A 57671-nucleotide genomic window follows, 5' to 3' on the forward strand; every position below is an offset into this window, starting at 1 on the left:
AAGTCGAGGGCCCGGCCACGTCGCTCGAACCGCCAGGCTGCCAGGACCGGTTCAATCAGCTCCCACCGGGCATCGGTCAGGTCACTCGGATACGCACGCCGTTCCACCATGACCTCGGCATACTGCCGGCCGGGGGCGTGCGCCCAGGCGTGCGTCATGCCGTGTCGAAGCACGGAACAGACCCGGGCGTCCTGGAATGAGACAGGCGCAAGCGAACTCTCACCCCATCCGTGACACCGCCAGCTCCACCACGCAGAAGCGCCACCACAGCCTCAGCAGCAGCACGTCGGCAGGCAGAACAAAGCACCCCAGAGCACCACACTCAAGAGAAAAACGACCTCTTACTGATCGTTTCAGAATGAAGTTCGTTGCGAGCCTTGGCAGTTGGTTGTTGTTTCGGCAGGATCTGTTGAGTGTCCGCTGATCTTGTGCCTGATGACCTGTGGGAACGTATGGCCCCGTTGTTGCCTGCCCGTCCGCCCAGGCGGCATCGGTATCCCGGGCGGTTGCCGGCCGATGACCGTGCTGCGCTGAGGGGCATCGTTTACGTGCTGTGCAAGGGCGTGAGCTGGCGGGACGTTCCGGCGGAGCAGGTCGGCTGCAGTGGTGTGACGGCCTGGCGGCGTCTGCGGGACTGGACCGAGGCTGGTGTCTGGCCCCAGCTGCTCGAGGTCCTGCTGGCCGAACTGCGGTCTGCGGGCTTGCTCGACATGGACGACGCCGCGATCGACGGCTCGCATGTCAGAGCCCTCAAAGGGGGGCTCACACCGGACCTTCGCCAGTCGACCGGGCCCGTCCCGGCAGCAAGCACCACCTGATCGTCGACCGGCACGGAACCCCCCTCGCTGTCTCTTTGACTAGCGGAAACCGTCATGACGTCACCCAGCTCATGCCCCTGCTGGACGCGATACCCCGCATACGCGGGGTCCGCGGGCGGCCGCGTCACCGGCCGGGCCGGCTGTTCGCCGACTGCGGCTACGACTACGACAAGTACCGCCGCATTCTCCGGGCCCGCGGCATCACACCGAAGATCGCCCGCAAAGGCACATCCCACGGCTCCGGCCTGGGCAAGACCCGCTGGGTCGTCGAGCGCACCTTCGCATGGCTGCACCAGTTCAAGCGGCTTCGCATCCGCTACGAGATACGAGCCGATCTTCGCCTCGCACTGCTCCAACTCGCCTGCAGCATCATCTGCTTGAGACGACTCCGCACCTCATTCTGAAACGATCAGTTATGGAACACGTGCAGGCCGTCGGGGTAGGCGCTTGTCGGTCCGGTGGCGTCCTTGGGTTGGACCGTGATGTGCGGGCAGGGCGCGGCGCGGTGGTTGCGCTGCCAGTGCTGGACGTGCTCGGCCATTTTCGTGGCCGCCAGGTGACCGGCTGGTCCGTAACCGTGAATGACGAACTCGTGCAGACCTTTGCCGCTTTCGCCGTCTCCGATCCGCTCGTGTGCCAGACTGGGCGAGTGACGTCCCACGCACGATGGCCGCGCCGCGCCAGTGCGGGGGTGGGGGTCTGATGAGGCCGGTGTGGCGGTCCGGGTCGACGGACAGGCGGCAGAAGCCGGGGAGCGCGCCGGCCAGAAACAGGGTGAGGGAGTCGAAGGGTTCCTCACCCCCGACGGTGACGTGCGTGCGGACCGTGGAGGGCGCCATGTCGAAGGCCGGGGCCAGCTGGTCGACGGGCGTTGGCGTTCCGTCCTCGAAGGCAAGGCGGATGCCACAGCCTGGGATGGTCTGTAGATTCGGTTCCCATGCGCCGGCTCCCTGCATGGGGACGAAGCCGCACACGGTGAGTGGCTCCTCACTGACGAGCGCACCGTCGCGTTTGGTGAAACCGATGGACCACACGTACTGGTGGAGGCGCAGCGGGGCGACGAGGCGTCCGCCCTCCGCAACCGTGGTGATCCACGGCAGATCCCAGGTGTCGACTGTGACGATCACCGCATCGAAGCCGCCTTCGGGGATGGCCTCGGGGGGGTAGATGCTCGGCGTCCGCGGTTAGGACACGGACACGGTCGTATCCGGTGGCGCAGAGGAAGCGGGTGGCGCGGTCGGTGACGTCAGGGTCGATGTCGACGGTGGTGACCTGGCCGGTCCGGCCGACCAGCTCGGCGATCAGGGCGGCGTTGTAACCGCCTGAGCCGACCTCCAGGACATGGTGGCCAGACCGGAGGCGGGCCGATTCGAGCATGACGGCCTGGAGCCACGGTGCGCTGATGGAGCTGCTGATGCGGCCGTCGGGCGTGTGGCGTGTGGGGGTGATGTCATCGGCGTACGCGGTCTGCACGGGCACTTCCGGTGCGAAAGCATGGCGGGGAACGCTGCGCAAGGCGGCCTCGACAGTGGTGGTGCGGACGTGGCCGGCCGCGAGGAGTTGATCGACGAGCCGGTGCCGCAGTGCGCTGGGTTCGTGTTCCTGCGCGGTGGTGGGGGGAGTCGTCACCCTGGGGCCTTTCGAGCGGGTCATGCGGGATCTGCGATGGTGGGGGAACCGGGGCGGGGGATGGTGCCTGCGGGGGCGTACTGGGCGGCTTGCGCGTCGAACATCGAGGCGTAGCGTCCTTGGGCGGCCACGAGTTCGTCGTGGCTGCCGTGCTCGATGAGCCGTCCGTGGTGCAGGACGTAGATGCGGTCGGCATGGCGGACGCCGGACATGCGGTGGGTGACCAGGACGACGGCCCGGTTCGGGGCGGCGAGTCGGCGGATGCGGTCGAAGGCGGCGATCTCCGCTTCTGGGTCGAGGGCGGAGGTGGGCTCGTCGACGATGAGCACGCCGTCGGCATCCGAGGTGGCGCTGCGCCAGTGGGTCCGGGCGAGGCCGATTTTCTGCCACTCGCCGCCCGACAGTTCGCTCGCGCCGCGGAACATCCGGGCCAGCAGGGTGCGCAGCCCGTCGGGAAGTTTTGCGATGACCGGTCCGGCACCCGCGTAGTCCACGGAAGGCTGCAGGTGCTCGGGGTCGGCCGCCTGGGCGGGCCGGCCGATCCGGATGTTCAATGCCGCTGTCACGGGCCAGCGTTGGAAGTCCTGGGTGAGCAGTGAGACGCGGTCGAAGACCTCGGAGCGGTCCAGGGAGGCGATGTCAGCCTCACCCCACAACACCGTCCCGCTCTGCGGCAGCAACAGGCCCGACAACACCTTCATCAGAGTGCTCTTGCCGGAGCCGTTCTCGCCGACCACGGCGGTGACCGAGCCCATGGGCAATGTGAGGGAGACCTCGTCCAGGGCGGGGGCTTCTCGGTCCGGGTAGCGGTAGCTCACTTTCTCCAAAATGACCTGCCTTACCCGTGCCGGGACGGGGTCGCCCCCGCTGGGAATGGTGCGCCGTGCCGCCTCGTCTAGGAACCGGGCGTGGTCGCGGACGTAGAGGGACTCCTCATGCAGCTGGTTCACGTTCATGACCAGCGCGCCCAGGCTCGCCGAGCCGGACCGGACGGCGATGACGGCGGTCCCGGCCACGGCCAGACTCATGTGCCCACTTGTGATCAGCCAGAACATGACCGCGTACGTCGCCGCCATGGCGAGTCCGGACAGTGCGGCGGCCACCCATTCGGTGACGGCTTTGCCGGTGGCCAGGCGCTCCTGCTCGGCCTCGGCGTTCTCGGCCATCCGCTCGTAGCGGTTGAGCATGAACGGCCCGACGGCGTGGATGCGCACCTCTTGGGCGGCGGTGCGCTCGGTGAGCAGGTTGCCGATCAGACGGGCGGCGCGCACGTGCTCGATCCAGCTCATGACCGACACGTACCGTTCCTGCGCCACCCGCATCGCGCCCCAGCCGCGGGGCGCCGCGATCAGGATCAGCATCGGCAGAAGGACCGGGTGGAGGATGGTGAGCACGCCCGCCGTGGAGATCAGGGACATGGTCCCGTTCAGCGCGGCGACGCAGGCACTGATCATGCGGCGGGCGGATCCGGCGCCGTACTGGGCGACGTCGATCAACCGCCGGAACTCCGGGTCCTCGATGGCCTCCAGCTCGACCGACGCGGCGGCGGCCAGGTACTGGGTCGTGGCGATCCGCTCGACCAGCGGCTCCAGCCGGCCCGCCCGCGAGGTGGACCATCCGGCAAGGCCCGAGTTGACCACGGCTGCTCCGGCGGCGGCGAGCAGTCCGGGCAGAACTGCGTGCAGCCGCTGCCCGGGGGTGCCGGAGCCGAGCAGCGCGTGCATGACGGCGTTGACCGCGAGCAGCCCGATGGCTGCGGCGAGACCCTGTCCGATCTCGCTGATCGCGACTGTGAGCAGCGCGCGGCGGTCTGCCTGCCACGCCATCCGCAAGGTCGCCCCGACCAGCCTGGGCATGCTGCGCAGAGCCGACATCATCGTCAAGTCCAGCCGGGCACGCTCGTGTTCCGACCAGCCTAAGTCGTAGCGTAGAGGACCGCCGAAGAGCTCCTCCTCGGCGTCGGAGACCTCCGGCTCCGCCATCCGCACCCGTCCGATGAACCTCTTCACAGCGCGACTCCTGCCCCGGGCCGGCTCAGCGCCCGGAGAGTTGGCGTGGGCAGCCACCGCGTCATGATGACCATGATCCGCGCAGAGGCCCAGCGGCTGGACTCGTCTTGGTACGAGCACTCCTCACTCCGGGCCACGTTATGGAGGGTCGCAGGTGCTGGTGTCCTGGCCGAAGTCACTAGGCTCCCCTTGATGGTTGTGTGGCTGCTCCTGCGGCTCAACGAGCCGGTCGGAATTTCGAACACATGTGTTTCAGTCGTGTTGGTAACCCTGGGATTGAGCGCGCGCCGGAGCTTGCGGGTTGCATCGACCCTTGCGGCCCCCGGGCCAGTGACCGGAGCGGCGGTGGCCAAAACGCCGAGCGTGCCGCTGTTCAGGCGCCCGGCTGGAGGAGCCGTGTGGAGCTACGGGATCTCGGGAAATTGGGGCGCTTCCGCTGAGCTTGGCCAGGTCACGGACATCGATGCCGGTGGCCTTGGCGTACTGCCTGGACCAGTCGGCCTCGGCTTGACTGAAGAGGTAGTCGGGGTGACGTGGCACCGGTTCCTCGCCGCGGGTTCGCAGCTTGGTGACAGCCGCTCGCTCTAGTTCCTGATCACCGCACTGACGAGCCAGAAGGATGGCGGTCGCAAGCCGTGCCGGCTCGTTGTTGGCCGGTGTGAACGACGAGACCCCGTCCCGGTTGATGTGGGTTGGAATCCCCGATGTCCTCGGCGTCGTACCTCTCGCCGTCCTGCCTCGTGGCGAGATGGGCAACCACGGCCAAGCCCACGGCCAGAGTCGCGGCGCCGCCAGTTCTTCGTTTTTAAGGAGGCTCTGATGTCATACGACGACCCGCCTGAGCTCTCGGCCGTCGACGACGTCCGGCTGATCTTTTGGGCTTGATGCGGGCCGAAGTCTTGCTCTACGGTTCGCGAATGGCGATTCTGCAGACGCTGACGAACCAGGGACGCGTAGTGGGCGGCCACTTGGCGAGCGGCAGCGTTCTCTCAGGCTACGGCGGACTCACCATCCAGCACTCACGCAACCCATTCAAGCGGCACAAGCTCAACGCCGAGACCGTGCTCGAGTGGGAGGAACTCTCGACCAGGGAGGGTGTCGCCGGCGTCATGGGCCAGGCTGTCGCGACGGCTGCTCTGCCTGGGATGATCGGTAAGGCTGTCGGTGCCGGCCTCGGGGCTGCCATGAGAACCGGGCGCACCGTCCGCGTGAACTGGGCCGACGGCAATCAGTCCATCATTGAGTTGCCGGAGAAGTTGTTCATGATCTTCTCCGTATTGCTCGAGGGCCAGCAGGTCGTAACTGATACCTCCGCACAGGCCGAGTCTTCGGAGCCCCTCCCGGCGCAGCCTGGCGTGACCGAGAAGGTCTTGAACCTCGCTTCTTCGGTGATCCAGCGAGGCAAGCATGGGGTACCGGCCGAGGCCGCAATTCAGCCGGATGTTGTCGAGCAGATCGCGAAGCTCGCGTCGCTCCACGACGCTGGCATCCTCACGGACGAGGAGTTCACGGAGAAGAAGGCTGAGCTGCTCAAGCGTCTCTGACACTTGAGGCGGCCAGTCGGCGCCCGGGCCCCGGTCGACGCGCGTGAGCCAAATCCCTTGGCGTGGTACTGACGCCGGTTCTCGCGCAGGTGGTTCGACTCTACTCCGCAAGATCAACCGACCGTATCTGCCGCAAGGTGAGCGTCAGGTTCGGCCACGCCCTGGGATGACTCACGGGTCGGCAGCTCGCGTATGGGGTCCGCCACCAGATCATTCAACGAGGCGCGTGACGTCGAGCTCACATGCTAGATACCACCAGCGGCTCCTGCCCTCGACGGCTCCGTCGCGGGCCTCCACGGACCAGCAGGCGGTCTCGTCGTCCTCGCGCAGAGCAGTACGTCGCGCCGGGGAGCCGCCTCCACACTCGGCCGCCTCGCACCGCCCCTCTGAACCAGCGTCAAGTCGTCAAATAAGCGGGTGAACCGCAGGTTGCGTGCGTCCGCCAAGGCCCAATCGGTCAGCGGAGCAGAAGGTGCGGTGCGGCGGATGGCCTAGCGTCCTGGGCGATCTCTGGGCCGTGCGAGGTTGTTCAGCAGGGGCCAACGACGACCAATGACACCTACGCTGGCGTGGCGAGGCACCGCTCGGACCAGCGAAAACGCGGGTCGCAAGAGTACTCAGCTGCCCACCCCAGCCTCCCACTTGCGCCGGCGCAGCACGTGGTCGCTGAAGAGGTGGCGACTCCGGTCGAGCAGTTCCCCCACCTCCGCGTCGCCGCGCCGCACGTCCGCCGACGGACGCCAGCGCTGCACGGATTGCCCAGCCCAGGTGCGCAGCTCCGCATCCGGGTCCTCCAACAGTCCGACCGCCGCCCGTAGCGCCTCGATGCCGCCGTGCCCTTCGAGCAGCCGGAATGCGGCAACACGGACGTGCCTCGGGTGCCCGAAGCCGATGCGCTCCAGTAGCCAGTCGGGGGGCAGTTCCTTTGCCGAGGGCAGCAGGGCGATGGCCGTCTCGCGGACGACACCAGCGGCAGGGTCATCGAGGAGCGGCCGCAACTGCTTCGCATCCACGCAATCCAGTGCCCGCAGCCCTGCCACCGCCCGCGCCCGCACCCCCGCCACCGGGTGCGCAAGCAGCGGCCACAGCAGCTCGGCGTCCACGCGGTTCCCGCACTCGCTCAGCCCGATCACCGCACCAGGCGGCAACTCAAGGTCTTCCGGTGCCCTGCACCGCTCCTGGTACCAGGCCACCGGATCACCTCCCAGTTGTCGTACGACATACCGGGCACAAGCACGCACGAGCGCGGACCGGTCACTGAGAAACGGCAACCTGCTGGACATGTCCCGCCTGCAGACCGGCACCGTGACCCCCATCATCCGCGAGACCGACCTCGACGAGGTGGTCCCCATGGCGCTCGGTGGGGTGCCCGAGGACAGTGTGGAACTGGACATCCCCGAGATACTGCCCATGGTGTACGTCGACCGCGGGCTGCTGGAGCGGGCCGTCGCCAACGTCGTTGAGAACGCGGTCAAGTACAGCGCGCCGGAGGAGCGGGTCCTGGTCGCCGCGAGCGCCCTCGCCGGCCGCGTCGAACTGCGGGTCGTGGATCGTGGCCCCGGTGTACCGGACGAGGCCAAGGACCGCATCTTCGAACCGTTCCAGCGCTACGGCGACTCGCCGCGCGGGGTAGGAGTCGGGCTCGGCCTCGCCGTCGCCCGCGGCTTCGCGGAGGCCGTCGGCGGCACCCTGCACGCCGAGGACACCCCGGGTGGTGGCCTCACCATGGTGCTCGCGGTGCCCACGGCTCCGGACCGGGGCCGGCCGGAGCAGCCGGATCTGCCGGCCGAGGTCACCTCCTGACGACTTCAGGCGTGCGGCGGCACCGTTTCGAACTCCCGCTCCAGATGACCGGTGTCCAGGCGCAGCCGCAAGGCGTTCCGGCGATGCACGGCCGTCAGTGCCGCCCGCAGCGGGGAGGGCGGCACGGCCAGGACGGGGCAGCCGGCGTGGGCGAGGCAGTAGCGGCTGACCGACGGCCACGACGCTCGGCGCAGCCGGCCCCGGGTGCGCCCCGGACGACGAGCGCCTGTCCGGGTAGCCCCGTGCCGGCTCCGCCGAACACGTCACGCAGCGCCGCGACCAACCTCTCCCGCGCTAGCCGCTCCCACTCCGGGACCATGGCGGTCGTGGCCGGGAACCTGCGGGCGGCGAGATCCCCCTCCGGGGGCTGCCAGGTGACCACCGGCCAGAGTTCCGCACCTCGGAGCCGTGCCTCGTCGGCAGCCCGCCCCAGGGCGATCAGGCTCCCCGGCGAGCCGCTCACTCCGACTACGACACGAGCGGCTGGGGGCATAAGGGACTCGGGCATCGCTTTCACCTTCTGTACGTACCGCCGGAGGGTTTCCGGGCAGCGGTCCTTCGCGGAACCGCCTCCATCTCACCTCCCTTTCAGGGCCCCGGACAGTCCGTGGACGAATTTTTGGCGCGCTTCTGACGGCCCCTTCGCGCCCTCTCACCAGCGCTGTCAGCATCCCGTCAAAGTCGGCCGGCTCCTCGTCAGCGTCCCGTCAGGACCGGTCCGGCGACCGGGGGTCCGGGCATAACGTCGACAGGGAACCCCGGGCCGCCTCCCCGCGTCCGGGGTCTCACAGACTCGATCCTGCGCTGCCCTTCGGGAGGCACCCCATGGCAGAACTCCTCTACGGCGAAGACCCCGAGCCCTCCGATCGGTTCCCGGCCGGACCCCTGTACGTCCCGGTCCGGCCGGGCCCCTCCGGGTGTGCGGCCCGGCTCTTCCGCACACCGCTCGGCGCGCGCACGGCCGTCGGCTTCACCTCCGAGCGCCGACTGGTCGCCACCCTCGGCGCTGGACAGGCGTGGATCCGCCTCGCCACACCCGCCCTGCGCGCACTGACCGCCCCGCTCGGCGTCACCACCCTCACGGTGGACCCGCAATTCACTGCCCCGGCGCCCAGGCCGGTGCCCGCAGCGGCACCCGCCTTCGCGCTGCGGAACGCCTGAGAGGGAAAGACACGATGACCACGATTCCCGTCGCCGCTCCCGCTGTCACGGCCGCCGACCTGTCGGTGTGGCCGGCCTCCACCGCCGAACCCCGGCCCGGAGAGCTGACTGTGGGCGGAGTGCCGCTCGCCGAGATCGCCGACCGCTTCGGAACCCCCGTCTACGCCGTGGACGAGGCCGAGGTCCGCGACCGCTGCCGCACCTACCAGGACGCCTTCCCGAACGCCGAAGTCCTCTATGCGGCCAAGGCGTTCCTGTGCCGGGCCATGGCCCACTGGATGGACGAGGAGGGCCTCGGCCTGGACGTCTGCTCTGCCGGTGAACTCGAACTCGCCGTCACCACCGGCTTCCCGCCCGAGCGGATCGTGCTGCACGGCACGCCAAGTCCCCGCGCGACCTGGACACCGCCCTGCGCCTGGGCGTGGGCCGGATCGTCATCGACAGCCCCTCGGAGATCGCGCGGCTGGCCGCCGCCGTCGGCCCGGACGGCCACCAGAAGGTGATGGTCCGGGTGGTGCCCGGCATCAGTGCGGGCGGCCAAGAGAAGATCCACACCGGCACCGGCGACCAGAAGTTCGGCCTGTCCATCGCCGACGGCTACGCACAGCACGCCATCACACGCATACTCGACCAGCCGCAACTCGAACTCACCGGCCTGCACTGCCACCTGGGCTCCCAGATCACCAGCGTCAAGCCGTATCTCGTCGCCGTGCGCCGCCTGGTGGGCCTCACGTCCCGCCTGCACGCGCAGCACGGCCTGGTCCTGCCGGAACTGGACCTGGGCGGCGGCCACGGCATCGCCTACCGTCCCGGCGAGCGGGCCCTGGACCTCACCGCACTGGCCCGCAAGGTCCGCGCCGAGCTCACCGAAGCGTGCACCACGTCCGGACTCCCCGTACCCCGCCTGATCATCGAGCCGGGACGGGCCATCGTGGGCCCTGCGGGCATCGTCCTCTACCGCGTCCTCTCCGTGAAGCACACGGGCGAGCACGTGTTCGTGGCCGTGGACGGCGGCATGAGCGACAACCCCCGCCCGGCCCTGTACGGCGTCCGCTACGCCCCCCGCCTGATCGGCCGCCACAGCACCACCGACGTGGCCCGGGTGACCGTGGTGGGCCGGCACTGTGAGGCGGGAGACGTCCTCGCCGCCGACGTGGACCTGCCGGCCGACGTACGCCCCGGCGACCTGCTCGCCGTCCCCGTGGCCGGCGCCTATCACCTGTCCATGGCCTCCGACTACAACCTCGTCGGCCGGCCGCCCGTCGTCGCCGTACGCGACGGACGGGCCCGTCTGCTCGTGCGCCGGGAATCGCTGGAGGACATCCGCCGCCGCGACGTGGGTCTGTAGGCCACCCGCAGCCCTTGATCTCCCGGGCGGGCCGGTCTTTCCTCCCTCGCCGACCGACCCGCCCGGGGCCGCAGACGGTGATCAGCCCGCCTACACCTCGATGTGCGCGCCCATGATGACCGTGCGGTCGCGGGGGAGGCCGAAGTACTCGGCGGCGTCCGCGGTGATGTACGAGGTGGCGATGAACAGTCGCTTGCGCCAGGGTGCCATCGTCGGTTCCTTGCCCCGCCGGAGATCGATCTTCGACAGGAAGTAGGACGCCTGATCGAGCTGCAACGGCCCTTCGGTCTGCGCCGGATCGAGCATGGCCAGGGTGCTGGGTACGTCCGGGGTCTCCATGTAGCCGAACCGGGCGGTGACGTGGATGATCCCGTCGTCGGCGTAGCCGAGGTCGTCGACGACGATCCGCTGGTCGGGCTGGACACGGGGCACGGGCTCGGTCTTGAGGGCGAGGATCACGACCTGGTCATGCCGTACGTGGTTGTGCTCGACGTTGGCCCGCATAGCCAGGGGGGTGGTCTGCTTGCCCCGGTTGAGGAACACGGCCGTGCCGGGGACCCGCAGCGTCGACACCTCACCACTGCGGAGGCGGTCGATGAACTCGGGCAGCGGGCCCTCCTGGCGTACTCGTTCGGCGGTGACGAGTTCGCGGCCGCGCTGCCAGGTGGTCATGACGGTGAAAGCGGTCAGGCCGATCAGCAGCGGCAGCCACGCGCCGTGGACGAGCTTCGTCAGGTTGGCCGCCACGAACAGCAGGTCCACGAAGAGCAGCAAGGTCGCACCGACGGCGACCAGCCACTTGGGCGTGCCCCACTTGGCACGGGCGACGCAGAAGAACAGCAGGGTGGTGATGGTGATCGTACCGGTCACCGCCATGCCGAACGCGAAGGCCAGTGCCGTGGAGCTGCGGAAGGCGAAGACCAGGATGAGGACCGAGACCATCAGCAGCCAGTTGATCCAGGGGACGTAGATCTGGCCGATGGTGGATTCGGAGGTGTGAGCGATCCTCAGCCTCGGCAGGTAGCCGAGCTGGGCGGCCTGTGAGGTGACCGAGTACGCGCCGGTGATCACGGCCTGGGAGGCGATGACGGTGGCCGCCGTGGCCAGCAGGACCATCGGCCACCTGCCCCAGTGGGGCACGAGCAGGAAGAAGGGGCTGCTGACGTTGCCGGGATCGGCGAGGATCAATGCGCCCTGACCGAAGTAGCTCAGAACGCACGCCGGGAAGACCAGGAACATCCAGCCGCGCGTGATGGCCCGGCGGCCGAAGTGCCCCATGTCCGCGTAGAGCGCTTCCGCGCCGGTGACCGCGAGCACGACCGCGGCCAAGGCGAAGAAGGCGGTACCGAAATGGCCGAACAGGAAACCCAGCGCATAACTTGGTGACAGCGCTCTGAGGATCGCCGGGTGGTCGACGATGCCGACCAGACCGCAGGCGCCGATGGCCACGAACCAGGCGACCATGACCGGCCCGAACATCCGGCCCACCGCCGCGGTTCCTCTGCGCTGCACGATGAACAGTAGGACGATGATCACCGCGGTGATCGGCACGACCGCACTCCCCAGCGACGGCTGGACGACCTTGACCCCTTCGACCGCGGACAGCACCGAGATCGCCGGAGTGATCAGACTGTCGCCGAAGAACAGGGAGGCGCCGAAGACGCCCAGCGCGGCCAGCACGGCCGTCGCCCGCCGGCCACGCTGCGAGCCCCACCGCCGTACGAGGGTGATCAGCGCCATGATGCCGCCCTCGCCGTCGTTGTCGGCGCGCATCGCCAGCAGCACGTACGTGACCGTCACGATGATCATCACTGACCAGAACACCAGCGATACCACCCCGTACACGTTCTGCGTACTGACCGGGACAGGGTGCGGGTCGCTCGGATTGAACACGGTCTGGAGGGTGTAGATCGGGCTGGTACCGATGTCGCCGAAGACCACGCCGAGAGCGCCGATAACCAGCGTGAGACGCACCGCGTCGTGCGCGCCCGCACCATGATTCTCCGGCGGCCGCGATGCGGATCCGCCGCTCGACGCGGCCCCGTGCCGGGGATCGGCCATGGCATCCTCCTCAGCTCGGGCCGCGTTAACTCAGGCGAGGTGTGCTGTCAGGTGCGCTACGCCGCGACGATACCGATCAATTGCACAATCGTTCGTAGCGCACGCCGATGCGTCCGATCCGGGTGCGAACCGTCAGGCAACTCGGCAAGCGGTCAGCATGAATCCCTATATGAATGGTAGGCGTTGGCCGAGGACGAGCCGTTGTAGGGTGAGAGGACAGCACTTGACCCGCAAAAAGCGGGCAGGGAGCGAAGTCCGAGAGTGCTGAACGCTTCGTACCGTATTCAAGTCCAAGATCTAAGGCTTGGCCATTCCCACAGGTCAGAGGAATGATCGCCGGGCTGAGGTCAGGTCACGTCCGCGGGAGTGGTGTATTGACGGCCACTCGGTGATCTCTTTGTTGAGGTTATGCGGTGAGTTCGGTCGGGAGGACGGTGTCGACGTTTTCCGACTCGATCGGGTGGAGGCGGACCTTGGCGAGCAGGTCGAGGCCCATGTAGCGGCGGGCCTCGGTCCACTCGTCGTTCTGCTCGGCCAGCACCGCGCCGACGAGCCGGATGAGGGCGGTGCGGTCGGGGAAGATTCCGACCACGTCCGTGCGGCGGCGGATCTCCTTGTTCAGCCGCTCCTGCGGGTTGTTTGACCAGATCTGCCGCCAGATCTCGCGCGGGAACGCGGTGAACGCCAGCAGGTCGTGCTGGGCGGCGTCCAAGTGGGCTGCTGCCTTGGGGAACTTGGCCTCCAGCGCATCCAGCACATGTCGCATCTGGGCCTGGACGGCGTCGGCGTCGGGCTGTTCGAAGACCGTCCGCAGCAGCGTGGCCACCCACGGTTGGGCGGACTTCGGCACCTGGCTCAGCAGATTCCGGGCGTAGTGCGTGCGGCATCGCTGCCAGGAAGCGCCGGGCAGGACCGCGCCGATCGCGTTGACCAGGCCGGTGTGGGCGTCGGAGACGACCAGCTGGACGCCGGACAGGCCGCGGGCGGTCAGGGAGCGCAGGAAGGCGAGCCAGCCGGCGCCGTCCTCGGCGGTGGCGACGTCGATGCCGAGGATCTCGCGGTGGCCGTCGGCGTTGACGCCGACAGCGATCAGCGCGTGGACGTTGATGATGCGGCCGGCCTCGCGGACCTTCTGGGTCAGCGCGTCCACCCAGACGAACGCGTAGGGTCCGGCATCGAGGGGCCGGTTGCGGAAGGCGGTGACCTGCTCGTCGAGGTGCTTGGCCATCGCGCTGACCTGGGACTTCGACAGCTGGGTGACGCCGAGAGACTCGGCGAGCTTCTCGACTCGGCGGGTGGAGACGCCGAGCAGGTAGGCGGTGGCGACCACCGAGATGAGGGCCTGTTCGGCCCGGCGGCGCCGTTCGAGCAGCCAGTGCGGGAAGTAACTGCCCTGCCTCAGCTTGGGGACGGCGAGCTCGACCGTGCCTGCCCTCGTGTCCCACTCGCGTGGGCGGTAGCCGTTGCGGTGGTTGACGCGTTCCTCGCTGACCTGGCCGTACTCGGCGTTGCAGAGAGCGTCGGCCTCCGCGGACATGAGGGCGTCAGCGAACGTCTTGACCATCGCGCGCCGCAGATCGGGACTCGCCGCGGCGAGGTTGTCCTCGGCGAGCGCGTGCAGGGGCAGACTGTCAGGTGCGGTCATCGTGCTGATCTCCTTCGAGGCTTCGACACTTCGAAGATCAGCCGGTGGCCGTTCATCTATGCGGGCCCCATCCCGATGCCGGAGCAAACCCCCGGATCAGGTCGAACCCGTACACCACTTCCCTGGACGCAACCTGAGGTCAGCAAAGAGTCGGCATCGGACGCCGCTGCGTCCTGGCGTTGCTGACCTCTGGGTCGGAGAGTGACCCGGCCAGGGTCGCCCCTAATAGCTCCAACCTGCGGAAGTGGTGTCCCCCTGAAGAACTGGCCGGTCGACGCCGCGCGGTCTTCGCAGCCCTTCGGGTCGACGGCTATGTGATCTGACGCGCTCCCAGACCATGGCTGCTGTTGGTATCCGCCGCTGCCCCGTCAGGAGAGCCCAGATATCCGGAGGACTGCCTGCGCGGTCTCGTCGTCGATCCGATGACCGAGTCGTTCGAGGACATCTGCTCCGTGGCGCACAGTGCCGCGCTCGGCGGAGCGGCGCATACCCGTGTCGAGTTCGTGCCAGATCAATGGGTTGGCGGCAAGGACACGGGGATCGAATTCCAGGCGGTGGCCGTGGACGTCCCGCAGAACCAGGTGGGAGGACACGCCGTCGTACTGCCATACGGTTGTTAGCTCATCCGTGTGGATGATGCGGCGGCGCAATAGAGTGCGTACTGCGAGCCATCCGGGACCCGCACTCACCCGCTGTGGCAGCAGCACTGCGCATACGGCAGCCGACAAGGTTGACCAGAGCAGGGCGCGGAGCGGCGTCAGACTTCCCGCGTCCCAATCGACCAGGAGGCTCATGGCGCAGAAGACTAGGGCGCAGCTCACCGCGAGCCGAGCGCTGCCACGCCAGTGGCGATCGCCGACCGAGCCCACTGGTCTGCTTCGTCGCATGTAGCTGACGCTAAGCGCCTCTGTGCGGTCGAGCGACCGCCGCTGACGGAGACCTAACGCGCCACGATCGATCCTGACGGGATCCTTACGCGTTCTCACCTCAGACCATGTGCATGCGCGCGTCTGATCGAAGAGGAGGCCGGACTCCGGGGTAAGGGCCGGACACCCAGCGTCTGTCGCACGAGACGTCTCTCTGCCGCGCCGCAGCCAGGTGATACGGACCTGCAGCTGGTCGCGTTGGGATGCAGGGACGGCTGCGAGGTGAGGCTGCCCTCGGTGAGAGTGCCGTCCGGATGCGTGCTGTAGGCGCCGCCGAGGTCGCCGTACTCGTTGCCGAGGCCGTCTAGGGCTCGCAGGAGCAGCAGTACGAGGGCCTCGCCGTGGGCTCCGGAAGGCGGCGGCGTGATCGGCGGTGGGGGATGAAGGAGTCGTCTTCGCGCGAGTTGGCGCTGTTCACGTTCTCCATGGAAGCCTCATTGCCCCTTTTGTGCATATCTGGGTCGCACTCCAACTGCACGCTCGATCGCAAAGGGAGGCTGCCCAGGCAGCTGTCACTTTTCGACGGCGGCTGCACGCGATCCGAGGGTGGCCTGGAGAAGAAAAAAAGGGGGCCGGACCTCAGTCCACTGCGCTCATCCAAACCGCTGCCGAACCGGGGAAACGTCAAAGTGCCGCTGAGGCGCTAGCCGTCATCCGCGTGAGAGGTGGCGCCCCACGGTCTGTCATTCCGAGCCGGTCAGCTTGGCGCGCCAGCTTGGGTTGAGCTTCTCCACCGCGATGAGGATGCCGATCCGCACCATGGGAGCCCGGTCGCGTTCGCGATTCAGCACGCCGCGTGGGGTGGTCACGGTCTCAGGGATCTGGACAGTCGCAGCAATCGCGGAACCCGATAGCCAGCCGTCTCGGGACTGCGCTGGGCGGGCCGGATGAGTACCTGTTCGGCAACCCGACGGTCTGAGGCACCGAGACCGGCGGCCCTGGTGACACCTAGCCCGAGGTGAGCGGGCTCAGTGAGGCGCAGCAAGGACTCATGTGCGGCGTCCATGCCGCAGTGTCCCGGAAAATCCATCCCGTCCCGTAGGTGGTTGCGCACAACCAGGACGGCAATCTTGGGAGGCCTTTCAAGCGGATCCGCGGGGTTCCAGCGTGCTGCCCGCGCGCATCAGCCGCGCATCGCACCGGGTGCGGGGCGGGAGCTCGGATGCCTGCAGTACCCCGGATGCCACTGCGGACGGGTCTCCGCAGGCCACCCACCGGAAGCGGGCGATCATCATGATGTCGTCAATGCTCTCGCGTACGAATCCGTCCACGACGCTTGGGTTGCCCGGGCGCTTGCGCAGCACTACATCGCCCGGTTCCTGATCGTCCGCGATCTGCTGGTGATCTCCCGAGTCGGGGCAACCCGAGAGTTCGTACACCCAGTGGCCCATGGCCGCCATTCTGCCCGTTCTGGCGCACACCCCGCCGGTCTGGCGCGGAGTTGGTGGGGTGGAACCGCTCGAAAGGATCACAGCGCACTGCTGATCACACAACTCCGTCGTCCGGCGCTCCTCTATCAGTGATGCCAGCCGGCGCAGCGCAGGCGGATACGCAGCAAGCACGCGCCAGCGCGATCCCAATACCCCGCCTTCTGTACGCCGCTGATCCGACGGAAGGAGTCCGCGCGTGGTACGTGTGCCCAGTCGCAGGGAAAAGTTCGGCATCGCCATCCCCGAGGCCATGAAGGCCGGACTACCCGGAGCAGCACCGCCGGCCACTACCTGTCCGACGACGTCAACGGCGTGCTCATGGACACCGCTTCCTCGGCCGGGTTTGCCCGCGGCCTGCGCCGACCTACCGCGTGCCCGAAAGCCACCGCAGACATCTGGCTCGGGCCGCGCACCAGACGGCGACAGCGCGCTTCTCGGTGACCGGCATGGCGATCGCCCCTGGTCCGCGAGTGCGACCGCTGTGAAGATCACTATCTGTCCGCGATTTCCTGGAGGGCCTCGATTTCGTGCGCCTGGCCCTTGCGCCGCCGCGGTGAGCGCGGTGCGTCATGCTGGTGTTCGGTGTGTCGGCGATGGCCACTCTGATGGCCGGTGTTGTCACCGGACGCAGCGGGGAGGGGAGAGATCATTAAAAGGACCCTGCCTACGCTCTCTTCCTGCCGCATGGGACTCGTCACTGTCGCTGTGGTGGTATCAGTTTGCATCCTGCCGGTTGCCGCCGCCCAAGCGGCGGCCGCCGAGCCGCTGTCGTCTTCCTCCCAGGATCAGCCCACTTCGTGTGAAGGCGGCTTCCTCGACGGCGTGGTTGCCGTGGGATGTAACCCGTTTATCCAAATCCTCTGAGCAGTGCCGGGCGACTGCCCTACACGGTGAGGACGGCAGTTTGCGGACTGGGCTGCCGGACGACTACATCGCTTTGGCGGAGTCCTACCCTCGGTTGAAGATCGGGCAGTTCCTCTTTGTGACGTCGCCGGCCCCAGGAGGCGAAGCGGAATTCGTCGAGGGGGCGAGAGAGGATCTCGCCGGTGCCGAGGATATGGCACAGAAGGAAATGCTCGGTGGCTACCCTGCGTTCCCGGAATCGGGAGGTTTGCTGCCGTGGGGCAGCTCGATAGACGGGGACGAGTTCTACTGGCGTACGGAAGGGCAGCCCAACGAATGGACAGTCGTTGTGGCTGGGCGGAATGACGACTGGTTCCACTACGAGGGCAGCCTCTCGAGCTATCTCGCATGGTTGTGCTCTGGGACGGCCGAACCGCATGGGCTCCCTCCGAACTTTCCGGGGCCCGAACCGGTGGTTTCCGTCGGATGAGAGTGCTCGAAATGCTCAGGGACCCTTGAGCGCAAGGGTTGACCCATAGCGGATGATTGCGTCGGGGCCTGCTTCCGTCAGGAGGCGGGCCCCGACTGCGTCAGGCTGGTCCGCTCCGCCTCCGGTGGCCCGTGACCGGGCCGCGTACTCCGTTCGGCAGCCAGGAGTCGGTCACCTCAGGCCGAAAGATCATCTTGCGAAGTGTGTATGACGGCTCCGACCACGTCGTGGAGTCCCAGACGATGGACGGCACGGGCGCCCCGGTGCCGCAGCCAGTTGCACGGGCTGCGTGCTGACCGCACAACACGGTCAGCGCGAGTCTCAGGCAGGTCCGCCCACAGGGACCAGGCGGAAATGAAGCCCGCAGCCCAGTTGAGCGCCCGGCCGGCCCCCCGCGGCCAACCGCCGTACGGCTCGAAGGTTCACCTGATCACCGGGCGGACCGGTCTGCCCCTGTCTGTCGGAATCTCCGGTGCCAACGTGCACGACAGCCAGGCCCTGATCCCACTTGGACGAGGTCTTCATCAAGGTCAGCGGAGAATTCCGCTGAATCAAGCGAAGTCTTCACTCCTCCCGTTCCACGGCGCGGACCGGAGGTCAAGATCCTTCCCTGCTCCGTCCCGCACAACGGGATGCAGCAGCTCAAGCCCGTTCTTCAGGCTTTTCCACGCCAAGCATCGGTGCTGGTGGCGCAGGAGGAGCCTCTCTGAGTCCGTGATCGTTCTGCGCTGCCCACCGGATGTGGGGAGTGGTGGACGTGAATCAGTACGGGCGGCGTGCGCAGCAGCATTGGCAGGAGTTCCGGCCCGGGCGCATTGCGGAGATCGATGATGCTGAGGCGTTCTTCACCGGGCTGGGCATTGATGTTCAGGACGAGGTGCGGATCCGCTGGACCGCGGAGCGTGTGAACGCGCCTGCTGTGGTGGGGGAGTCCTTCCTCAAGCGGGCTGGCCGTTTGCAGCAGTCTCGCCGCGATACCGAAGCCGAGGTGCTGCGCGAGCTCGTGCTCCTCCCTGCCCAGAATGACGTCGACCTGGCCGACGACCCGCACCTCAGCGAGGCCGAGGTGACCGAGGAGCAGTGGCGCGAGCAGCGCCTGCACGACCTGCTGGCCGGCCGGAGTCGACCGGGGGACTTCAGTGCTGCGGAGCGCGATCGGCTTCGTGCTGACGCTGTTCCCCGTTTGCTGGAGCTCACCGGCCTGTCGGATGAGGCCCTTGCCCGTCAGGGGCTGCTGTAAATGGCCGTCCAGGAGGGGGCGGCATTCCGTCCCGAAAGCCAGAACGATCTCGCTCCGGCCGCGCCGATGGCCCGCCTGGAGGCGAACCTGGCAGCGCTGCGGGTGCTGCGGCGGATCGAGGCTGAAGATCGGGAAGCGACCGGTGAGGAACGGCGGGTGCTGGCCCGATGGTCGTCGTGGGGTGCGCTGCCAAACTTGTTCGCCCCGTCGCGGGAGCGGACCAAGAGCCACAGGCAAAAGTATGAGGCGTCGCAGGCGGAGCTGCGGGAGCTGCTGAGCGAGGCCGAGTACCAGGCCGCGCGGCGAACGACGCTGAACGCGCACTACACGGACGCCGCGTACGTGAAGGTCATCTGGCGGGCGTTGCAGGCGCTGGGCTTCGAGGGTGGCCGGGTGCTGGAGCCGGGCTCCGGGGTGGGCACGTTTATCGGGATGGCCCCCGATGGGGCGGAGATGACTGGTGTCGAGCTCGACCCGGTGACTGCGGCGATCAGCCAGGCCCTGTATCCGCAGGCCCGGATCCTGGACGAGGGCTTTGAGAAGTCGCGGGTCAAGACCGGTGAGTACGACGCGGCGATCGGGAACGTGCCGTTCCACGCGGCTCGTCTCAGCGATCCCCGGCATAACCCGGGGAACTTCCCCATGCACGACCACTTCATCATCAAGGCTCTGGAAGGTGTGCGGGTCGGGGGAGTGGCCGCGTTCATCACCTCCACTGGCACGCTCGACAAGTCCAGCAAGGCCGCCCGGGCGGAGATGGGCGAGCTCGCGGACCTGGTGTGCGCGATCCGGCTGCCCAATGGCGCGCACGCCGCGGCTGCCGGCACTGACGTGGCGACCGACTTGCTGGTGTTCCGTCGCAAGGCGCCCTCGCACAAGAAGCAGGGTGCGGCCTTCGCGAAAACCGAGGAGGTCAAGGCCGCTGACGACAGACGGATGGACGTCAACGAGTACTTCCAGCAGCATCCGCGCAACGTGCTGGGCACCCTGGTGCCAGGACGGGCCCGCGGAGGGAGGCACCGTCCGGAAGTCCTTGCCGGCAGCGGCGATACCGCCACCGCCCTGAGCACGGCGCTGGAACGGGAGATCGCGGCCGCCGTCGCGGCCGGGCTGGGGATGACCGAGAACCCTGTCCGGCGTGAGGAGCAGGTTCAGGGCCCTGACGCATGCGAGTTGTTCGCGGAGAACGCGGAACGGTTCGACGGGCGGATCATCGAACTGCTTGATGGGAGCTTCTGGGCGGCGCGGCTGGAGGACAGCGAGCCGCATCCCTGCCCCAAGACCCAGCGCGATGAGCTGAAGGCGCTGCTGCTGATACGCGACGCGGTCTCCGAACTCCTGGACGCCGAGACGTCTTTGGACGCCGACGAGGCCTGGCTGACCTTTCTGCGCTCGACCCTCAACGCGCACTACGACGCGTACGTCGAGAAGTACGGGCCGGTCAGTCGATTCACTCGGCAGGAACGCACCCGCAAGCTCACCTGGGACGATGTGCCCGAGGAGCTGTCCGAGCAGCTGATGGACGCGGCCTTGGAGGTGACGGGCCGGCTCGGCTCGAAGCAGCAGGCCGTGATCGACAACCTCGGCGACGGCGTGATGACCGAAGTCGACCTCCAGGTTCTCCTCGGCTGGGACGCGGCCAAGGCCCCGGCCGCGCTGCGCGAGGTGCTGGTCGGCGTGCAGGCGGTGCGCGATGAGTTGCGCGACGCCGGAAAGCTCAAGGTCTGGGCGCGGGTCCCGCCGCCGCAGGGCGGTTTCGCCGATGACCCGCATGCCCCGCTGGTGTATGCGCTCGAGGACTACGACGAGGAAACCGGCACCGCTCGCAAGTCCGAGATCTTCACCCAGCGCGTCGCCTCCCCGCGCACGCTGCCCGAGCGGGCGGAGACGCCGGAAGAGGCTGCCGCGATCAGCCTCGACCTGCACGGACAGATACGCCTCGACGTCGTCGCCCGGCTGCTGGATCTGGACGGGGAGCAGGCTGCGCGGGACGCGCTGATCGGGGTGGTGTTCGAGGAGCCCCACACTGGGCGCCTGGTGCCGGCCGCCGAGTACCTGTCGGGCAACGTCCGCCTCAAGCTCTCGCAGGCCCAGGACGCCGCCGCCGTCGATCAGCGGTTCGTCGTGAACGTCGCGGCGCTCACCGAGGTGCAGCCGGAAGACGTGCCGCCGGGGGAGATCCGCGTCAAGCTCGGCGCCCCCTGGGTGGACGCCTTTTACGTGCAGGAGTTCCTGCGCGGGCTGCTGCGCGATGAGTCGATCAAGGTGGAGCGGGCCGCCGGATCCACGTGGACGGTCGACTGCAACATCGAGCAGAACGTGATGACGACCGCGGTGTGGGGCACCGAGGCGATGAACGCGGTCCAGATCGTCCGTGCCCTGCTCAACCAGCGGCCCATTCGGATCGTCCCCTCTTTCCCCGAGGAGGCCACCGCCGCGGAGAAGGCCCGGATCCGGGCCGACGCGATGACGGCGACGACCATCGCCAACAAGTACGCGGAGCGCATCAATGAGGAGTTCCGCACCTGGCTGTGGAAGGACGACGAGCGCGCCGAGCACCTCGCCACCCTGTACAACACCCGCTTCAACAGCTTCGTCCTGCGCAACTACGACGACGCGCCCCAGCTGTCCTTCCCGGGCCTGTCCACCGCCTTCGACCCCCGCCCGCACCAGCAGGCCGCCGTCTCGCGGATCCTGAACGAGCCATCCGCGCTCCTCGCCCACGAGGTCGGCGCCGGCAAGACGCTTGAGATGTCCATGGGCGCCATGGAACTGCGCCGCCTCGGACTCGCCCGCAAACCGGCGATCGTCGTGCCCAACCACATGGCCGAACAGTGGACCAGGGAATTCCTGCAGGCTTACCCCGGCGCGAAGGTGCTGACCGCCTCCACCAAGGACCTCAGCACCCGCCGCAAGCGCAAGAGGTTCGCGGCCAAGGCCGCCACCGGCGACTGGGACGCGATCATCATGACCTACGGCGTGATGAAGGCGATCCCGCTCTCCGCCGCCGAGCACGAGAACTACATCGCCAACCAGCTCGCCGAGTTCGACCGCGACCTGGAGCGCCGCCGCGCCAAACTCATCGCCGAGGGCGAGGACCCCAACAGCGACGACACTGTCAAGGAGGTCGAGGGCAAGAAGCTGGTCCGCGAACAGGCCCTGCGCGCCCGGATGCGCTCCATCCGCGAAGGCGGCCTGAGCTGGGAGCAGCTCGGCATCGACTACCTGTTCGTCGACGAGATCCACAACTTCAAGAACCTGTACAACCCGTCCAATAACGCCGGGTTGTCGATTGCCGGGTCGATCCGCGCCACCGACCTGCACATGAAGCTCGAGTACATGCGGGAGAAGTACGGAGCTCGCGTGATCACCGGAGCCTCCGCGACGCCGGTGGTCAACTCCATCGCCGAGGCGTACGTGTGGATGAAGCTGCTGCGCCCCGACATCCTTGCCGCCGAGGGCCTGGAGAACTTCGACGACTGGGTCGCCAACCACGCCGAGATCGACACCAAAATCGAGATCGCCCCCGAGGGCGGCCTGCAGACCAAGTCCCGCTTCGCGCGGTTCACCAACATGCCCGAATTGTTGACGGCCTGGTGGGTGCCCACCGACGTCAAGACCGCCGAAGACCTCGGGCTCCCGGTGCCAGATGTGTACAAGGGTGGCCCGCAGATCATCAACTGCCCGCCCACCAGCGTGAACGCCGAGATAGCCGAGATAGCCCGCAGCCGGGCCCGCGCGATTCGCTCACGCTCGGTCGACCCCAGCGAAGACAACATGCTCAAGCTGGCCAGCTGGATGAGGCAGGCCGCTCTCGACCCGCGGCTGATCGGCTACGCCCTCGACCCTGACGAGCAGACGAAGATCTCGATCGCTGCCGACAAGATCGCCGAGCTGTACTTCAAGCACAAGGACGACGTCTACCAGGGCCCCAAGGACGAGGCGCCCGACGAGCTCCCGGGCAGCCTGCAGCTCGTTTTCGCCGACCTGGGCACCCCCTCCAAGGACGCCCTCAAGCAGGGCAAGTGGACTGTCTACGACGGGCTGTTCATGGAGCTCGCCGCCCGTGGCGTGCCCACCGACGGCATCCGCTTCATGCAGGAAGCACAGAGCGACCGTGACAAGGCCGCTCTCTTCCGCGACGCCCGCAACGGCAAGATCGGCGTGCTCATCGGCAGCACGGAAACCATGGGAACCGGGACAAATGTCCAGCGCCGCGCGATCGCCGTGCATCATCTGGACTGCCCCTGGCGCCCCGTCGACCTGCACCAGCGCACCGGCCGCGTCGTACGTCAGAAGAACCTGAACTACGACCTCGGCCGTGAGGTCCACGTCTACAACTACGTCACCGAGAACTCCTTCGACGCCTACGTGTGGCAGCTCGTCCTGGGCAAGGCCAAGTTCATCCAGCAGCTGATGAGCGGCAAGCTCACCGACCGCACCATCGACGACATCGCGATGGACCTCAACGAGTACATGGTCGAAGCCGTCGCCATGGGCGCCGGCGACCCGCGGCTTCAGGAAGTCGGCCGCCTGCAGAACGAGATCCTCGGCTTGGAGGCCGAGAAGCACGCCCACAACGCCGCCCAGTACGGCCTGCGGGACACCATCGACACCGAGACCCTGCGTGCCGAGCAGCTGGATGCCAGCATTGCCTGGCTCACCACCATCCTCGGCGACGCCACCACGCCCGGCACCCGCCGCTCCACCCGCGACACCGACTTCTCCATGACCGTTGTCGGGCGCACCGGCACTAAGCGCACCTACACCAAGCGCAAGGACGCCGCGGCCGCCCTGCACTTCCGGCTCATCGACGCCATCGATGAACTGCGCGGACAGCGCAACCACCCGCCGCTGGAGATCGCCGAGCTCGGCGGCGTGCCCATCTTCGCCCGCCTGGACTTCCTCGACCTCAAGCTCAACTTCGGCGCCGGACGGGACGTTGTGGTCGACCGAAAGAAGCTCACGGACGACCCAGCCTCCGTCTCCGGCACCATCCAGTCCCTCGAACACCGCCTCGCGTACCTCGAAGACGACCTCGCCACCGCCCAGAAGCAGCACGCCCACGCCCTCGCCGAGGTCGCCAACGCCCAGCGATACCTCGGCACCGTCTACCACGACGACGACAATCTCATCGAGGCCAAGGCGAAGCTCGCCGCACTGATGGCCGAACTGGAAACCGAAGCCCCGGCCCAGAGCAGCGGCCCCGCCGGCGCCGTGCCCAGCTACGCAGGCGGCGCCGAGGACGGGGCCGCAATGGCCCACTCCGGCGGGGGAGGCGGCGGTGGGGGGCGCTCCCGCAGCCGCTCCGGCACAGGCAGCGGCGGCACAGGGGCGTCCGCCGACGGGCCCACCGGCCCGGATAAGGAGGAAGAGGACTTCCCTCACTACACCGACCGGCTCGGTACCTTGATCGCCGAGCGGCTTATGGCCGAAGCCCTGCGCGCGGCCATCGAATCCCACCCTGACGCCGCGGCCAGCCCCGGTGCCCGCAAGCTCACCAAGGCCCTGGCCCAGCTACACGAGGAAAGCCGCAGCCTGCGCGCCAAGCGCCTGACGGGTGAGGTGCTGGCGCCGGCCGCCGCGATCGTGCCGCCCGACCTGTGGCGCACCGCCATCGAGGACGCCACCAAGGCGCTCGGCAAGAACAACCCCATGGCTACCGACCTCAAGCGGCTCAGTCGTCTGGCAGCCCTGCACGAACAGCGCTGGTCCGCCACCCTCACCAGCCCGCAGGCGCTGGCCCAGTGGGTGGACTCCGCCGAACCCCGCCCAGATCAGTCCGGTGCCGAGGACGGCCGCGAGTACGTCCGCCTCGACGACCTGGGCCTGTCCGCCAAGTACACCGTGGGTGCCGAGTCCGTCGCCGCCCACGCCCTGCTGCGGCGCCTTATGCAGGACAGCCCCGCCCTGCACGCCGTCAGCAGCGAGGGCCGGCAGCTCACCGCTCGCCGTCGCGACGGGTCCCGCCTCGAAGCGGTCGCCAACGACGCCCGCCTCACCGGCCTGGTCCGCCGCACCGCACCGTCCGCTGCGGGCGCCACCGAAGCCGTCGCCGCGGCGATCCCGGCTGCCGAGAACTCAGCCGAAACCCCAGCCCAAACAGCCACCGAGACCAGCACCCCTGACACCACCGCCCCGCCGGCGGCAGCCGACGAGCCTGCACCCGCCCCGGTCGGCACCAGCGTGCCGGCCGCGCCGGTCGCGCAGCCGCCCGCCGCTGTGCCGCCGCCCGTCACTGCGCCCGTCTTCACCACACAGCGGGAATGGGACCAGGCCTTTATCGAGGTGGAAGCCGCCGAGGTCGAGCTCAGCCGCGCCGTCGAGCGGACCTGGGACCTTGAGAACATCCCCTGGGCCCTCACCGTGCTGCGCCGCGACCTGTTTGAGGCGGTCGCTGCCCACGAGGACCGCGACGGCCACGACACCGATGCCGCCCTGACCAAATCCATCCAGCAGGCCGAGCGGCTCCTGCGCTCCCTCGGGGGCCGCGACCGCGACACCATGCAAGCGCCCCTGAGCCACTTCACCCGCCTCGCTCGCACCTTCCTCGACCGGCACCGCGCCACCGTGGCCCTGCAGGCGGGCGAGGACGACCTGGGCCGCATCATCGAGGACCGGGCACGCACTCAGTTCGAAGCGTTCATGGACACCTGGGGCCAGAACAACCAGCCCCTTATCCGAGCCATCCGCGACGGCGACGAAGACGCCGTGCGCGCCCTCGCCGCAGCCGACCCCACCGCGAACGCCGCCCCCGCACCCCAGCCCCCTGCCCGGATCCCGGCGAAGGAGAGCGCAGACGAGCCCGGCCAGGAAGCCGTCACGAGCGACGACCCCGGTGTCCAGGACCGCTGGATACTCGGCGAAGATCGTCCCGCACCGTACGCCACGGACAACGAGCATGACTCCGCCGCCACCGCACGCGAGGCCCTGCACGCGCTGTATGAGCTGTGGCAGGAAGACTTCGAACAGGACCTGCCTGCGGAGCCGGCCGAAGAGCTCGGCCTGGCCATCGCGGAGTTCGCTGCCTCCTGGGAAGAAGCCCAGCGAGCCCCCGCTGCGGATTGGGGCCTACAGCTCCAGGCGTACACCCGGGTCCAGCTGGCCGCCGAAGCGTTGGCCGCGCAGCCGGACTTCGCCCCCAGCGACCGCCGCACCACCAACGGCCGGCTGCGCCACCTCGCGCGCGCCGCGGCCCTCCACGTCGACCGCCTCGCCCACACCCCGCCGCCCGAGCTTGATGAAACGTGGCTGCGCGAGACGGCCCGGCGTTTCGAGGCACCCTATGCGAGCGCGGCCGAGGTCCAGCAGGCCCTCGACGCCTTGGCGGAGACCGCCGCTCAGAGCACCACGCCAGGCGGACTCGCACGCACCGGGGCGCAGGTTGCCCTCTTGAAGGCCCGGGTGGCCGCCGCACGGATCCCGGGCGGCGCCGACGCGCACCTCCAGGCCATGTATGGCCTCGCCCGCGCCACCGGGCTGACAGACTTGAGCCGCGCGAGCGGCAAACTGCCCACCCACCTGGGGCGTCTCGCCCGGACGGTGCTCACCGATCCGGACCTGGCCGACACCTTCCTTGCTTACGGCGCGCGCTCCCTTGAGGTTGCCTCTCGCGACCTCGACCCGGCAGCGCCCTACGCGCGCACCGACGGGCGGCCCGACCGCGAAGAGCTGGAGGGCTCGCACAGCGCGCGCGTCAGCGCTGCTCGCCGGGCTCACGCGCAGCTCCGGCCGAAGAAGGCGGTCACCGAGCGGCGTCTGTCCCGGCTCCTGGAGGAGATCGATCACCGTCCCCTGCACACCCACGAAGGTCTCATCGACCCGGTCTGGCCACACCTGCTCGATGAGGCGGCTCAGCTGGCCCGCCAGGTGGGCCGCGAACATGAAGAGGAGGGCTACCGCGCCTACCGGGAGAACGACTTCCGCGACTTCGCGACCGAAGCCACCCGCCACGCACGCCGGCTGCACGCCACTCTCATCGAGACCGACGGACGCCTCGACGCCGAGCTGGACACCCTCACGCAGCAGGCCCTTGAAGACCCCGACCTGCTCGCCGCGATGGGCACCCCCGCCCACCCGCTCACCAGCCACGCCCCCGTGCCCTACGCGCCGGCCCTGCTGGAGTGGCTGAGCGTCCGCGCCGAGCAGATGAGCCCGCTGCTGCGCCACACGCTGCACGCCGACTTCACCCCGCGCGGCTTCACCGGCGCCTTCGGCCGCCTGGCGGCCGCCGTCAGCCAGCACGCCACCGGCACTGAGTCCGCGCGCATCAGCGGCCGCCTCCCGGTTCCGCCCCAGTGGCAGCAGCACGCCGAGCTCATCGACCGGCTCCTGGACGCTGCCGCGACCGAGCCGCGCACCGTCGGCCTCACCGTCAGCAACGAACCTCTGAACTGGCAGGTTGTCGACCTGGTCCGTGACTGGATTCAGGACCAGGTCATGGAGCAGCTCGGTGCGGCAAGCGACGCACGAGACGCCGCCCTGCTCGACGCGTTCTTCGAGGACGACGGGGCGATCGACCTGCTGGCCGCCCACGTCACCGCGCACACCGCGCAGAGCGCCCGGCTCGCCCTGCAGCTCGCACCCGACACCTTGTACGCGGTCCAGCGCGGCCGCGAGGTGTTTGTGTGCCGGGGCGAGGAACTGCACCAGCGTCTCGGCTCCGACCCCGGCCTGCGGATCTCTTGGCAGGGCGAGGAGCCCTGGACCTTGTGGTCACGCGACGGGGGTCGCTACGGCGCCCTCCAGCCGCTGCCCGCCCAGGAGGACGCCGCGCGGTTCATCTCTACCGTCAAGGGCCTGACCGTCAGCGACGCCCGGGCTCTCCTCTCCAATCACCCCCGCGACTGGCCCGGCCTGTTCGACCTGCACACCGACACCTTCACCGCGCTCATTACCTACGCCGCCACCGCCCCGCAGCCGGTGGCCGTGCAGACCACGGGCGCCCGCACCATGGTGCGCGCCGAGCAGGCGGGGGAGTGGGCTCTGGAAGTCCTCCACCCCACCCCCTTCCCGCCGGGCCCGGAGGCCGTCCAGGCCGCCGACCGGCTCCTGTCCGACCTCGGGCAGTGGCTGGCCGAGCACCGTTCCCTGATCGAAGACGTCACGGCATGGCACGCCCAGGCCACCGAGGAGGCCCTGGCTGTCGCCGCCGCGAGCCTGCCCGAACCTGGTGGGAACGGCGGACCGGCAGAGCACTGGCGGGCGATGTCCGAGGCCCATCAGCACCTGGTGCTCCTGCACGGCGAGCTGACCAACAAGGGTGAGGCCCGCCCGACGCACCAGGCCCTCACCCAGCTCACCACCCTGCTGCGGCACAGCGACAACTACCTGACTCGCGCCGCCGCCCGCGGCATGCCCGACATCCGCCGCGCGTTCCTACGCGAAGCCGCCGGGAAGACCGCGTACACGAGCGAGCAGGAAGCGGTCACCGCCCTAGCCGACCTGCAGGCCGCCTGGCGCGAGTGGGCCGAAGAGGTCGGCCCACTCGACCAGCTCCCCTCGGAGGAGCAGCACTCTGTCATCGCACTGTCCGCCCTGCTGGATCCGCCCAGGCCCAGCGCTATCCCCAACGGCTGGGTCGCCCTGCTGGACCAGGTCATCGACATCACGCGTCTGCGGGCCGCGGAGGTCTCCGACCGCATGCTCGGCTTGCAGGCGCTGGACGGTGTGGCGACGCAGATTTGGCGGCAGTGGACGGCCACCGTCGTCAACGAGCCCGACCTCGCCGCGGCGGCCGCGCGCCAGAGCGGCATCCTGCAACTGACGCGGCCCGAACTGGACCCAGCCAATCCCCCCACCAGCCACGAGGACTTCGCCGCCCGGCACAACTACCTCATCCGGCTCGCGCAGCGGGCGACGGCATCCGGCGCGCTCACGCCCGACGAGTCGGCCGGCGAGCGGACCCTACTCCGTCTCCTGGAGCACCTGACCGGCGAGCACGGAGACCCGGCCGCAGGCGTCTCCCCAGTCCTGGCCGCCCTGTGCCACCAGATCAGCGAGCTGACACGACAGGTTTGGCACGAGCAGTCCGAAGAGGGCCGCTTTGGTCACGGCGACCTGCTGATGACCTTGACCAGCACCGCGGCACGGCACGCCAAACTCACCCAGAGCCTCGTCGACGAAGCCGACCCCCAACTCCAGCAGGAAGTCGCCGCCCTCACCGAGCAGGCCCGCACCGACGAACAGCTGCTGTCCACCATCCATTACCACGCCTCATCCACCGCCGAGGTGCCCCAGGCACCAGCCCTGTGGGCATGGCTGGAACAGCGCGAGCCGGACATGTCGCCCCGCCTGCGGCGCGCCCTGCACAGCGACATCGGGCCGACGGGCAACTTCGTCGGCCTGTTCGGCACCATGTGGCACGCCCTGCGCGAAGCCGCTCCCGCCAACGCCGCAGGCCAGTTGACCCCGCTGCCCGCCGCCGGCACCGACCTGCCCACCCCGTGGCAGCCGTGGGTTGAACAGGTGGCCGAGATAGCGGACGCGGCCGGCAGCGACATCGACCTGCGTCTGCGCCTGACCGGCAGCCTGGGCGATGACGCGGACGACCTGATCAGCCGGTTCACCGAGGAATACCTCGCCTCGCGTCAGGACCACGTCCCCGCCGGCCTGCTCAGGCTGTACTTCGGCGCCGACGACGCGCCCACCACCGCCGCCGAGCTCCTGCACACCTACCTGGTCAGTGAAGTCACCGCGCGCCTGAATGCCGCGAACGCCCCCGCCGTCGCCCCCGGTGCTCCGGTCCCCGCGGCCGCCCTGGCCGCCTGGCACCTTCCGGACCCGCAGGGCATGGGGGAGGACGAGGACCCCTACCCCGACCAGGCCGCCGCCCGCACCGGCGCCCTGCAACTCGTCGCCGCAGTGGGTGAGTTCACGCGAACCTGGAGCGGACTGCAGTACGTCAGCGAGAAGGCGGTCAAGGAGATCGCCGACAAAGCGGCCATCGCACTGGGGCAGGACGCGACCGCCGAGCAGATCGGCATGCGCCCCGATGCCGCGCGCTGGTGCCGCACGCTCGTCGACCTCGCCCATGCCTTCCAGCTGCGCCTCGAAGACGACGGCATCCACGAGCGCAGCATCAGGGCGCTGGCCTCGGCCGCCTACGAGCACGCCGCCCGCATGCACGTCACCACCGAAACCCTGGCGGCCACGGGGGAGGAGACCTGGCCCAGCGGAGCCGAGAACGGCGAGCAGCAGGACGCCCGAGTCCTCGCCCAGACCATCGCCGAGCACCTTCCCGCCTCACAGCTGATGCGCACCGCCGGCTCCGCGACCTGGGACGACACTGTCACCTACACCGCGGCCGAGCTGTATGCCCTTGCCCTGCGCACCAGCCCCCAGAACCCGGTCTGGGACAACGGCGTCCTCACCATCCCCGGGAGCGACAGCGCTCCGCAGATCTTCACCCCGGTGGGCGAGACGGCCGGCGACACCATGCGCCTGGCACTGCGCCGCCCCATCGGCGCCCCGCTGGAAGAGCGCAACCAGACCTTCCAGGACACCCTCACCGAGCCGATCACCACCGCGGCCGAACTGGACCAGGCCGGCGCCGCGCTTCAGGCCCTGCACAAGGACGCAGTGCGCCACCTGCGCACCGTCCTCACAGACAACGAGAAGATCACCGCCTTCGAGCAGGCCCTGCCCTTCATCGGCGGCGCTGGCGACTGGCACCAGCAGGCCGCCCAGGCGCGCCAACTGGCGAAACAGAGCGCCCTGACGCTCCGCGCCGTCGAAGAAGTGATCGGACGGCACAGCGGGCGCCACACGGCGCAGCCCGCCCACCACGCCCTGCGCCTGGTGGGACAGGCCGCCGACCGGCTCGCCGAGCACCTGGTGCCCGACCGCCTCAGCGCCACCGGCGAGACCTACCCGGCCCAGGAGATGCAGCAGGACCAGGAACGCATCTCCGCGCTCACCTACCTCCTCGACCATCTGCCCTTCGACGACAACATGCCCGCCGAGGCCAGCCGGGACCTTGCGACGGCCCTCCGCCTGCGGGACGGGCACCGAGATGTCGGCGGACTCGCCGGAGAACTCCACCGCAACCAAAAGATCGCCATCGCCGCCAAGACCGTGCTCAACAACAGCGGCCCCCTGCGCGGCTTCTTCGCGCTCGCGCTGCACAACCTGGCACGCCACCACGTCGACCGGCTCGGCCGCCACCTGCTCACCCTGCCCACCGACGGAGCTTCCGCTCACAGCGCACCCACTCCTACGACACCGGCCGCCCAGCGCCAACCCGTGCCGCAGGGCGCGCAGCCCTACACCGACGCCGCTCAAGCGCTCGCCGCCCAGGACAACCTCCTGGAACTGCTACACACCGCAATGCTGGAAGGCCAGCGACCCCTGACCCACGGGCATGCGCCCATCGTGCTCGCCCAACTGATGCAGGCTCGCGAGAACGGCATCGTCTACAGCGACCACCGCGCCCTCGCGGCTATCGCCGAACAGGCCCGCGGCCAGGCACACCTTTACCGCCTCGACCATGTCGGTGACGGGAGCGCGCTCGAGGCCGCAGCCCAGGCCGCCTCCACGCACGCCGGGAACCTGGCCGCCACCGAGCGGGACGCCGATCCCCGTCTCCAACTCGCGCTGCTCGAACTGCGCCGCCGGGCCGAAAACGATGCCGAGCTCGCGGCCCATGCCGACCCCGGAGCCGAACCCGAGGCCGCCCGACAGGCCGCGGCGGCATGGCTGTACAGCACCGCGTGGCATGAGGATCTGCCCGCCGAGCAGATCACCCTGCTCACCGACGTCATCGCCCGCAGTGGGGGAGACGTCCTGGGCGACGGGCCGCTCGCCGCATGGTGGCAGGCGCTTCAGGCCGCCCGCCCGGCCGCCGTCGCCGCGGCACTGCACCGCGAGTTCCCGGGCGGCACGGTGCGCCGGTCGATCACCGTGTTCCGTAACCGGCGCGCCCCGCTGCTGGACCAGATCGAACAGGTCCTGGCGCTGAACCCGGTCCGCGAGAAGCTCGCCAGCCCGCACACCGACGATCTCGGCGCGGCGGCGCTGCGCCGCCCTGCGCGCATCCTCGCCCGCGACGAGAAGCTGGACAGGCGAGACGATGCCTACCGGGCCACCCTCGACGTGGCCCGGGCCGCCCGCTACCTCGCCGAGCGCGCCGCGCACCACCAGCTCCCCGAAGCCGCCCAGGAGGTCATCTCCGCCCTGGCGGCGTCCGCACAGGAGCTGGCAGCCGACTGGGTCGCCTCCGCCGACGAGCCCCGGATCTTCCCCGACGGTGAGCAGGCCCCGCTGTGCCCGCCCTCCCCGGCCACCGCGCCCACCGGCACCGTCACCGCAGCCGAGCGCAGGCTGGCTCAGGTCCTGGACGACAGCGGATTGGTGCCCGCCGCATGGGGCGGCGGCGGATACACGCTGGTCCCGCAGCTGGACGGCACCGTCGCCATCACCTTGACGATGATGCCGTTCGAGGCGCCCAATGAGCGCGACGCCCGCATCTGGAGCCTGCACGCCCTGGGCTGGCAGCCCGTCATCGTCGAGGAGGACAACCCGCGCAGCGCCCACCGCGGCGAGGCCCGCCGCGTCACCGTCACTCCGCCCCGCGGCTTGGCCGCCGAACGCCATCACCTTGCCACCGAAGTCCACGCCATCCTGGACGCCCGCCGCAGGCGCACCGACCCCACCGACACGTTCCAGGTGCGTCCGGCGACCGAACGAGACTTCCCCGGTGCCGCTGCCACCGCGGCCGTCATTGCGACGGGGCGCTTCACCCTCGACTCCGACCTCAAGCGTGCCGGATACACCACCGAACGCGTCGGCAAGCGCAGCGTGGTGGTGCGCCGGCCGCAGGGCGCGGTGCCGATCGGACCGGGCAGCCCCGCTCACACCACCCGGCCCGCCGCGGTGCGCCTCGCCGCCGTCAAGGCGGCCCTGCGACCGCTGCACACACAGCTCACCGACCTGTTGTCCGCCGTACAAGAGCGGCACCCCAGCCTGGTCGATCTCAACAGGCTCGCAGGCCTGGACGCCGCACTGGCGGTGCTCGATCAGGGCTTCTCTCTGGCTAGCAACCCGCCCGGGGTCCTGGACCAGTCGGCCCGCCGCCACACCCTGCAGAGCACCCCCGCCTACCGCATGCTCGGCCTCCTCGGGCGTGAGGGTCTACGCCGCAACGAGGCCCTCGAGCGTGCTCTGGGCGAGGTGCACGGGCCGGGTGCCGACCGTTTCGTCTACGGCCTCGCTGCCACGCTGCAGCACCTGCTGGACGAGTACGCCAGTGGCCGGGACGACTTGGCTCGCACGCAACTCGCCAGGCCCCGTCCCACGTGGGGGGAGGAACAGCGCACCCGCGACCACGCACCCACCCCGGCCCCCGCGGCGGCCCAGACGAACAGCCCGGCCGCCCGGCCGGCGGCCGGTCCGGCGGCGTCCAGCGACATGGCGCCTGCCGAGCGCGACGCCATCCCCGACGCGACCGACGACCAGCGGAGCGCCCTCCGACCGGCAGCGGGCGGCGGCGCCGGACACGGCACTCCGCCGCCTCCCGCGCCCGGCGGCAACGACGAACCCGAACAGCCCGCCGAGGGCGCCCGTGTCGAACAGCCGGTGTCCGTCACGGCGTTCACCCACCGCAAGCAGATCAGGGCGCCGCGCCGCGCTCTCAACCAGGCGATCCGGGCGTTGGCACGTACGGGCCACTTCAAGCAACGGTCCAGCCAGGCGGGCCCGGAGACGGCGCTGATCGATGCCCTGACGACCTTCACTCAGGTCTCTCTGCGCAACCCCGGTGACTTCCATGCGGCCGTCGAAGGCGTCCACGCGGCCGTCACCGCCGTGAAGAGCGCCTGGCAGGACACGACGATGCCCGAGGACGCCGCCCAGGCACTGTCGGAGCTGGTGCAGGCAGCCGACTCCTTCACCGCCGCGTGGCGGGCCACCGCCACCTCGGAGGCTTGGGAATCCCTGTTCGACGGTGCGCCGCGACCTACCGGTACGCAGGCACAGCCGGCACCCGCCGTCGCCTCCACGCTCGCGGGCCAGCAGCCCGAGAGCCCTCCCACACCTGAGGGTCTTGAGGTCGCCGACTGGGCCGTGCCTGGCCTCGTCCTCGCCCAGCAGCACGCCGTCATCCGCACCATGATCAGCCGCTACGGAGTGCTGCCCTCTACCGAACGAGGATCAGGACTCGCCGCATTCGTGCGGCGGATGGACAAGCCCGCCCAGTGGCACGCCTGGCGCGACGAACTGGTCGGCTCCGGCTACGGCATCTGGCTCGGAGGACCCAACCTCCCCGAGGACCTGCGCGCCCTGGGAAGGCTCGATCCCTCCCCCGACGGCATCCTGATCACCACCCAAGGCAACCGCACCCACCCCACGATCCACATGGTGATGCGCTGGGAGGAACTGCCCGCCTGGATCCAGCTGGGGCTGAGCGACCAGGCACGCCGCGAACTCCTTGACGCCGACGACGAATACGTCACCGCCCTCGCCGCAAACCCGGACGGAGGCGCCGACAGGACCCGGCTGACCAACGCCGAAGAGAGCGTCTGGGACGCCCTGCAAGCCGCCGGCGCGCCGACCTCTGAGGCCCTCGCCGCGTCCTGGACCCGCTACCTGACCCCCGCCGCGCAACCGGAAGCCGACTCGCTGTTCGAGCTGGAGCCCGCCACCCCCCAAGACGGCCCCTACGCGAGCCTGGAGGAGTTCACCCAGGCCACCACGGACGTGATCACCGCGGCCTGGGCGCTGACCGCTCATCCGCAGTGGCCAGCCGCCGACCCGCGCACCTCCCAGCTGCGCGAGGCAATGGCGGCGGTGCGGGCCTTGAGCCCCAGCATGCCGTCCGAGGTCGTCCGCCCGATCCTGACCCTGGCCCGCGCCACCCAGCACACCGACCTGCGTGACGTCCTCCCGGCAGAGCTGGAACCCGTCTTCGCCGCGCTCGCCGGCCAAGCCCGCCAGCACGCCGACAAGACGGCCGCCACCGCATGGAGCGAAGCGTGGCGTCAGGTGTTCCCCGCCGCGCTCGAGCCCTGGTACCTGGATCCGTTCCTCATGCCGCGCCTCGGATACCCCGACCCGCGCCACCGCCCCCTGGCCACCCACCCCATGGAGCCGCTCGGCGACTACGAGGCCTTCGGTAACCAGACCTACGAGCAGACCACCCTCCCCGGCCGCCACGACCGGCTGTGCTACCGCGTCCCCGGAACGGACGGCTACACCGTCGTCGAGGAAGCGATCTGGAGCGGCCCCGCCTACACCCTGCGCACGCCCGACGACACCATCGTGGCCACCCTCGTTAAGGAGGGCTCGGGCTGGCACACCGTGATGGGACAGCACCTGCCCGGCCACACCAGCCAGCCGCTCACCCTCCTGCCCCCGCGGCCATACGGGCCGGACAACTTCCACCACGCGGTCCTCAACGCCCTGCGCGTTTGGGCCCAGCAGACCGGCCAGCCGCTGCCCGGCCACCCCACCTACCCCGACGCGATGCGCGTGTCCTGGGCCTTCGCCGACCTCGAACCCGTCCCGGCCGCTCTGCGCACCGCCGCCCGCCACATCTGGCCGCTCACCTACACCCAACAGCCCGCCCTCCACCGCGTCCTGGACGCACTGGACCAGGTCCAGGCGCACGACCGGACCCAACTCGACGACAGCCAGATCCGCACCACGGCCGACGCCATCGAGCGCCTCGCCCCCGCCGTGGCCGCGCTGCGCACCCAGCTCGAGAACGAGCTGCTGCACGCCAGCGACCTGTACGGGCTGGTGCGGGTGCTGTACGGCCACGTCCACGAGATGCCCGGACGCCTGCGCACCTTCGCCGACAGCCGCACCACCCTGCACCCGAACCTGCACCTGCTGCTCCGCCGACGCCCGAGACGGCGGCCCCGGCACCGGAGGCATCGATGACCACCATCCCCGCACCCGGCGACGACATACCGGTGACGGAGGGCGGGGTCTGGGAGCCCGACTACCCAGTGCCCGCGACGGTCGATGAGCTGTGGCGGACCGCCCGGGCCCGCGGGTGGAGCATGACTCGCGAAACGATTCCCGGCAGCTACAGCACCGATCGGTTCAAAGTCGTCCTGGAGGCCCGCACCGTCGTCGGGCACTGGAAGTTCGGCCTGGAATGGGGGCTGCGAAAAGGCCGGTACGCCGCTGACAAGCAGCGGTCCTGGGCCTGGTGGCCCGACGGGCGCACCGGACCGCGAGGCGGCGAAGTACACCCGACCGTGGACGATGCCCTCAACGTCATGCGCCGCTACGAGGCCGTCACCGCCCTGGCCGGACAAGAACCCTCCGAGCCTGTCGACCAGGCCACTGTGCCTACGGATCAGGTCATCACCTCGTCCGCCGGCCCGAGCAGCGCCGTCGCATCGGACGCCACGCCGGCCCCGGCTGCCGACAGCCGCTACGTCACCCGGGACGTCGAGGGGATGCCCGGCTACTGGTGGCGCGAGGAGCCTCCGCGAGCCACCGACCGCTACACCACCGAGCGTGTCACCGTCGGCTTCGGCGACGACACGATCGGTGAGGCGCACGGGCCCGGGTGGCAGGGCAGGACCGGCTGGACGATCCCCGACGACACCGAGCTGGTGCACGGCGGTCAGACGTCGTCGGAATGCGCGAAGCTGCTCGCCACGCGCCACCAAGCCCAGCAGCAGACCGCACCGGTGGCCGGGACCTCTGCCGCCGTGTCTGCTGGGCACGCGGACGAAAGCCCCGGCATGCCGTTCGACGCGCAGGAAGTTGCGGGCATGCCCGGCTACTGGTGGCGTCTGGAGCCGCCGCGCGAGGGCGCCCGCGACGACATCGAACGCATCACTGTGGGCTACGGGACCGAGCAGATCGGGCACGGACACGGTCCCAACGGCTCGAGCGGCGCGGTCAAGTGGACGATCGTGGTCGGCACCGACTACATGCCTGGCGAACGCACCCCGTCCGCCAGTGCGAAGAAGATCGCCGAACGTCACCAGGCTCTGCAGGAGGCCGCTCTCGTCACCGGACCCAGGCCCGCGGAAGTGGTGTGGATACGCCACGAGCGCGACCACGGATCGGAGACCCGCACCTACGTCTTCGGTGTCGCCGAAAGCGACAAGGATGCCCTGGCAGCTCTGGACGCCGAGGACTTCATCCCAATGCCCAGCGCTAACGCCTGGGTCCAGCGCAAGGGGACTCGCCCGGAGACACGGGCCTACAAGACGGGCCTGTTCGTCCGGCGCATGCTCAAGCACGGCCGTTCCATCGCCGTCCACTACAGCCGCGACGGCGCGCCCGCCGACACCGCCCTGCCCGAGCTCGACAACGGGCGGCGCGGCGAACTCGACGCCCTCACCGAGCCGGAGCGCAGGGACTGGAGCCCACTCGAGTTCCAAGCCGGGGACCACGTCCTCCTGAAGGGCTCGCACAGCTGGTGGCACACCGTCACCGATGTCCAGCCCGGGCAGCTCAGCACGGAGCTGGAGACCGCCCTCTACAGCGACGTCCTGGCCCGCCGCCGCGGCCAGGACCTGCTCACCGCCGCCGACCCCGTCGGTGAGATCACCACGGCCCGGCCCGGCAGCATCAGCCTGCGCGGCGCGGCCCCTGCAGTCCTCGAAGCCGAGCAAGCCCGGCTGGAGCTGCCGTTGGCGGATGCCGCACACGCTCCCTTCGTCGAGGCTCGCCGTGCGCAGATCGCCACCGAGCGGGCGCGAGTGTCGGGGGTCCTCGCTGGCAGTGAGAAGCGGCGTGTCCAGATGCAGGCGATCCTCGACGACCAGAAGGAGCTCAAGCGTCTGAGTGGCCGCCTCGTGCACAACGAGGCCGGCGAACTTCTGGGAGCCGTCGTCAGCCGCGACAAGATGCCCGACCCGCCCCGGACGCGGAAGCAGAGCAGGAAGTGGATCTTTGTCGACCGGGACGGCAACGCCGTGGGCGCGTTGGACCGCAAGGGTGACGCGGAGCAGTTCGCGATCGACCGCGAAGACGATCTCCACGCAGTCGTCCCCGTGGGCTGGCGCGGCGGAGCTTTCACACAGATCGAGCCCGGAGAAGCCGTGCGCCTGCCCGATTGGCAGGGCCGCCGCCTCACGCCGGAGAGCTGGACCCCGGAATTCATCGTGACCAGCATCGGCCGGAACGCGGACGGCTCGGTGACCGTGGACGGAACACGCCAGGGCACAGCCGTCAGCTACCACCTGAGCGCGAAGGAGGCGGAGACCGGGCCCCTGCGCAAGGCCGTGGGCGAACTGGCGCTGCTCCCCGAAACCATCGTTGTGCGCGCGGCACGCCCCGCCTTGCTTGCGGCACTGGAGCACCCCACCGACGGTGTGGCCTTCCCTTTCATGGGTCACGACGAGCTGACGCGCGCCAGGCAGGCCGTGACTGCCGCCGCCAAGGCGATCGAGGGCAGGCCGACCTCGTTGGCGAAGCTCCGGGAGCAGGTCAGCACGGCGCGCGATGCCCTCGCCCTCCTGGCGGAGGTGGCGAGCGCGGACGGTGTGGACCTGATGCCCGAGCGGGCCCGCGCCGCAATCGAGGTGATGGAGTTCTGGGCGGCCCAGCTCGAGGACCTTGGGCCTGCTGCCGCGCGCCTGATGGCGGCAGCGGCGCCGGCAGCCGACGTGCAGAGCGCCGTGGATGTTCCCGCTGCCGAACAGAGCCGCACTGCCGATTCCAACGCCTCGCGTGACGAGGCCCAGTCCCCGGATGAGGCTGCCGGACCGGGCCAAGGCGCATCCGGGGAGGCCGCAGAACAGGGGAGGCAGCCGGAAGCGTCCGAAACCCCAAGCGCTTCGGCACAGGCTCGCCCGGAGGACAGCTCGGTCTCGCTCTATGACGCCATGCGGCTCGGCGGCCAGGAGGTGGCCCGTGCCCTGCTGGCGCGCGTGACGGTTGGGGAATTCGCGGCCGACGGCGAGTTCCTGCGCGCCCGGGTTCTGCTGGACGGCGAGGACATCGGCTCCGTCGTCACCCGTCCCGACGGCGGATACGCCGCCACCACCATCGAGAACCACACGACGAGGCACCCGTACGAGACCGTGTCCGGCGCGGTCGCCCAGGTCGTCCAGTCCTACGACGAGTGGGTCGTCACCGGCGAGGAGCGCGAGGCTCGGGCCCGCGAACTCGGGCTCGGCCAGATGCCTGCCGCGCCCGATGGGGAACTGCCCGAGGGCGTTGTGCCCGTGCCCGGCTTCCCCGACTACCACCAGGTCAGCGCCTACCCCGGCACTGTGGTGTACGGGCCGGGCAACCGGAAGATCGGCTCGGTCGAGAACCGCACCTACAACCAGGGCAAGCACAAGACGCTGTATGGCGATGACAGCCCCATCAAGGGCCACGACACGATCGAGCGTTCCGTCCGGCACCTGTTGGAAGTGCACGCCGAACTCAACGACGTGCCCGACAACCAGATGTGGCTGAACGTGTGGATCGAGCACCACCCCGACCACACCAACGTATGGGGTGCCTCCGAGCACTACCGCGAGCTCGCTTTCGCGCTGGAAGTCGCTGGCGGCCCGCGCGGCTTCAACCGGCGCAACGGGGTGGACGTGACGCACCGGCAGCACGGCACGTCCCAGCACACCATGCCGACGAACCTGACGTACGAAAGCCGCACCGAGAAGATCAACATGCTGCGGGTGCTGCTGTCGGCGCGCGGCCGCGAGATACCCGTCTTTGAGAGCCTTGAGGCCAAGCAGGAAGCCGAAGCCGCCGACAGGGCACAGACGGCCACGCCCGCGGCCGCCGTACCAGCACGCCAGGTCGGCGCCGAGGCTACGGACGACGCGGCACCGGCAGCGCGGCAGGAGCACACCGCCCCAGTGGGCCAGCCCGCCGACCGGACGGCCCAGGGCCAGGCCGCGCACGGCACGGCGATCCATGAGATGGATGTCGATGACCTCGACGAGGCCATCGAGGCGCTGAAAGACGCCACCGATCCGCTGTCGCTGGCTTACCGACTGCGCGCCGAGCGGCGCCGTTGGGCCCTGCTGCGTCAGGAGGCCGAAGACTGGGTGCCGCAACCGGAGTACGACGCCGAGGGCAACCTGGTCGAGCCGTCGCGTGGGCAGATCCTGCGTGAGCGGGCCGACGGCTACCGGCTCAACCCCAACGAGGCGCAGGGCGCTGTCACCAGCGTGGACGACCTGCCGCCCGCGAAGCCCGGCGGATACAGCGATGCCCGGTGGGCGGAGATCGTCGCGGCCGCCGCAGGGGATGAGGCGTTCCCGCCCACCGCAGAGCAGGACATCATCATCGAAGCCGCTGCCCGGCGTGGCCTGGACCTGCGGGTGATGGCCCTGGCTGGCACCGGCAAGTCCACCACCTTGAAGATGCTGTCGCGGCGCATGCCCGGCAAGCGCATCCTCTACCTCGCCTTCAACCGGTCGGTCGCCGACGAGGCGATCGAGGCGCAGCAGCGCGGCGAGTACAGCGACAACCTCACCCCAACCACCGCGAACGCCTACGCCAACAGCATGGTCGACGAGGCCCTGCTGACCCGGCTGAACTGGCCGAAGCTCAACGAGCAGCAGCTCGCCGACCGGATGCGCTGGCGCTCACGGATCCGGGCCGGAGGCGAGTCACTGTCCCCGCAGCAGGCCGCGTACTTGGCCAACCGGCTGCTGACTGAGTGGGCCAAGTCCGCCGACGACGAGTTCGCCGCCCACCACCTACCGGACACCCTGTCCAACCGCGAAGCGATCTTCGCTGCGATCCGGCCCCTCGCCGCGCAGATGTGGGACAACCTCACCGACCCGGAAGCAACCAACAAGGACCGCGATCTTCCGCTGTCCTTCGACCACACCGTCAAGATGTGGGCGCTCTCCGGCCGGGTCCCCGACACAGATGTGCTGATGTGGGACGAAGCACAAGACGTCAACCCCGTCATGGAGTCGATCGTCGCCAACATCCGCGAAGCCGGCATCCGGATCGTGGCGGTGGGCGACTCCAACCAGGCCATCTACGGCTTCCGGGGAGCGACCGACGCCCTGGGACGGCTGCCCGCAGACGCGACTGCCACGCTCACCCAGACCTTCCGCTTCGGCGATGCCGTCGCCGACATCGGCAACCGCTTCCTGCGCCTGGGCGGCACCCGCATGCGGCTGGCGGGCTGGGACCGCAAGACCTCCCGCATCACCGAAATCACCCCGGGTGACGAGACGATGCTCATCGCCCGCACCAACGCAGGAGTGGTGCTTGGCGCGGTTGAAGGACTGCGGGCCGGCCGCAAGGTCGCGGTGTCCGGGGGACTGAGCGACCTGCGCAAGTTCCTGGAAGCCGCCGAAGCGCTACGCGAGGGCGAGCGCACCAGTCATCAGGAACTGGCCCGCTTCAACGGCATGGCCTGGGACGAGATCCTGGAGACCGCCGAGAGCGAGCCCGAGCTCAAGCAGCTCGACAGCATGTTCAAGCTGATGGAACGCCACAGCGAAGAACTCGACGCGCTACTGGAGTCCGTGCGGATGCCGCGCCCGTTCGTCGAAGACGACGGCGAGCGCCTGTGGGTCAAGTTCGCCTTCGGAGACGGCAACTTCCGCACCACAAAGGAGTGGCTCAAGAGTAAGGGCGTCGACTTCGGATGGGACGAAGAAGGCAAGCGGTGGGGCTACCCATCGCCGAAGAAGCCCGCCACCGCCACCGATGCCGCGCGCCACCGGCGGCGCGAGCGCGTCGAGCAGTACATCGCCGACCACTACATCGCCCCCGCCAACGAAAACGGGGGACAGATCGTCGATCAGTCGGCGCCGCACGACCTTGTGGTGTCCACCGCGCACAAGGCCAAAGGCCTGGAGTCGGAGCGCGTCCGGATCGCCGGCGACTTCCGCGGCCCCAAGGAATCCGTCAACGGCGGCATCGACTGGGACACGATCCCCGACGACGAGCAGTTGCGCCTGGACTACGTCGCGGTCACCCGCGCCACCGACGTCCTGGACGCCGGCTCGCTCGGCTGGATCTTCGACGTCACGCGCGACGACGACCCGATGAAGGAGCCGGACGGCATCTACCTGCGCGCATGGCAGGTCAGCGACGTCCAGCCCGGCAACCGGGTCACCTTCTGGAGCGAGGACGGAGAAAGCCTTCTCGACGGGGAGATCGCGGAGCTCGACGGCACCGCGCTGCTCGTCCGCACCGAGGACGGGAGCACCGCGCCGGTCGTCACCGGTCAGATTGTCCGCCGCGAGGGGCAGGACCGGCCGCACCTTCCCGTGGCCAGCGACGAGGAACTGGACGAAGCCCTGAACAGCGGCCAGTTCGTGCCGCCCATGGCCACCGGCCCGAGCGGCGCGGACGCGCCGGACGCACCCGTCACTTTCACTCCCGCCGTCGCGTCAGGCGGTGGCGGGGCACCGAAGGCACAGAACACGCCGTCCGCCGCCGACGGCATAGGGGAGGAAGCCGCGGTGGGCACACTGGAAGCCAGCGAGCAGAAGGCTTCGGCGGCTCCCCTCACCGCAGACGACACGCCGCAGACGGCCCCTGACCGGGAAGCATTCACGGCGCTCAAGCCGCCCGAGGCTCAAGCCCTGACCGCCCCGGACGGCACCCTGTGGTGGGGCGGCAAGGCGTCTGAACGTAAGAAGGCGATGACACAGCCAGTCCTCGTCCGGCTCAAGTTCGGTCAGCGCGGCGTCGTCGACGTCGAGAATGCTGTCACCGGCGAGAACATCGACCGAATTCGCACCGGAACATCGTTCTTCGCCGCAGCCCCGCTCATCGCTGAGCAGCAGGAGCCGTCCACCAGCGCCGCGGCCAGCCAGGACGCCGCTCCCGCAGAGGAGACGGCCCACGCCGCGCAGCCCGCCACCACAACCGGAGACGTCCCTGTCGCGGCCGACGCCCCCGAACCCGCAGCGACCGCCGCGCAGGAGCCGACCATCCAGGCCCCGGCGTTCAAGGTCGTCGCCTGGGCCACAGACGCCGGCCGGCGCTGGGCCGTCGTGGACCGCGCAGGCGGGGACGCCGTCTGGATTCGCCCCCAGGGCCAGGAACCCTTCGAAGCCGTCTTCACGACCAAGGCGGCCGCCGAGCGTAGCCGCAGCAGCCTCATCCTCGCGCCGGACCTGCGCGTCCCGGCCCCCGACCCGGCAGCCCCCGCCCCCGGGACGACCGAGGCCCAGCGACACGAGCCGGGCCCCGCCCTCGCACCCGTCCTGGGCAAGGTCATCGCCAAGGACACCCGCGGTACCGACCAGCTGGTCAAGGTTCAGGTCGGTGACGAAGCCAACGGCGTGCGGGGCTACTTGGCCTGGAATCCCGTCGGCGCCGACCAGGTCCAACTTCACCAGTTGGTGTACCTCTCCGGCACCCTCGGTGCCGAGACCTCCTTCCACGGACGGCTCGAAACACCGGTCGAGGGCGGCACAGTGGAAGGCGAGCAGGCCGCCCACGACCGCCGCAACCTCACCCAGCCCGCCCCCGAGGGCTGGATACCCGCCGATCCGAGCACCCTTCCCGCCCTCGATGAGGGCCAGCAGGTCCGCATCCTGGACCCGCACCACCCCGCGCACGCGGCCAGCGGCCAGCCCGACACCAAGCAGCTGTACAGCACGGTCACCGTGGAGCTGGTCGACAACAAGTCGTACGCCGGCACCAGCGCGGACGGCCGTGTCCTGGTCTTCACCCGAGACCAGGTCGTCGCTGTCCCGAGCACCGGCACCTCTCAGCCGCAGCAAACCGCCCCGGCTCCGGAGCCTGCCGCGGAGCAGGACGTCTCACGTGACGTCTCCGCCGCCCTCCTCGCCCGCCTCAGGAGCCAGGAGTTCCCCTACGCCAAGCGGGCCGGCCGGTGGACCGTCGCCGACCTCCAACCGCGCCCGGACGGCTCCCCGGTCGAAGTCCTGCTGCGCAAGAATGGCGAATGGGCTCAGGCCGTCGGGGTCGGACCGCACACCCTGCGCGACCAGCGCGGGAACTTCCACGGACTCGAAGAGGTGCTGGCCTGGCGGGATGCCACCCAGCTCGTCACCCTCCTGGACCGCCCCGAGCGCACCCCCAACCCGGGCCTGGCGGCCCCCGTGCTGGTGCAAGACAGCACGCCCAAACCCCCGCTGTCGTCCAGCCCGCCGCAGAGCACGGCAACCGCCGAGCTCGAAAGCCAGGCCACAGCCCTGAATCAGTGGCTCAACACGTACGCGGCACAGGGCGATACCGGCGCCAGTGTCCGCGCCGTCGAGCAGCGAGACGCGCTGCGCGCCGAGTTGGAGCAGCGCCGCCTGCGCAGGAGGGACGCCGAGCAGCTCGGCGGCATGGACGGCTTCCGCCAAGACCTGGACGCCCTCACCCTGGAGACGCCCGACCCCAGCGGAGTCCAAGTCGTCCTGCGCCACGACGCCCCCCTGGGCACCGTCGTGGCAAGCGCCGACGGCTACCGCTTCGTCCCCGACGGCCAGCTGGCCCTGGCCGAGGGCACCGCCTACGCCAGCCCCGAGGGCGCCGCGGTCGCACTCAGCCGTTTCCTGGCCGGCGTCCCCGAGAACCAGCCCCTCCACAAACCCGCAGGACCCGCACCGATACCGGCCCCGCGTTTCGTCCTCACCGACGAGGACAAGTTCGTCCACACCGCTGACGGCGAGATCGCCCGCACTGCGGACGGGAAGAAGATCCCAACCGGGGCCGACTCCAACATGCTCCTCAAGGCCCACTTGAGCGGCATGGTCCGCTACAAGGACGACCCGGACCAGCGCAGCCAGCAGATGATCGTCGAGCTGTGCCGCAAGCACGGAAAGGCCGAGGCTGGAACGCACCTGAGTTCCGGCGGCCGACTCGCGATCATCACGGTCGCTCCCGAGCGCTACGAAGTCCGTGCACCCGACCGGCTCACCAAGGTGTTCGGTCCCTGGGGCGAGCAGATCAAGACCCGCGAGCGGGCCAACCGGATCGCGGACGCCCTGGAAAGCATCCGCGACGAACAGGGCCGCCCTTTCCCCTGGGACATGCCCAATCCCACCCGCCGTGCCCTGCCGATGAAGGCCCTTCACTGGAAGGACGAGCACGGCCACGACATCAGGCAGGCGATCCTGCACGCCCTGGTCACCCGGGGCCTGGACGAGCGGGACCGTCGCTATGCCAAGGAGTACTACGAGAGCACCGGCCGGCGCCTGACCGCGCCCGCTGTCCAGGCCACGCCCCGGCCCGCCCCTCAGCCGACCGACCCCTCCATGCCGGCCCCGGACGCCTTTGTGATCACCAACGTCAAGCAGGTCCTCGGTGAGGTGGCCGCAGCGGACGGCACCTTCTGGTGGAAGGGCGAGGTCAACAACCCCCAGGCGACCCAACTGCGCTCGAGCCTCGTGCCCCTTGAGGTTCCGGTCCTGGTGCGGATCGAGGAATCCGCCGACGAGAAGGGCGCGAGCATAGGCTGGGTCCGAGTCCTGGACGCGGCAACTGGCGAACCACTGTTGCACGAGGCCACCGGCAAACCCCTGAACGTCCGCTCCACCAGCCACGTTCTGGTGGCCTCACCCCTCGCGCCCGCAACACCGGCGGGGGGCAGCGCCCCGGCGCAGCGGCGCTTCGCCTCCCTCGGCCAGGTCCGCACCCACCTGATGGCCGCGAAGATCCCCGGACTGACCCCGGAACGCCGCACCGACGTACGCAAGCTCGCCAAAGACCGCGAACTGGTGGACCTCACCGACGACGGCCAGTTCGCCATCCGCCAGACCGGCGAGACCTTCGAAGTCCTCCCCGCCGGCAGCGGACTGCCCTTCGACGGACTCCTGCCCGGCCTCTACCTCACCCCCGACGCTTCCCGCGACCTCGCCGTCACCCCCCAGCCGCTGGAAGGCCTGCCCTCGCTGGAAGAAGCACGCGACTTCGCCGGCCGACTCACCGAGCTGCGAACCACTACCGGTGAGCCGATCGACTGGAGCGACCCGCAGCTCGGCACCCGCCTGAGCACCGCGGAACTCGTCCACCTCAACCACACGGTCCTGGAGGAGCGCGCCCACCACGACCGCGCCAACGAGAACGCCAACTCCCCCAGCGACGCCATGTGGCGCCTCTTCGAAGACCAGCCCCAGCGCCCCGACCAGAGCACCGACACCATGCGCTGGGCGGACACCCTCACCCCCAGTGACTGGGTATGGCTGCGGATCAACGACGAGGACAAGGCCTGGGAGGTCATCGAGCGCACCGACACCCAGTTCGGCACCGTCGCGATCACCCTGGACGACGACAGCACCTGGCACCTGCCCCGCAACCTGTCTGTACAGCACCCGGGCGACGACATCGTCACAACCGTCGACGGTGAGCCCATCGGCCTGCGGCTGACGGCAGACTTCGTCCTCGACGACGACGTCATTGAGTTCGACCTCGCCCCCGACGGCACCCCGCTCGCGCCGACCGGTGCCGCGGGAATCGCGGCACCCGACACCACCCGGATCCGCGGCCGCGCACGTGTGACCCACCACCACCCCCACGGCGGTGGCGAGCGCACGTACCTGATGGACGCCACGATCGTCAACGGCGAGGACATCGAGCCGACCCCGGTCGAACTGGCGACTACCGCCTTCGAATTGCCCGAGCACGTCTACCGGCTCTCCCTGCGCGCCCCGCTCGCATACCAGGAAGCGCAACCACAACCCCCGTCCTTGGCCCGGCCGGTCACCGCATCGAGGCAGGAGGCAGATGCCGAGCTGGTTGAGGACCTAGGTATCAGGTTCCCGATCCGCTTCGCCAACGAACTTCGGGACTCCGCGGAGCTCAAGGCAGAACTCGCAGCAGAGCTGGCGGCCGGCTCCGCCCCGGATCTGGACATCGAAGCAGAGATCGACGCGACTCTGGAGCTGGCAGCCGAACTCGAAGCAGACCTGGAGGCAGCGTCCGCACTCGGTACCGACACCGAGTCGGACTTCGCCCCCGAGCCGGAGCCGGAGGACGACGCCCCGGACACCGAGCTGGACCGGGAGCAGGACCTTGGACCGCGGGAGGAAGCAGGCCCGCACAATGTGACGGCGCTCCCGACCCGGCTGCCCGAAGGGGAGGAACTGCGTCAAAGCTTCTTGCGCCTGCTCAACGCTCCAGACGCCCCCACTACACCCACCGAACACACCGTCCTCGACGACGCCCCGCTCTACGTACGGGTCGCCCACAGCCCCCGGCACGGACGGGTCGTCCAATTCGGATTCGACCCCACCTCACCCCGCGCCGCCGCCCAGTTCACCGCTGCCGAACTCGAAGGGGCCAGCGGAGAACAGGTACTGCGCGGCGTCATGGCCCGGCACCCCCACCCCCAGCCGCTCTCGGCGGATCACGGACCGCTCACACTCGACAGGCTGCGTCGGGACCTCCTCAAGCTCATGGACAACCCGGGCGCGCCCAGCGTCCCCACTCTCCAGCGCAAGATGAGCGGCCTCAACCTGTACGTGGCAGTCACCGGACATCCGGAGCACGGGACTGTGCTGCGCTTCGGCTTCGACGCCAAGTCCGCACCGGCCGGCCTCTTCACTCGGGACGACCTCCAAGGCGCCACCAGCGACAAGGTGGTCCAAATCGTTGAGCGCTACGGCGAAGCCTTCGTTCAGCAGCGCATCGACACCGACCGCGCGCGCCGGCTCCGCAACCGCGTCCAGGCCGGAGCTCGGCAGCGCCAGATACCCCGGTCGCCTTCTCCGGCCGCGTCTTCCGGACCACTCAGTGAGCCGCGTCCGGACGAGCACGGACGACACGCTGCACCGACTGCTTCCCCGAGCCGGTGACACAGGCACGGACCGCCTGGGGGAATCGGCCGCCAATCTTCTGGGCCGCCCCTCCCCCCAGGCGGGAGGCCCGCCGGTACACGGTCGCCGTGCAGGGCGGTGATCCCTAGCGTCGAAAGGCATGTGATCTGCCCCTGGGAATGTAGGCGGCCCGCCCGCCACCCGTGTCCATCAACGAGGTGACACATTGGCCACCGCTCCCGAAGAATTCCCGATCCAGCCGCGCGACGCAGCCGACGCGTGGGGGGACGAGGACGCACCGTCGGCTCTCGATGCGGTAGCTGAGGGATGGGCGAGCGATGAGGACGCCTCCCGCGCCTTGGCACCCGATACGGGTCGGGTGTCGGAGGAGGACCCACCGTCTGCACTGACGCTCCCGGACGCGGTGGCCGGCTGGGCCGCGGCGGAGGACGTCCCGCGCGTCCTCGCCCCGGACGCTGGGAAAGCACAGGGCCCAGCCGTGACCAACAGTGCGGGTGGTGCATGGGAGGAGGACGCTCCGCCGGCTCTGGATGCCGTGGCCGAGGGATGGGCGCGCGACGAGGATGCGCCACGTGTCCTTGGCACGTCCACAGCGGGGCGTTCCCCCGCGACCGCGCCTGATTCGGCCAGGGCACAGAATTCTCCATCCGTGGTGGCGGTCCCAGTACCCACTCCGGGATCGTCCGCTACACACGAAGTCCCGCGCCTCCTTGCACCTGAGCGCGAGGCTGGGCAAGCGGATGATCCGGCGGTCACCACCAGCGCGGTCGGAGCGTGGCGGGAGGAGGCACCGTCGGCACTCGACGGCGTAGCCGCAGGGTGGGCGAGCCATGAGGACGCCGCCCGTGCCTTGGCGGCTGACAGTTGGGCGTCGGACGAGGACCCGCCGTCTGCGCTGACGCTTCCCGACGCGGCAGCCGGCTGGGCCGAGGCGGACGACGTCCCGCGCGTCCTCGCACCTGATCAGCGCGCTGAGGAAGTTGGCAGTTCAGCCGTCGCACCCAGCACAGATGACACGTGGGGGGAGGAGGCACCGCCGGCACTCGACGGCGTAGCCGCAGGGTGGGCGAGCCATGAGGACGCCCGCCGTGCCTTGGCGGCTGACGGTTGGGCGTCGGACGAGGACCCGCCGTCTGGGCTGACGCTTCCCGACGCGGCTGCCGGCTGGGCCGGGGCGGACGACGTTCCGCGCGTCCTCGCTTCCGAGAAGAACGCTGGGCGGACGGACAATTCAGCAAATGCCGTCAGCGCGAACGGGACATGGCGGGGTGAGGCACCGTCGGCTCTTGATGCCGTTCCCGCGGGATGGGCGACCGACGACGACACACCGCGCGCCTTGGCACCCGACTCGGGCTGGGCATCCGAGGAAGAGCCTCCGTCAGGTCTGACGCTTCCCGAACCAATCGCAGGCTGGTCCGCAACAGACCATGCGCCCCGCGTCCTCGCACCCGGGCAGGATGCCGTGGAGACAGACGGCTCGGCTATCCGCACCAGCGCGGGCGGTGCACGGGGGGACGAGGAGGAGCCCTGGGCTCTTGGCGCTGTGGCCAATAAGCGGGCGAGCAACGAGTACAAACCGCGCGTCCTGGACACGCCGGCGACGGAGCCGACGTCCCCGCCTGTTCCCGGTTCTGCTTGGGCGGCAAACGAGGAACCGCCGTCGGGCCTGGCCGCTCCCGATGCCGCCCCGGGCTGGTCCGCAGCGGACGATGCTCCTCGCGTTCTCGCGGCCGGGCACGACGCCGGGGAAGCAGACGGCCCCGCCGACACCAGCAGCCCGGGTGACGCTTGGGGTGAGGAGGACGCACCTTCGACCCTTGGTGCACTGGCCGAGGGGTGGGCGAGCGACGAGGACGCGCCGCGCGTGTTGGACACGTCCGCAGCGGTGCCGGGGACGATGAAACCCGCCGGTTCCGGCCGGACAGCGGAGGAGGAAGCGCCGTCAGAGTTGGCAACCCCCGCACCCGCCCCGGGCTTGTCCGCGGACGACGATGCGCCTCGAGTCCTCGCACCTGGACACGGGCCTCCGGGTGTATCCGAACACCCAAACCTGCCGGGTCAGGACGGGCCTATCAGCGCCCGCTCTATAGCCCAGACGAATGGTCGTGCTGTCGTTGGGTCGCCTCGCACCGCGGCACGCAGCCCCCGCAGCACTCGCGGCCAGGGGGCGGACGCCGACGCACGCGGTGACCCACAGGCACCCACTTCCTCCACCACGCCCGGCCTTGCTGGCGACGACGTCGCCGAACGCAACACCCCCGGAACTGACTTTGCTGCCACAGACCCTCCGTCGAACGAAGGGGCGAAGGGGCAGATCCCACTCGCGCTCGGGCAGCCGCCTCAGCATCCCTCGACGGACGGGAGTGACGAGACGGCCTTCGCCTTCGACACCGAGCTGGGTGGACAGGGCACTGCGCCGAAGCAGCGAACCGACACCCAGCAGACGCAGCACACCACCCCCGTGGCCACGGGCTCCGGGGAGGGGAGCGACGTGCCCTCATCCCTGGGCCAGGAACCGGATGAGCTCGACCGAGAAGGTCACATCGTCGCTCTCATGGACCTAGCCGACCGGGCCTTCCACTACGCGGACGAGGCGGCCAACGGGGCGCAGCGAGCTGCGGCACAGTCCTCGCCCCGGAACGAGGAGCGTTTGGAGGCGGTCATGCACGCCGCCCATGCCCACTACCTCGTTGCTGAACGTCATCACGGCATGGCGAGGAAGGCGCACGCGGACGGTCTGAGGACGCGGCTGGAGCACCACGCGTCCGAGGTGATCAGTGCAGCGGCGGACACTCAGCGGGCGGCGGGGGTCGTCGTGACTGCGGATGCCCTGAAGGAGGTCCTCGACGGACTCAAGCCTGCTGCAGAGCGCGCCCGGCAGGCGGCGGCACGTGAGCAACTGCAGGCGGAGCTTGAAAGGCTGAGGGCAGAGCGTGACAGGGAACTGACCGCCGTGACACGCATGGACGCTGCCAGCCGTGAGGTGCTGCAAGGCGCTCAGTGGCGTGCCGAGAGTGTGGTGCCCGCACTGGGCTGGTGGCCGGCACTCGCCGCGGACATGGCCCGCGCACACCAGGGGCGCCTGTGGCTGGACGAGACCGGCGCCCCGCGTCTGGTGAAGGAGATCGCTGACGGGCGCGTCGTGGCGGGACGGAAGGTAAATGCTGATCGGGTCGCGATGCTGCGCGCGGCCGGGTTCCTCGTGACAGGCAGCGATGGTGAGACCTCGACACTCTTGCATCCCTCGGACATGGGGCGAGAAGCGTTGTACCTTGCGACGCTGTACCCGGAGGGGCTGCAGGCGGATGAGCGCGCAGCCTATGAGGCGCGGTACAAGGCGTCGCGCCAGCCGGGAATGAACAACGAGGAGCGCAAGTCGGCGGCGCGGCGGCTGCCGCCGTTGGACCGTCACGCGATGCGGGCATCCCGTGTGAAACCGGTGCTACTGGAGGAAAGCCAGGTCCCCCAGATCAGCACGGAGGGTGCCGCCCGGCACGCTGACATGGCCGAGTTGGCACAGCGGCTTTGGCGCTGGGCGGCGATGAGCCATGGTGAGCGGTCCGACGTCACCCCCACCTTGGGCCCACATGGATCCGTCGCGGAAGAGTTGGCCCGTGAGGCGGGGCAGGACGTCGGCGGTGGCGACGAGCGTGCGGCTGACGCGCCCTCGGGCGAACTGCCGTCGACACCAGAACAGAACGCCCCACAGCCAACCACGACCTCCTCCACGACGAGTCCCAGCGCGGCGGCCGACGACACCAACGACCCGCCCGCCGTTGACACGACGCCCCTGAGCGTCCGCACCCAGGGGCTCGGCGACGAACCGGTCGAGCCGGAGGGGTCGGCCGATGCCCCCTCCGGCCTGGCCGATGTCCCCTCGGCGTCCTGGGACGATCACGAGGCTCCTGCGCAGCTCGTAGAGCCGCCCGGGCCGCAAGAGGATCCTGCCACCAACACACTCCACCCCGGCGTCCAGGAACAGACCGAGCTGTTCTCCGTGCAGACGCCGGCTCCAACGCTGCTCCAAGACGGCACGGCAACTGACGCGGCCGCGACTGCGCCGGAGGAAGAGCTCCCGCGCTACTCCCAGGCGCGCAAGCAGATCCTCGACGAGATTGCGCGCGGCAACATCACGGAAGTCGGCGGCCGGTTCATGCAGCGGGTCCCCCGGCGCTCGGTCCACCCAGTCGGCTCCCCGCAGCGCATCAACGCCGTGCTGGATGAGGAGTTGGCCGAGCGCGTAGGTGAGCGGATCCAGCTTTCCGAACGAGGATTCGCCTGGTACGCCCATCACAGCCTGGACCTGCCGGCCGCGCCCCGAGACGTCGAGACCGTTGAACAGGCACCACTCCCACCGATCGACTACGCGCCCCTGCACGCCCTTCCCACACTCGAAGAGAGCGTTGAGGCCCCGCAGCCACCGGCCCCGGCACCCCTGCCCGACGACTGGTACAAAAGTGGAGGGCGCCCCAGCGGGGAGAGCACCCGGGACGCCTACGCCATGGGTGTTGAGGCCGCTGAACGAGCTGCACGGTCGACTGCGCGCGACGTCGCCGCCCTCGCGGCAGGCCCCGACCACAGCAGCACGTGGACACGTCAGTATCCGCTGGCCCAGTACGACGAGAACGCCGCCGCGGCGCTGGAGTCCCTGACCGATCCCGTCACCCGCGTGTACGCGGCCCGTGCAGTTCGGAACCTACGCGGCGCGCTCGAGGAGGCGGGCAAGGAGGCGACGGACCACTACGTGGCCAACGTCCGCAATCCACAGTGGAAGACCATCGAGGGCTCGCAGTCGGATGATGTCCACCGGGACCGTGTGCGCGGCATCGTGATTACCTACTGCCTCGCGGTCCGCGAGCACGCAAGGGCGTACGGCCTGGACGCCGACGCAATCGTCCATGTGCTGGAAGACGCGGCAGGTTGGACAGGCAGGTTCCGCCCGTTGGGTAGAAAGGCGGTGGCGTACCCGGATCTCCCCGCGGCGGAGAACGTGACAGAGGCTGCTCATCACGTCGCCAACGCCCTGCGCCTGTACGCGCTGGGCCGAAGCGACACGGTCGACACCGCCGCGGATCGCCGCGGGACCTGGCGCGCCGTCGAGCCCCGGCCGGCCCCAGCTCCCCCCGCTGCCGCCGAAAAAGCCGACCCCCAGAGCGCTGACCTTGCCCCGGCCGGCAGTGAGGCGACGCCCGCCCCGGCCGCCGTCACGACTGGCCAGGACGCCCCGGCTGCTGTGCCGTCCGCCCCTGCACAGGTGCAGGACGAGGCGCCGCGCGCACGACCGACCACCGGGCTACAGACACCAGACACCCACCACACGACCGGACAGGCGAGCCCGTCCATCAACGGCGCCGGGGCCGTGCCCGGGACAACCGTCCCGCCTGCGGCAGATGACAGCACACGCCCTCAGCAACCTGACCGCCGGGACTTGGACCAGGCCGAGCAGGATCCACATGGGACGAGCGAGCAGGCCGAGAAAGCGCCCCAGCAGATGAGCGGAGAGGACGAGGGCTCCCCGGCCCCCCTCCCGGCAGCATCAGCCGCCCCGAGCACGACCGGAGGCCCCGCCTTGGCCACCCCGGCGGGGTCGCTTTCAACCTTCCCCGGGCCAGAAGGGAGGCAGATCAAACCGATGGGCGGAGTCGACGCCTCTGTCCGCCCGGTCGAGGCTGCACCCGCGTCTGCCGGGCCGGAGCAGGAGCGCCGGGAGACTCATACCGGCCTGGACTCATCCGCGGCGGACGCTGCTGCTCCGCCCGGCAACCGGCCGGAAAACGCCGTACCCGCATCCGGGAACAGCCCGCAACCCCGACCGGCCGCCGTACGTGAGGAGGGCACTGTGGTCACCAGCATTTCCCCGAACGCGGCCCCAGTCGAAGCGGCCGCTGTCTTCGACCAAAGCGACTTTCGAGCAGCGCAGTTGCACCTCGGGGCGGCTGCACCATATCCCGACCCGGCCGCGTACACCGCAGCCCACGAGGCCCTGCTGAGAGAACTCGACCAACACGAACAGTGGCTGGCGCGTACCCCGTCAGCGGCGGAAGCAGCAACCACCCTGACCGCCACCGGAGACCTCGGCATACCCGGCCTTACCGCCTTGCTCGCTCTGCAGACCGCGATCAACGCGGGCCGAGACGAGGACGGCCAGCGCACGCACCTCGCACAGCGGCTGGGCCACCACATCCGCTGCGGGCAAATGACCATGGCGAAGATCTTCTTTGCCCGGGCCGCGCTCACGAGCAGCACCGACCCGCTGCGCAATCTGTACGAATGGGCCAGTAACGGGCAGTTCCTCGCCTTCGGACAGCAGACCGATGACGGCGAGATGGAACTCGGCCAGTACCTCACGCTCCGCGCACAGCAGGTCGCCCAGCAATCCGAATCTGGCGGCGTGCCGAACCCCGCCGAGCCGGCACGCAAGGCGGCACAGGAGGCCACCACCATGGCTATGGACCAGGACGACGACATTGCGCTGCCCGTCTTTGAGGTGCCCGGCGACAGCATCATGTCCGCGGCCGAGGCCGCCCCCCGCCTGCTTGCCGAGGCACAGGCTCGCCTGGCTGCCGGTGACCCAGCCATCTCGATACTCGCCCACCTCCACGGCCGTCCGGTCTACGCGATGGTCGACCAGGCGGACACGCCCACTCCCGTGCTTCGGCTCGGGGTTACTGGCGGGAATGAAGCGGGGAACGCACGGGCCGTCTCCATCCCGGACCACGAGCTGGCCGCGGTCGCTCCGGAAACGCTGCTGACTGCCGTCACGGCATGGTTGAACGCAAGCGATGGGGGAGGCTGTCCCCTGCTGGACTACGCCTCCTCCCCGTCTGCGGCGAATCCCGGGCCTCTGGTGCCGGACCAGGCAACCGCAACCCCGGCCGAGGCGCCGCGGTCCGCCCATGCGGCAGCTACCGCACCACTGCCGCCCGAGCTGCAGAGCCTCACCGCATCCGCACCGTCCCCAGCTTTCAGTGGACCGGAGACTGCGGCCGCGATGAAATTGCTGGCGCAGACCACGTCTGCTGCTGTGGTCGCACCCGCGGCGGAGGAGCCCCCCACGGCGCCGGAGCCCGGTGCCGCACCAGAGCAGGCAGCGGCGTCGACCAATACAGGTGCCACTGCGCTCGAGGGCAATACCGCCTTGCTTCCTGACGCAGTACAGCGACAGGAGCAGGCCGGGCCCCGGCCGGGGGAGAGCACCCCTGCCGCCCTCGCCGAGCGACCCTTGCCCGCGCCGGCCGAACCTGTCGACCAGCTGACACAGCTCGCCCGCTCTACCCTGACCGAGCTCGGCTTCACGCTGGCGGCGACCGGTGTCGTCACCGCTGAGCGCACCGTCGTGATCACGTTGGAGACCAGTGGCGATGGCGAGCGCGACCGTGAGATCGCGGATCGACTCCAGCCCGCCCTGCATGAGGCGATACGCCAGCACCCGGACCAGGGCCTGGCTGCCTACCGCGTCGACCTCGAGCACACATCCCAGGTCGGCCAGAGCACCCTGCCCGACGCCGCCGCGGCACAAAGGGCCGCACTGCCACGTGAGCGGTTGATCGCCGTGAATCGCGGGGCCGCGCAGATCTTCACCGAGCGCCTCCAGGACGATCCGGCCGCCGAGCTGTCCCGTGCCTACTTGGCCGAGGATCGGCGGCTGCCCACCGAGGTGCAGCGAGAGTGGGGACTGGGGTATGCGCCTTCGGACCGTGGGGCCGGCCGCTGGGACGTTCTGGTCAGCGAGCTCACAGCTCAGGGCTTCAGCGAGGCAGAGCTGCTTCACGCAGGCCTCGCCACCCGCAGCAAGTACGGCACGCTCATCGACGCGTTCGCCGACAGGATCATGTTCCCGATCCACGACGAGAACGGGGACATCGTCGGCTTCAGCGGGCGGCGCGTCGACCGGCCCGGCGAAACGGAGGAACAGGCCAAGCAGCGCGGGGGTCCGAAGTACCTCAATACCTCCAACGACGCGGACCTATTCAACAAGGGCGATCTGGTCTTCGGTCTCCACCACCCGGCGCAGGCGCAGGCCTTGGCCCAGAGCGGCGGGCCCCGGGTGAGTGTCGAGGGGTACCTCGACGTGATCGCCGTCGCCCGGGCGGCTGCCACCGTGCCGATCGAGCAGCGGCCCGTGGTCGGCGCCCCCATGGGCACCGCATTCACCGAACGTCAGCTCACCGTCCTCAGAGGCCTCGACACCGACAACCCACGCCCCCACATCGCCTTCCTTGACGCGGACGAGAGCGGTCGCAAGGTACTGCTCGACAAGTGGGACCTGCTGGTGCGGGCACCCGAGCCGACGACAGTGACCACCGCTCCGGATGCCAAGGACGCCGCGAAGCTGTGGGAAGAGGGCGTCAAAGCCGGCGGCGACGGAGCGACACCTGTCCTTCAGGCCCTGAACCAGCACCGGCCACTTCTCGACGCCACAGTCGAAGCGGTCCTGCTGAAGAACGCGGACGACGGCGAACGCGCCAACCATGCCTTCGACTCCACCAAGTTCTTTCAGCGCACCCGGTTCATGGCCGCAGAGGCGGCGCGCTACATCCATCAGACGGTGCAGGCTCAAGCACCCGGCGACACGACGGCGCTCCAGCAAGCCGCGCTCGCCTGGGCGAAGCGACTCGACCAGGAGTGGAGCATTCCCGGACACATGACCGCCACAGCGGTGCTGCTCGGGCCGGGCAGGCACCACGAGGACTACGAGAACGAGGTCTACGAACAGGCTCTGGACCTGCTCGCAGCCGACCCCCAGGGGTACTTCGCGAACGACTCCCACGTCCGCAGCCGCCAATCCGCCTGGGCATCGCCGTCCGCAGCAGCATCCGGCGCAGAAGCCGCGGATGGCCGGCGGCCCGGGCAGTGGCCCGCGAGGACACGTGCGAGCGGCTCCATAGCCCCTACCAGCCTGCCGGCCAGCGGACCGGCCCCCGAATCCGGGGAACTGGCGCTGAGTATGTTCCTGCCCTCACCGGTCGACCCCGGCGGGCCGCCGGTCGAGCACACCGACCGCACTACCGCGGCGTACGCCCTGCACACGGCTGTGCATGAACGCCTCGGCCAGCACACCACCGAGAGCCCCGAGCCCGACCGCCTGCCTCAACCCTTGAAACTGGGCACCGTCTACGGCATCGATCTGAGCACCTCAGGGGACGACCAGACCAGTGAGGACCCCACCGTCGTGGTGTGGCTGGGCTCCGCCCGGTCCGACTCACTGCGCATGTCCTACAGCCGCTTCGTCAAGATGACCGGCCCCGAACTGCTGGCCGCAGTCGAATGGCGCGCCGCCCAGGCCGCCGGACTGCTCGGCACACCCCTCAGCCCCACCTGGCGCAGAGCGGTGCGCAGCATCCTCCCGCCGCAGTTCCCCGCCCAGCCGACCCCTGCCCAGCTCGCCGACCTCCTCGACACCATCGCCCAAGGCCTCAACGGAACAGAGAACCGGATCCTGCACCGCGCCGAGCAGGCGGTGGCCCTGTACACCGCAGGTCACCCGGACCTGGCTCTCAACGTCCTCGCCGACGACGACCACATCTGGGTACTTCGCAACGACGACGGCTCCTGGGTCCAGGAAGAAGCGGTCGACCCCGAGCTGAGCTGGCAAGCACTGGAGGCAGCGTTCGCCCAGGAGAGGGCCGAACTCGCGGACATCGCCCAGGCCGCCACCGAACTCCCGCCCGCCGACGAGGCGCCAATGGTGGCCGACCTGACCATTGCCCACCACAGCGCCCATGAAGCACTCGCCGCGCTCCGCCCCTACTCCATCGGCCTGCCCGCCACCCTCTACGAGAAGATCACCGACCTCGTAGCCCAGATGGACGCCGGCGAGCCAGCCATGCGCCGACTCCACGGACCGCGTGGCGAGCAGCTGATGAACCGGGCCAAGACGTCCTTCGTCCGCATCCTCGAAGGCCTGGCCACCGCCGCCTCCAAACTCCGGCTCACCGGCCTCAGCAACCGGCTGGAACGCACCGTGGCCCGCCTGCGCGGCCAGAACCCGGACACCTTGCCCACCCCGCGCACCGTGCGCCGCGACCGACGCATGCAGGATCTCGCCCACATCGAACGCGACCTCGAACGACGCATGGCGTCGCCCGCCACC

General features: G+C 69.7%; 17 protein-coding genes and 3 pseudogenes (1 of these 20 running past the window's edge). 10 read left to right on the forward strand and 10 right to left on the reverse strand.

From position 1 onward, the window contains the following. Nucleotides 1-110: pseudogene (locus ACFVVO_RS35280) on the reverse strand (IS5/IS1182 family transposase); the annotation flags it as partial. A 303-nt stretch (nt 111-413) separates the two neighbouring features. Here ACFVVO_RS35280 and ACFVVO_RS35285 point away from each other — a divergent pair. Beyond that, a protein-coding gene (locus tag ACFVVO_RS35285; RefSeq protein ID WP_390060579.1) for an IS5 family transposase occupies nt 414-1222 on the forward strand; the annotation gives its coding sequence in 2 pieces (ribosomal slippage) (nt 414-753 and nt 753-1222; 810 coding nt in all). 583 nt (nt 1223-1805) lie between these two features. Here the strand turns inward: ACFVVO_RS35285 and ACFVVO_RS35290 are convergent. Both ACFVVO_RS35290 and ACFVVO_RS35295 read right to left on the reverse strand, forming a co-directional pair. After that, complete coding sequence (locus tag ACFVVO_RS35290; RefSeq protein WP_390060581.1) at nt 1806-2471, reverse strand: class I SAM-dependent methyltransferase; 666 nt, start codon at nt 2469-2471, stop codon at nt 1806-1808. Further along, entirely contained in the window at nt 2468-4456 is a 1989-nt protein-coding gene (locus tag ACFVVO_RS35295) for an ABC transporter ATP-binding protein (protein ID WP_390060582.1), read from the reverse strand. The genes ACFVVO_RS35290 and ACFVVO_RS35295 overlap by 4 nt, the downstream gene beginning before the upstream one ends. 917 nt (nt 4457-5373) lie before the next feature. Here ACFVVO_RS35295 and ACFVVO_RS35300 point away from each other — a divergent pair. Then, nucleotides 5374-6000: an SHOCT domain-containing protein gene (locus tag ACFVVO_RS35300; RefSeq protein ID WP_390060584.1), complete on the forward strand. Its 627-nt coding sequence runs from the start codon at nt 5374-5376 to the stop codon at nt 5998-6000. A gap of 617 nt (nt 6001-6617) precedes the next feature. On the opposite strand, the gene ACFVVO_RS35305 is transcribed toward ACFVVO_RS35300, so the two are convergent. Next, entirely contained in the window at nt 6618-7193 is a 576-nt protein-coding gene (locus ACFVVO_RS35305) for a HEAT repeat domain-containing protein (protein ID WP_390060635.1), read from the reverse strand. Between the two features lie 73 nt (nt 7194-7266). Between ACFVVO_RS35305 and ACFVVO_RS35310 the strand changes: the two are divergent. Next, nucleotides 7267-7803, forward strand: a pseudogene (locus tag ACFVVO_RS35310) (sensor histidine kinase); the annotation flags it as partial. Nucleotides 7804-7897: 94 nt separating this feature from the next. Here the strand turns inward: ACFVVO_RS35310 and ACFVVO_RS35315 are convergent. Then, on the reverse strand, nt 7898-8311 hold the full coding sequence (locus tag ACFVVO_RS35315) for a universal stress protein (RefSeq protein ID WP_390060585.1): 414 nt from the start codon (nt 8309-8311) through the stop codon (nt 7898-7900). A 317-nt stretch (nt 8312-8628) separates the two neighbouring features. Here ACFVVO_RS35315 and ACFVVO_RS35320 point away from each other — a divergent pair, with 317 nt between their 5' ends. Both ACFVVO_RS35320 and lysA read left to right on the forward strand, forming a co-directional pair. Further along, nucleotides 8629-8964: an SAV_915 family protein gene (locus tag ACFVVO_RS35320; RefSeq protein WP_390060587.1), complete on the forward strand. Its 336-nt coding sequence runs from the start codon at nt 8629-8631 to the stop codon at nt 8962-8964. A gap of 14 nt (nt 8965-8978) precedes the next feature. Next, a pseudogene (gene lysA, locus ACFVVO_RS35325) lies at nt 8979-10312 on the forward strand (diaminopimelate decarboxylase). A 90-nt stretch (nt 10313-10402) separates the two neighbouring features. Here the strand turns inward: lysA and ACFVVO_RS35330 are convergent. The 5 genes from ACFVVO_RS35330 to ACFVVO_RS35350 all read right to left on the reverse strand — a co-directional run bounded on the left by ACFVVO_RS35330 (nt 10403) and on the right by ACFVVO_RS35350 (nt 16335). Next, nucleotides 10403-12373 carry a potassium transporter Kup gene (locus tag ACFVVO_RS35330; protein WP_390060589.1) on the reverse strand — a complete coding sequence of 657 codons (1971 nt, stop codon included), beginning with the start codon at nt 12371-12373 and terminating at the stop codon, nt 10403-10405. Between the two features lie 406 nt (nt 12374-12779). Next, complete coding sequence (locus tag ACFVVO_RS35335) at nt 12780-14018, reverse strand: IS256 family transposase (RefSeq protein ID WP_390060590.1); 1239 nt, start codon at nt 14016-14018, stop codon at nt 12780-12782. A 368-nt stretch (nt 14019-14386) separates the two neighbouring features. Next, nucleotides 14387-14905: a hypothetical protein gene (locus tag ACFVVO_RS35340; protein WP_390060591.1), complete on the reverse strand. Its 519-nt coding sequence runs from the start codon at nt 14903-14905 to the stop codon at nt 14387-14389. Nucleotides 14906-15627: 722 nt separating this feature from the next. Beyond that, nucleotides 15628-15753 (reverse strand): hypothetical protein, encoded by a 126-nt coding sequence (locus ACFVVO_RS35345; protein ID WP_390060593.1) that lies wholly within the window; start codon nt 15751-15753, stop codon nt 15628-15630. A 273-nt stretch (nt 15754-16026) separates the two neighbouring features. Then, complete coding sequence (locus ACFVVO_RS35350) at nt 16027-16335, reverse strand: hypothetical protein (RefSeq protein WP_390060595.1); 309 nt, start codon at nt 16333-16335, stop codon at nt 16027-16029. A gap of 723 nt (nt 16336-17058) precedes the next feature. Between ACFVVO_RS35350 and ACFVVO_RS35355 the strand changes: the two genes are divergently transcribed. The 5 genes from ACFVVO_RS35355 to ACFVVO_RS35375 form a co-directional block, all read left to right on the forward strand. Beyond that, nucleotides 17059-17238 (forward strand): hypothetical protein, encoded by a 180-nt coding sequence (locus ACFVVO_RS35355; RefSeq protein WP_390060596.1) that lies wholly within the window; start codon nt 17059-17061, stop codon nt 17236-17238. A 1226-nt stretch (nt 17239-18464) separates the two neighbouring features. Beyond that, nucleotides 18465-18947, forward strand: a complete 483-nt coding sequence (locus ACFVVO_RS35360; RefSeq protein WP_390060598.1) for a hypothetical protein — start codon at nt 18465-18467, stop codon at nt 18945-18947. Further along, on the forward strand, nt 18948-35825 hold the full coding sequence (locus tag ACFVVO_RS35365) for an SNF2-related protein (RefSeq protein WP_390060599.1): 16878 nt from the start codon (nt 18948-18950) through the stop codon (nt 35823-35825). Further along, the gene (locus ACFVVO_RS35370; protein WP_390060601.1) at nt 35822-47596 is read left to right on the forward strand and encodes a UvrD-helicase domain-containing protein; all 11775 of its coding nucleotides are present in this window, start codon (nt 35822-35824) and stop codon (nt 47594-47596) included. Before ACFVVO_RS35365 ends, ACFVVO_RS35370 begins: the two co-directional genes overlap by 4 nt. A 2536-nt stretch (nt 47597-50132) precedes the next feature. Next, nucleotides 50133-57671, forward strand: the 5' portion of a protein-coding gene (locus tag ACFVVO_RS35375; RefSeq protein WP_390060603.1) for a toprim domain-containing protein. 867 nt of this gene lie beyond the right edge of the window; the window shows 7539 of its 8406 coding nt (coding positions 1-7539); its start codon is at nt 50133-50135; the stop codon falls past the right edge of the window.

The sequence above is a fragment of the Streptomyces sp. NPDC058145 genome (assembly GCF_042884245.1).
Classification (GTDB): Bacteria; Actinomycetota; Actinomycetes; order Streptomycetales; family Streptomycetaceae; genus Streptomyces.

Bases quoted from the DNA above. Each gene is read 5' to 3' on its own strand.
- ACFVVO_RS35290 (WP_390060581.1), bottom strand. From the start codon at position 2,471: ATGACCCGCTCGAAAGGCCCCAGGGTGACGACTCCCCCCACCACCGCG.
- ACFVVO_RS35300 (WP_390060584.1), top strand. From the start codon at position 5,374: ATGGCGATTCTGCAGACGCTGACGAACCAGGGACGCGTAGTGGGCGGC.
- ACFVVO_RS35315 (WP_390060585.1), bottom strand. From the start codon at position 8,311: ATGCCCGAGTCCCTTATGCCCCCAGCCGCTCGTGTCGTAGTCGGAGTG.
- ACFVVO_RS35320 (WP_390060587.1), top strand. From the start codon at position 8,629: ATGGCAGAACTCCTCTACGGCGAAGACCCCGAGCCCTCCGATCGGTTC.
- ACFVVO_RS35330 (WP_390060589.1), bottom strand. From the start codon at position 12,373: ATGGCCGATCCCCGGCACGGGGCCGCGTCGAGCGGCGGATCCGCATCG.
- ACFVVO_RS35335 (WP_390060590.1), bottom strand. From the start codon at position 14,018: ATGACCGCACCTGACAGTCTGCCCCTGCACGCGCTCGCCGAGGACAAC.
- ACFVVO_RS35340 (WP_390060591.1), bottom strand. From the start codon at position 14,905: ATGCGACGAAGCAGACCAGTGGGCTCGGTCGGCGATCGCCACTGGCGT.
- ACFVVO_RS35350 (WP_390060595.1), bottom strand. From the start codon at position 16,335: ATGGGCCACTGGGTGTACGAACTCTCGGGTTGCCCCGACTCGGGAGAT.
- ACFVVO_RS35355 (WP_390060596.1), top strand. From the start codon at position 17,059: ATGGGACTCGTCACTGTCGCTGTGGTGGTATCAGTTTGCATCCTGCCG.
- ACFVVO_RS35365 (WP_390060599.1), top strand. From the start codon at position 18,948: ATGGCCGTCCAGGAGGGGGCGGCATTCCGTCCCGAAAGCCAGAACGAT.
- ACFVVO_RS35370 (WP_390060601.1), top strand. From the start codon at position 35,822: ATGACCACCATCCCCGCACCCGGCGACGACATACCGGTGACGGAGGGC.